Below are 57,671 nucleotides of genomic sequence, written 5' to 3'. Positions count from 1 at the left end.
ACCTAAAAATTTGATCTTATCATCGGGAAACCCTTCTACTTTGGGGTAAGCAGTAAAAACAGCTTTTGCTTTCTTACTTAAAATTTTATTGGTTACCCCTGCATGTGCATTTTGTTCCTGAATAAAAATAGGGATCCCCAGCTTGCTTGCTTCATACAGAGCCGGTCCGCTGGCAAAGCCTCCTGTACCGATCGCAAAATCAGGAGCAAAACGCTTAATGATCTTTTTTGATCTGGATAAGCTTTTCAAGATCTTGAATGGTAATCCCAGGTTAGATAACATGTTACCACGGTCAATTCCGGCAATGTCGATTCCTTCAATAGGGTAACCTGCCTGAGGAACTTTTTCCATTTCCATTTTTCCGTTGGCTCCGATAAACAAGAATTCTGTATCCGGAAATCTTTTCCTGATCTCGTCTGCAATAGCGATTGCCGGGAAGATATGTCCTCCTGTTCCACCACCGGATAATAATACTTTTAGTTTCTTGTTCATTTTTTCAATTTTGAAATAGCCTGACCATTAATATGATTTAAGCAATATCATTTATTTCCGCAATACTCTGTTTTTTACCCATTCCTTCCTCATCATAAATCTGTATCCTTGAGCTTATATTTAAAATAATTCCCAACTGTAAATAGGTTACCAACATGGATGTTCCCCCATAACTTATTAAGGGCAGGGGTTGTCCGGTCACCGGAATCAGATTGATGGCTACGGCTATATTTACCGATAGCTGTATAAAGATCATGACCCCGAGGCTGAGAACGAGCAAAGACCCGAAAAACGCAGGCATTTTACTGGCTATCATTACGATCCGTATCACCATGATCAGATACATACAGATAAGGAAAGCTGCTCCTATCAGTCCGTATTCCTCTACAATTACTGCAAATATAAAGTCGGAAGCAGATTGCGGAAGCATTTGCTTTAATGCACTTTTTCCAGGTCCCATTCCTGTAATTCCTCCATGTACTATTGCTGCTTTAGCCTGCATTACCTGGTAATTCTTGGCTTTTACGCTTTCATCATCCACATCGGCTGATTTTGCTTTACTGGAAGTGAAGGTTTCTACACGGCTCATCCATGTATGAACACGGTTTCCACCAATCAGATTGGTATTTAAAGCAATCAGTAAGAACAATACGATCGCAATAAATGAAGCCGAAATAAAACCTGCAATATATTTCCAGTGAAGCTGCCCGATAACTAATACAATAACAGATACCATCAGGATCATCAGAGCCGTAGATCCGTTATCTTTTGCTACTAAAACAAAAACAAGGAGAATAGGACCAAAGATGTACATAATGTTTTCTATCGGAAGTCTTTCCCGGGTTATCTTCTTGGTTAAATACCTGCACAGGTAAATAACCAGCATAAGAAAGGCAAATGATGAAGGCTGAAAAGAAATCGGTGTTCCCGGAATCTTTAGCCATCTGGAGGCACTTGCCCCATCGATCGTTTGGCCGGTAAACATGGTGACAACCAGTAATATAATCATTAACCCCAGAAGTATACTGCTGAGTTTTCCAATGTATTCATATTTTACGGTTCCTACCAGTCTCATGATTCCCAAACCAAGGACTACAAAGAACATATGCTTGATAACATGGCCTGTTGTGGTCCCGTTATTTACAATATATTCCAGATTCGAACTTGCAGAATATACAGGGAAAATAGAGAAAATGGAGATCACGAGAATGACCATCCAAAGTACTTTATCTCCCTTTAGAAATTCAAATCTGCTTTCTGTGTCCTGTTCGTTCATATTCTATTGTATCTTTAACTGTATTATGTAAAGTATTAATGATTCTTAGTTGTCAAATACATGAATACATTTTACATCAATACATCAGTACATTTATTTTAATACTTGTTCTTTAAACTGTCTTCCTCTGTCTTCATAGCTTTTGAAAAGGTCAAAACTTGCACAGCAAGGAGAAAGTAAAACCGTTTCTCCGCTTTTAGCAATTGATTTTGATATTTTTACGGCCTCTTCCATGCTTGAAGTATCGTATATAAACTCCTTTTTGTCTTTAAAAAAATTAATAATTTTCTGATTATCAATTCCCAAGCAGACAATTGCTTTTACTTTTCTTTTGACAAGGTCCTCAATCTCCGTATAATCATTTCCTTTATCCTGTCCTCCCACAATCCAAATCGTAGGTGTTTTCATGCTTTCCAAAGCATAATAGGTCGCATTTACATTCGTTGCTTTACTGTCGTTGATGTATTTTACGCCATCAATTTCAGAAACAAACTCTAGCCTGTGTTCCACTGCCTGAAAAGTCATTAATGAATTTCTGATGCTTTCATTGTTGACATTCAGTATTTTACTTGCTATAGATGCGGCCAGACTGTTCGCTACATTATGATTTCCCAATAAAGAAAGCTCATCAATTTTCATTGAAAATGTATCTTTTAGTTTTACCACAATACTGTCGTTATCTATAAAACCTCCCTCGGTCAATTTTTCTTTTGTTGAAAAAGGGATCATTTTTGCCTTTATTTCCAGCTTTTCAAGAATGGTTTTGCTCATTTCGTCATCTTTGTTATAGATAAAGAAATTATCGTTTTCCTGATTTTCAGCTATTCTGAATTTTGCCATCGCATATTCTTCATAGTTGTAATTATACTGGTCCAGATGGTCCTGTGATAAATTAAGCAATAATGAAATATATGGCCTGAAGTTCTGAATGTCATCCAGCTGGAATGAACTTACCTCCAGTACATAATATTCATGGTTTTCATCTGCTACCTGCTTTGCAAAACTGTAGCCGATGTTTCCTCCTAGACCTACTTTCAGTCCGTCATTTTTCAGGATATAATAGATCAATGAAGTGGTGGTGGTTTTTCCGTTGCTTCCTGTGATCGCAATGATTTTAGCATTGGTGAATTCTGAAGCGAATTCTATCTCGGAAGAAAGGCGGATTCCTTTCAGATGGATTTTATAAATAATATCCGCTTTTTTAGGAATTCCTGGGCTTTTTACAATCCAGTCTGCATTTAAAATCCTTTCCTCGTCATGATTTCCTTCTTCAAACTCAATATTGTTTTCAGTAAGAAACGCTTTATAGTTATCTTTAATAGTTCCTTTGTCTGAAAGAAATACCTCCAGACCCTTCTTTTTAGCTAAATAAGCAGCACCACAGCCACTCTCTCCACCTCCTAAAACAACTATTTTCATATTACCTTTTTTGTATTTATGTATTGGCGTACTTTATTTATGTTTTTAAAATCATGAATACGTTAATACATTTACTTTTATAGAGTTTTATCTCATTTTTAATGTAATCAGACATACTATAGCCAACATTACTCCTATGATAATCATCCTGTTAACGATTTTACTTTCATGGAAACCGTCTTTCTGATAATGATGGTGTAATGGAGACATTTTAAATAATCTGTTATTCTGGGCGTATTCCAGCCCGTATTTTTTCTTTCTGTATTTAAAAACAACCACCTGCAGCATTACAGATATGTTTTCTACCAGGAATATTCCGCATAAAACAGGAATCATTAATTCCTTTCTTAAAATAATAGCCAATACAGCAATTACTCCTCCCAGCATCAAACTCCCGGTATCTCCCATAAAAACCTGTGCCGGATAGGTATTATACCAGAAGAATCCGATCACAGCACCTACCATGGCAACTACAAAAATGGTGGTTTCACCCATATTGGGCAGGAACATGATATTGAGGTAATCCGCAAAAATGATGTTCCCTGAAATGTAGGCAAAGAATGCAAGGGTAAGGAGTATTACCGTACTCGTCCCTGCAGCCAGGCCGTCTATTCCATCCGTGATATTGGCTCCGTTGGAAACCGCTGTTACAATAAAGATGACAATCGGAATGAAAACAATCCACGCCCACTCATGAGCATCTTTATCACTCATCCAGAATAATATTCCACTGTAGTCAAATTCATTATTTTTCGCAAAGGGCACGGTAGAAACCGTAATTTTTTCTGTAGGCATAAAATTCTGCTCCACATTATTTCTGTTAACTACTTTTGCATCTGCATATTTTCTCTTTACCGTAATATCAGGATGGAAATACATTGTTACTCCGACAATTAGCCCCAGTCCAACCTGACCTACGATCTTGAATTTACCGCTAAGCCCGTCTTTATTTTTCTTTACTTTCTTTAAATAGTCATCTACAAATCCGATGGCACCCATCCATAAAACTGAAATTATCAGAAGGACGATGTATACATTGGTAATTCTTGTCAGGAGAAGAACCGGAATCATGGTGGCAAGGATAATAATGAGCCCTCCCATTGTCGGAGTTCCTTCTTTCTGCTTTTGCCCGTCAAGGCCAAGGTCGCGGACCAATTCGCCCATTTGCTTTGCTCTCAGGTAATTGATGATTCTTTTACCATACACAAGAGCAATAATCAGGGATAATAAGACCGCCATCCCTGCACGGAATGAGATGTACTTTAACATTCCAAGTCCGGGGATATGGATTCCATGGTGGGTTAGATATTCGTATAAGTAGTATAACATGTTTTCCTATTGTTAATAAATGATAAGTGATGTTTGATGAATGATAAGATCAATAATAATTGATCATTTATCGATTATAAATTACTTGCTCATTAACTTCCACAGTTCTGTAATTACTTCTTTGTCATCAAAATGGTGTTTTACACCATTAATCTCCTGATAGTTTTCGTGACCTTTTCCGGCTACTAAAACAATATCTTTGGGCTCTGCAAATTTAATCGCCATTTTTATGGCTTCTTTTCTATCGGGTATTGAAGTGTATTTGCTGAAGTTCTGAGGTTCAACACCTGCTTCAATTTCTTTTATAATTGCTGCCGGATCTTCTGTTCTCGGGTTATCTGAAGTGATAATTGCCAACGTGGATTTTTTCGTTGCAATGTTTCCCATTTCAGGTCTTTTGGAGTGGTCTCTGTCTCCCCCGCAACCGAAGACGGTAATCAGTCTTTCATTTTTTGTTCTGATATCATTAATGCTGTCCAGAATATTTTCCAATGCATCCGGAGTGTGGGCATAATCGACGATGAAAAAAATGCCACCATCGGATTTGAAGGTCTCAAATCTTCCTGAGACTCTTTTCAGGGTGCTGATGGCCTGAAGGATTTCATTGGATTCAAAGCCGAGTTCAGATGCAATTCCAAATACCAATAGAAGATTATAGACATTGAATCTTCCCGTTAAGGTAGTCCAGAATTCCTTGCCGTTGAAGTTTAGGAGCATTCCGTTAAAATCAATTTCCAAAGCTTTTCCATGGTAATCTGCCATTGTTTTCAATGCATATGATCTTTTGGCAGCTTTGGTGTTCTGGAGCATTACAGTCCCGTTTTTGTCATCAATATTGGTAATGGCAATAGCGGTATTAGGAAGCTCATCAAAGAACCTTTTTTTTCGTTTTCAGATATTCCTCAAATGTTTTGTGATAATCCAGATGATCATGAGTGAGGTTTGTAAATCCTGCAACTTTGAAATGGAGTCCTTCAATTCTGTTTTGAGAAATTCCATGAGAACTTACTTCCATGAAAGCAAATTCGCAGCCTGCTTCTACGGCCTTAGCTAAAACCTGATTGATCGTAATAATATCCGGGGTAGTATGTGTGGCCGGAATTATTTCGCTGCCTATTCTGATTTCAACAGTTGAAAGTAATGCAGATTCATAGCCCAGATTTTTGAAAACGTCAAAAAGCAAAGTGGAAACAGATGTTTTTCCGTTGGTTCCGGTAACGCCGATGAGTTTCAGGTTTTGAGAAGGATTTCCATAAAAGTTTGAGGCCAGATGTCCCAGGGTTTTCGAGGAATCTTTTACTTTTACATAGGTAATACCCTCATTCAGCTGATCGGGCAATACTTCACAAACGATCGTCTTTGCTCCTTTTTCAATAGAAGATGCAATATATGAATGCCCATCTGCAACCGTTCCCTTTACTGCAATGTAAAGAGAATTTTCTGTAACCTTTCTGCTGTCGAATACCAGCTCCGAAACTTCACGGGTATTGTCGCCGTGAATTTCTAAGGTTGGGATTCTGTTTAATAATTCAATTAATTGCATTTCTCTGATGCTTATTTTTAATTCTGAAGAGATAAATAAATTCTCTGGTTCTTACTGATCGTAGTTCCCTCCAAAGGAAACTGTTCTTTTATTCTTCCTACTCCTTTGTAGTCTACACGGTATCCAAGGTTTTCCAGTTGTGGAATCACATTCTTACCTATTAATCCTACCACGTTAGGCATTTGTTTATCATTTACTGCTACTTTTACATTAGGCTCTACCATTTTATTGAGGTTTACCTTTTTGTCAACAAGCATTTCTTTTTCAATATTCTGAGGCGTCTTCAGGAATGTTTTTCCTGCAATTTCTTTAAAAACCGGGGCTGAAACAGTCGCTCCGTAAAATCCTTTTGCCGTATTCGGCTCACTGATCATTACATAACAGGTATACTTCGGATTATCAGCTGGATAGAATCCTGCAAAAGAGGCACGGTATTTCATCGGGCCCGGAAGCCAGTACTCAAATCTGGCGGTCCCTGTTTTTCCTGCCATTTTCAGATTCGGAGTGAAAATACTTCGTCCGGTTCCTTTTTCCACGGCTTTTGTCAAAGCATTGGTCATCATTTTAATTGCTTTCTCAGAAGCCATTTTGCTGACCATTACCTCCGGCTTAGCCTGATACATTATTTTACCATCCTTCATGATCTTATCGATGAATAAAGGCTTAAGCATTTTACCATTATTAGCAACCCCGTTGTAGAAAGTTGCTAATTGTAATAAGTTAATGTTCGAAGAATATCCAAAAGATATCGAAGCAAGAGTTGCTGCGTTCCATCTTTTATTTTGTGGAGTTACGATCTTAGGTTTTGTAATGCCCGGAAGTTCGATATCCATTTTATCAAATAATTTCCAGCGCTTAAGGTGATCAAGGAATATCTGTGGCTTATCGGCATAGTATTTCGTAATCAGTTTGGCGGTTCCTACGTTGCTGGATTTCGCAAGAACGTCACTGATGTCGTATGTTCCTCCTCCGTGGCCATCTGAAATTCTTTGCTTCGCATAGGTCCATACTCCGTTTCCTACATTTACCGTTGTGTTATCATCGATGAATCCGTCATCCATTGCTGCCAAAAGTGAAATGGTTTTGAAAGTTGAGCCGGGTTCGATATTATCTTTTAAAGCATAATTATAAGCATCTTCATACTCTCCTGAATCTGTTCTTCGAAGGTTTACCATGGCACGGACCTTTCCGGTTCCTACTTCCATGACAATTACAGTACCGTGTTTTGCTTCAAAATTTACGAGCTGCTTCTCAAGAGCTGAGTGTGCAATGTCTTGAATTCTAAGGTCTAAGGTCGTATATACATCTTCTCCATCTACGGGTTCCTGAACCTTCCAGAAATCAATAGGCTTCCACTGCGAAGAATTGATTCTTTGTTCCAATCTTTTCCCGTCGGTGCCTGTCAGGTATTTTGAAAAAGCTCCTTCCAGACCGGATTTGTACTCACTGTTATCCATTCCGATGGTACCTGCACCAATTTCAGAAGTTGCGAGCTCTCTTTTATAATTTCTGTCTACGATAAACCCACCTTTATTCTTTCCTTTCTTAAAGATCGGGAAGTTTCTGATCCTGTCGTATTCATCAAAATCCAAGCCTCTGGCAAGTGTATAGTATTGATTTTTCTTTCTTTTCTGTTCGTCAAATTTCTGTCTGAATTCACTTCTTGGTTTTCCAAACATCTTGCTTAGTGAATCCGTTAATGCACCGATATTGTTACTGTAAACCGTATCCTTTATTGTTTTGAAATCAAGATAGATATCATAACGCATAACGGTAGTTGCGAGAATAGAGCCATCTGATGCAAATAAATTCCCTCTGGCAGCCTTTAAAGTGGCTTCACGATAGTTTTTATTGATGTAGTCATCTTTAATTTCCTGAACATTAGTGTTTTGAAGGATAACGATTCTTGTTAAAAAAAGTACAAACACGCACAAAGCTACCACTGCGAAGAGGTAGCCCCACCTTAACGTTTTTTTTACGTTTGTTATCGTATTCATTTTGCTTTTGCATCTGTACTATCCAATTTTATTAGCAGTTTATGAGGATGGTTTTCCAGTGTCATTAAAGAATCCCGTGCTACTTCTTTTCCGAGCTCTGATTCCATTTTTACCTTAATCAGCTTACTTTGGGCATAAGCGTTTCGGGATTTATATTCTTCTGTTTCTTCTTTTAAAGCATTTACAATTTTGATCTTTTTGTTCACCAGGTGATTGGTATAGATCATGGCCATCATCAGTACAAAAAGCAATAAGAAATACTTGTAATGTATTTTTATCTCATCACGGTTGAGAAAATTTCCTTTTATAATGTCTATAAAAGTTAATCTCTTTTGTGGGCGATTTGTCGTTCTTTTAGCCAATTTATTATTGATAAATGATGATTAATAATTGATAATAAGGGTGTTACTCCTTATTTCTAACCATTTATACTTTTATTCCTGTTCTCATTTTTGCACTTCTTGCTCTTGAGTTTTCCTCAATCTCCTTATCATCAGGAATGATTGCCTTACTCTTCAGCAGTTCGAATGCCTTTTTATAATTTCCATAAATATCCCTCGTCGGTTCCCCTTCAAACATTCCGTTTTTAAGGAATCTTTTTACAAGACGGTCTTCCAGGGAGTGGTATGAAATAACCACCAGTCTTCCTTCCGTTTTTAAGATCTGATAAGCCTGAACGAGCATTTCTTTTAAAACCTCAAGCTCCTGGTTTACTTCGATTCTTATTGCCTGGAAAAGCTGTGCATAAAATTTATTAACCTTATGCGGGGGAAGATAGCTGAATAGTTTTTTCAGATCTTCCGTTGTATTGATGATTTTACTTTTTCTATGATGAACAATATCCCTCGCCAGTTTACGTGCTTCTCTCAATTCACCGTAGTAGTAAAATATGTCTGCCAGCTGCTCTTCTTCATATTCATTGATCACCCTTTTGGCATCCAGGCTCTGCATTACATTCATCCTCATATCCAGTGGGGCATCACTTCTGGTAGAAAACCCTCTTTCCGCTTCATCAAACTGATGCGATGATACTCCCAGATCCGCCAATATTCCATCTACCTGAGAAACTCCGTACATCAGTAAGGAATTTTCCAGGAACCTGAAATTCTGATTAATCAAGGTAAACCTCGGATCATCAATATTATTTTTAAGAGCGTCTAAGTCCTGATCAAAACTGAATAGCCTTCCTTTTTCCGAAAGTCTGCTCAGTATTTCTCTTGAATGACCTCCGCCACCAAAAGTACAGTCCACGTATGTTCCGTCTGGATTCGTAACCAAATCATCAACACTTTGCTTCAACAAAACGGGATTATGATACATGTTTTAATTTGTGTTTTGCGCCTTTTTAGCAGCGTAGTTATTCTTCATCGAAAGAGCCCATCACATCTTCAGCAAGGCTTGCAAAATCGGTTTCGTTGGTAGAGATCACTTTCTCGTAAGCTTCTTTATCCCAGATTTCAAATAATTCCCCGGCACTTGTGATCACAATATCTTTATGAAGATTTGCGAAGTGGGTAAGGTCTTTGGAAATCTGTAATCTTCCGGCGTTATCCAACTCTACAGTTTTTACTCCTGCTGTAAACATTCTTATGAAATCAGCATTCTTTTTAATGAATCTGTTTAGTTTATTAATTTTGCCCATCAGCTGATCCCAAGCATTTATAGGATAAACTTCCAGGCAGGGTTGAAACACGGAGCGTTTGACTACAAAGGCTTTATCGTCAAAGTTCTCCATCTGCTTGATCAGCGATGCAGGAACTTTTAAGCGACCTTTGTCGTCTATTTTACACTCATATGTTCCAATGAAATTCTTCATTTGGGACAAATTTATATAATTATTTCCAAAACTTCCCACTTTTTCCCACTTTTTGACTCAATGTTAATAAGTTTTATCAAAGATTGAAGACCGCAGGGGTAAGTGGTTGATATTTTGGATATTGTAATTGGTGTTATTTTGCCCATAACAAAAAGGATGTTAAAAAAGATCGGCAAAAAGCCTTTATTATATTATTTTTATCTTAAATTAGGAATATCAAAATATTTTTGAGGTTTAATTTGTATTTTTGCAGGGCTTTATTAAGGCGTTTTATGATATTTAGTACAAAAAAAGAAAAGAAATATACTTTTGTAGAAGCGGGAGAAGGACATCCATTGGTGCTGTTGCACGGGTTAATGGGTGGTTTGAGTAATTTCGATAAGATGGTGAATTTTTTTTCGGAGAAAGGATTTAAGGTATATGTGCCTCAATTGCCAATCTATGATTTGCCGGTACTCAATACCAATCTTACTACTATCGCAAAATATATTATCAAGTTTATAGAGAGCCATATTTCGGAACCGGTAACTATTGTCGGGAATTCGATGGGCGGTCATGTCGGGCTTATCTTAGCTTTGGCAAGGCCTGATCTTGTAAAAAATCTTGTTTTAACGGGAAGTTCCGGATTATACGAAAGAACATTCGGGGACAGCTTTCCGAGAAAAAGTGACAGACAATATATAAGGAAGAAAACGGAGGAAGTTTTCTATGACCCTGCAGTCGCTACAGAGGATCTCGTGGACGAGGTTTTCGGTGTTGTTAATGACAGAATGAAAGGAATAAAAACCGTAATGCTTGCCAGAAGTGCTATCAAACACAATATGCTGAATGATCTCCCTAAAATTCTGACACCTACGTGTCTGATCTGGGGAAAGCAGGATAAGGTAACACCTCCTGAAGTGGCAGAAGATATGCATAAGTTTATTCCTAATTCCGATCTGTACTGGATAGATAAATGCGGCCACGCAGCAATGATGGAAAAACCAGATGAATTCAATGAAATTCTTTACAGCTGGTTAAAAGATAAAGTATAAATAACTTAAACCATTAAGAGCTATCTTAATGGTTTGTTTTTCTTAAAATAATTCAAAATGGTAATTAAAACAGCAGAATTTGTCAAAAGTAGCGGGAAATGGCAGGAATGCCCGGAGCCCAATATTCCCGAATATGCTTTTATAGGAAGATCAAATGTGGGTAAATCATCATTGATCAATGCAATGATGAATCATAAAGATCTGGCAAAAACTTCACAAACTCCGGGAAAAACACAGCTGATCAACCATTTTTTAGTCAATGAAAGCTGGTATCTTACCGATTTGCCGGGATACGGATATGCTAAAGTTTCAAAGGTTCAGAGAAAAGATTTTGAAAAACTGATCACCAATTATATTCTGAACAGAAGGAATCTGGTTAACCTTTTTGTTTTGGTGGATTCAAGACACACTCCTCAGAAAATCGATTTAGAGTTTATCCAATGGTGTGGAGAGAGCGGAGTTCCTTTTTCAATTGTTTTTACCAAAGCAGATAAACTGAAGCCTAATGTTGTTATAAAAAATGTGGAGGATTATAAAGCTGAACTTCACAAAACCTGGGAAGACCTGCCGGAACTGTACATTACTTCAGCAGAAAAGAAGGAAGGAGGCGACAAAATTCTGGATTTCATCCAGACCACCAATGAATTTTTAAAAAATAATAGCGTAAACTTTGATGAGTAATATAATCTGGAAAATAAAAACTTTTGATGAGTTCACCGTTCCTGAGCTTTATAAAGTTTTAAAGGCGCGTATTGATGTTTTTGTGATCGAACAAAACTGCCCTTATCCTGATCTGGATAATTATGACCAGAAGGGTATTCATATCTGGGCGGAGGAAGACGGTGAGATCCTTGCCTACTGCAGGGTTTTTGATAAAGGCATTAAGTATGATGAAACTTCATTCGGAAGGGTACTGACTACTGAGAAAGCAAGAGGAAAAAGCTTAGGAAAACAATTGATAAGATATGCGGTTGAAACCATTGAAAACAGGTTTCATACATCGGAGATCAAAATCTCTGCACAGGATTACCTGTTGCGTTTCTATTCTGAGTTTGGTTTTATTGATACCGGGAAAAAATACCTGGAGGATGATATTCCGCATACGGAAATGATCAGAAAATAAAAAAGCGAAGATAAGTCTTCGCCTTTTTTGTGGTTATATGTTGAGTGTTTTTAGTTTTTATCCTTTAATGGCTTTTAAAATAATCGGTTCCAGATTAGAAGGAAGGTCTGCTGATTTAATCTGGTAATTTTTGACTTTCATTTCTTTGAACCAGTTTTCCCAGTATTCTTTGATGACTGCTTCTTCGAATGGATTGCCTTTTTCAGGGTTAATTCCCAAAACAATTACTTCCAGATTATTCAGATTATCATTGGCCTTTACAAAGCCCAAATGATTTTTCTCAATTTCTGCTTTATAATCTGTTGTGGTAAGATGAAATGATTTTATTAATTTTGATGTCAGATAAGAGGTCTTCTTTTCTTGTGAAAACTTGGAATCTTCATGATACATGTAGCCGTCAGTCAGAATAAAAAGAATATTTCTTCGATCATCTTTGATACAATAATCCTTTACTTTATTTCTAAAGAACTCCCAAATGTCAGAACCAACGTATTTATCATCTTTAATGGCTGATTGATAAATATTAGAAGGCAATTCAGAATATTTTTTTTTCGACAGAACTAAAATAATCTTTGCTTGTATTTTTATCAAAAGATACCTTTAGTTCTTTGGTCAGTTCGTTCATTTTTGGATCGGAAGGTTCAGGATTAAAGAAGATCTGCATCTGATCATCATAAGTGATTATTCTTTTGGATTTAATATGGTTGAGAAATCCTTTTTCAATGGTTTTGATATATTCCACATCTCTCTGAGCATATTCCATTGATGGGTTTGGGTTGGTTTTGGGATCGATTCGGTCCGATAAATCAATTAAAATGCTAACATTTAAGTTATTCAGATCAGTTTGAATACTATCTTTTATTTCATCGGAAGAACCATTTTCAGTTTTGCAACAAGAAACAAAAGAGATGATTATTAATAAGTATATTATTTTTTTCATGGTTTTCGATTTATAAAGAAGACAAGTATACTAAATTTTGATTATCAGAATTAGCTCCTACGGTTTCCAGATTGATATTATAGGTCTCAATACAGCTTTCGATCATCGTTTGTTTCTCCGTTTTGGAAACAGCTATCTTTTCTCCAATAAAAGTAATCCAACCCTGGACATACTCTGAGGCGTATAACTTGTAATCTTTGGTTGGAATGATGACTCCATCAATAATATTCTGAAGTTCTTCAATTCTCCCACGGGTTTTAATTATTAATTCTTTTGTGGTACCTATATTTCCCAGAATTTCTTCAATTTCTTTTTTCAGGACATTGATTTTTTCTAAAAGAAAAAGCACGTTTTTTTGTCTGATTTCTTGTTCATTTTTGATTTTATCTTTTTCTTTATGCTCCTTCATAACGAAATCAAATACCAGCCCCCAGATAATGTAGACAATGAATCCTGCGAAAATAATTCCCCAAAACTGTATTTTAGTAAAAGCGATTTTAAGATTAAAATCAGGGGAATTAAATGTTTTATTTAATTCATACAGTTTTGATTCAATCTCATATGCTAAAATGGAGTCGAAAACAAATGTAACTACGAATAATAGTCCAAGTTTAATATAATTCGCTGTTGTTTTATTCTCGCTGAACATGTGAATGAGAAAGCCTAGTCCAAGAAACACAAATGGAATTAAAGTGACAAAAGCTCCTTCAATAGCTCCTGCGTTCCATGCTTTACTGAATGCTTGTGCGTCCAAAACACTTTGTATCACCGTACTTTTAGCATCAAAACTTTTAAAGAAAGCGGAGTAAGAAGTTGAAATATAGAATGTGATCAAGTAAAGGCTTATAGGAATGAGAAGGAATGCGCCAATCCAGAATTTAGTGGAAGCTCCTTTTGTTGCTTTTACATTGTGTTTTTCGGGGTTTCTAGGTAAATCCAGTATTTCAGCTTTTAGGGCCTCAATTGTGTTTTGATGATTTTCGACCTCCTTGTTTTTATTTTTTAGTTGTTCTTCTTTAGTTTCCTGGGAAACAGTCAGAGCTTTGATCTCAGTTTCTCTGTTTTTTTGCTCATTGATATAAGACTCCTTAAGCTTTTGCTGTTTTTCAACCATCTCTTTTTCCTCATTTTGAAACTTTGAGTATACGGCATCAAGGCAGATTGATAGTGTGGAATGATTTCCATTTGTTCTGGAGCTGTCCCTGTAACCGGCTTCGTGATAAGTTCTTTTTCTGCTTTCTTCAGGAGATTCTGTTTCTACTTTAGAGTCGGTGTCTTTGGGAGCTTCCTGTTTGGGTGTTTCAATTGGAACTGATTTCAGTTTGAATAAATTTTTTATGCTGATGGTGTTCATAGTGTTTTAGTTTTTTAATTCGTATAAAATGTCACTTTTATTCTTTCCGATTTTTACTGCTTCGATAAGGTAATCAACAATATCTGTTACATTCTCTTCCAGAAAACCGAACATAAGTACATACTTTTTCATAGCGGAATACTCGTTTGGAGAGACGACGCCGTCTGCCCATATCATCACAGTGAGATCATATAGGTAATCAACTTTCTCCTCAATGGTTTGTGGGACCAGAGATTTAAAATTGATAGGATTCAGCAGAATATCATCCAGATTTTTTGAAGATATTCCTCTTTCTTCAGCACATTTGTAAAGCATTTTCAGCTCCAGAGCACTGAAATCATCATCACAAATAGCCATTTGATAAAGCCTTAAGAAGTGAGCTTTGAGATTTTCAGTTATTTGATTGTTTTCCATTGGTTGGTTCTTCTTTGGTCTTTTTAGGATTAATAATGATATCTCGTGAAGGAGATCTTACTTGTCTATTATGTTCTGGAATTTCTTCGGTAGTTTCTTCTTCCTTTTTAAAATCCAGTTTTTCAGCAAACGTTATAAGGAGAAAAAGGATTCCTGTAATGGTATCAATAGGGATCCATATACTTTTTCTATATAGATAAATGGGAAAAACCGGATTAAAAATGATCAGTATTACTATGAATATTGCTCCCCAGTTGTATTGCTTATTGTTCAAAAAACTATAGATGATAATCAGTGCTCCAACAGAGACTAAAACCCGGAGAAAGGTGTAATATTCAATAGGGAGTCTAAAAACACCTACAAAACAACATATTGCACAGAAGGTGAGAAATGGTTTCATTTTTTTAGTTTTTAGAATCCTGTAGTAAGGTTGTACTTGTAATTGAAACTATTTTCAGACATGAAAATGAAAACGATGAAGTCAATAAAGGCAATGAGTGCCGGGATAAAAGTCCAGCAGAATAAAAGATAGAATATTCCTAATGTATTTTGACCTAAGTAAAATCTGTGAATGCCCAATCCCCCTAAAAAGAGAGCGAGCATGGCTGTGGTAAATTTTGATTTCATAATTTCTAAACTCTTGACAAGATTTCATTCTTTTTTTCTTCAAACTCTTCCTGGGAAATAATTCCGGTTTCTACTAAGCCTTTTAATTTTTGTAAAATGGCAAAGGGATCTTCATCTTCTATCAACAAAGGTTGATGTTGTTGTTGGAATTGATGTGGTTGAGCAATAATAGGTGTCGTGTTATTTACAGTTACTCCTCCTCCAGCAGAAGCTCTTCTTGTTTCTAAATCTTTTTCTCTTCTCACACTTCTCATTTGTTCTTCAATTTCCTGAGCGTATTGATAGAGTTTTCTTGCTTGTGCTTTTGGTAAATAGTCCATCATATTGATTAGGTTTCCTACAGTTTTCATAATGAAAGTAGCCCCAAGAATACCTTCTTTAATATGACAGTCTGCAACATCTACCCAACTGTAATCCTGAAAATCCATTGATAAACCGAAATTTTTGGGTCTACAAAAAATAACTCTCCTATTGGTAAGAGCAATACAGTCCGGAGATAAATTAAAAGCCGGCTTTTTTTGAACGGCAATATATTCAACAAACTCTTGTGAAGTAAGAAGGCTGTTAATTTTTTCAAGGAGCTTTTCAACAGCTTTAGGATCCTGTTCTTCGTTTAAAAATTGTTTTAAATTCATAGATATTTGTTTTTAGTTATTTTACATTTTTATAATATACATATCCTATTTTTCCTGATTTCTGTACTTTCACTTTATACCAAGAATCCTGTTTTGAAAGCTGAATCAGCTTTTCGTTTTTAGGAACAGTTTCTATTATTTTGGATTGAATAGAAGGTTTTTCATATATGTAGGTAATTGCAGTTCCTGCTATGTATCTGCCAGAATTGATATTGATTTCATTCACAAAAACTGAAGGAGCTTTGGTAGATTTACCTCTTTTTGAAGAATAAGAATCATTATCTCCCGGTCTTTTATGTTTGTCTTTCTTTGAAGAAGATTTTTTTCCGGAGGATTCTCCTTTACAAACACCACAGGTTCCACCACCTCCTGCACAATGTCCACAACCGGAACAATTTGAACAAGCTGTACAATAGGCAGACCCCGTACATCTTCCATCGTGCCCAATATTATCGTTTGCCTTAAAACAAGAATGTAAAAGAAAAATGATGATTGGGATTATAATAAGTAAAAACAGCTTTTTCATCAGTTATAATTTTCAAGTGTTTTGTGAAGTTCATTTCTGAAATTGTAGATTTCATCGAGATTACCTAATAAAATCTTTTCTCCGGAATCTTTCCCGTTATGAAATAGCTCCAGGTATTTATTCGAGGTATTAAAATGTAGTCTGCAAAGAGGTTTCCTATTGTTGTCATCGAATAAAATTCCGAAATAGGATAGAGTATCCCGATAAGCAATTCTTGATGATTCGACTTTTTCTCGCAGGATAGCCTTTACAATTTGAAACCCTTCCAGTTCTTCTTCGGTTGTTACAATTTTAGAATCATTGTTTTCATCAATAGATTGTGGTGTTTTTACAGCCTCATCCCTTTTTTCAATCTGTTCGTTAATACTCAATGCAGATTTGAGCCTGAAACTTATGGATTCATTGATTGATGTTGTCAAAGCTTTCTTTGTGTACTCTTTGAAGGAGATCATTCTGTTCGCGGTTAAAGGTTTTTCGAAAAAACGATTGACTAACAGCCTAACCAACTCATCAGAGGGGTTTTCGATTTCTTTCTCAAATTCTCTCCGGATTGCTTTGATATACTTTAATGCTTCAGCAGAATCTAAAATGCTTTCCAGATTGTAGTCTTTTTTGGTAAAGCTTTCGAGAATTTTAATCGAACTGTCTTTGAGATCTTCAATGTTGATGGTAAAAAAAGGCTTTTCATCCATAATATTAGGCTTCTCCAGATCGGTGTAAAAATTATATACAATCCCATTGGTTAGCACTCCGAACCGGGTTTTTGAAACATGATAGTATCTGTGGAGCTGGGAATTGTGCGCATCTGCACTTTCTTTCCAATGCTTACATTCAATGATAAAAATAGGATTGTCGTTGTGTCTTATCACATAGTCTACTTTTTCTCCTTTTTTGGTTCCGATATCACAAATATGCTCAGGAACCACTTCTGTAGGATTAAATATATCATAACCTAAAATCTGTATGAATGGCATTACAAAAGCATTTTTGGTCGCTTCTTCCGTATTGATCTGGTCCTTCAATCCTACTACTTTCTGATGCAGCTGCTCTAGTTTTATTTTAAGATCCATTGCTTTTAGTTTTTAAGGGTTTCATCAATAATTTCTGCGGTTGGCGCATTGGATTTTACAGAGTGAATTCCATTTTCCATTGCTGTTTTTGAGCTGTAGAGCTGGCTTTTTCCTATGATCTCCCCATTTCTGGCTTTCAGGACGAAATAATCTTTACCATTTACAGCCTCTCTTCTGTCGTATCTGGAATCGTCCTTTGAATTGATTCTTACAGACTCTATTCCTTTATGACAGGAGGCTTTCTGAACATAGCCTTCGCTGGTCAGGATAATTTCTCCGTTTCCAGCCTTAAGATTGAATTGATACTCATTGTTTATTCTCTGAGTAATTACAAATTTTCCCATGATTGTTTTTTATTTAACATTCCAAAAGTATAACCCTTTCAAAACCAATCCTTACGGGAATCCGTAAAACGGGCAAAAAACAAAAAAACCTTTCAAAAAAATGAAAGGCTATATTAAATCGGGATGGAAAATTTGTTTTTTAAATAATTCCGATGTCTTTGCAAAATGCAACCAGTTGTTCGTTGCTGGTTACCTCAAGATCTTCTTTTAAGCTGTTCAATTTTTTTTTCAACACTGCTTAAACTGTTAGGCTTTATGTTCTTTTCCTGTAGGAGATCAGGAATGTTTTTTTGCAGAACCCCTTTTGAAAGAAGGGAAACGAGTGTAATTTCATACGCAGAAAACTCATAACTATTTAGTTTTTTTTATTTCCTGCTTTAAATCAAGAGACAGATAATTTTCATTAATGTAAACAGATGCAATTGATTTTTTCAGCTCTTTGGAATCGTTTCTTGCTTTACGAACATATCCATTGATATGATAGTCTTTGAAAAGAGAATCGATGATTCCGGATTTGTGTTCGGCGGAAAAGACAATGACTTTCAGGGAAGGCTGAAGTGCCTTTATTTGTTGGATAAGATCTCTTCCGTCTTTAATGTTTTGCTGCCGGTGATCTTCTTCATAATACAAATCAGTGATCAACAGGTCGTATGGTTCATTTTCCCGAATGGATTTATGAACCTTTGCCAATGCATCATCACAGTAATATACATAATCAACATTCGGAATGTTGAGGTCTTCCAGTGTTTTTTGTACCGAAAGATTAATACTTTCATGGTCTTCAGCGATTAAAATTTTTTTGAACATTCTTTTTAGTTTTTAGGAAACAGGAAATGAAATGTTGATCTTCAATCCTCTTTCGGTTTTGGTGTCAAAAATAATTTCTCCTTTGATTGTTTCTATACGGGAAACCGTAGACGACAACCCATTTTTATATATAATATTTCCGGGAATGCCAATTCCATTATCGGTATAGTAAATTTTGATGAGTTCATTTTCCCTTTCAAATCTGAAAACCACCCGATCTGCCCGGCTGTGTTTTTTCATATTTACGAGTAATTCACGTACAATCTGGTACACTTCTGTCAGGGTTGATTCTTGTAATCCCTTCCATATGTTTGCATTGTTTCCGGCAAGATAGGTTTTTACAGTATCATTATTAAAGGAGCCTATAAGTTCCGATATTTTTTCATTGAAATTCTTCGCGTTATTAGTAAGATCAGTCTTTTCATAGGAAATATCCCTTGATTTTTCATAAACAAATTCCAATTCATCAAGCGCCTCATCTTTGCTAAAGCTTTCCTGGTTTTCAATCTTGGTCATTACCTGATAGATACCGTTTGCTACTACATCGTGTACTTTTTTGGAGAGTTTAAGTTGAGTGTTTTTTACTTCTAGCTCTTTTTCTTGTTCAAGTTGTTTTTGTCTCTTCTTATATAACAAGACAACTACAATAAATACCGCAACAAATGTTGCTAAAACTAGAGAAAGTGTTAATAGTTGATTTTCTTTTTCAGCTTTTTCGGCCTTTACTTTTGTGTTTTCATATTTTATAAAAGCAAATTTATTTGTGTAATCATTACGACTTGTTTGTATACTATCAGATAGTTTCTTATATATTTGAAAATGTCGGATTGTATTTACCGGCCTATCAACATAAATTATCTTTTCCATAGCTTCTAATCTATCTTCTGGGCTTTTATTTTTTTTTAGCTATTTCTAGCATTTTATTTGCATAATAAAGGGATTTTTCTGGGTTGGTTTTTTTATTAATTTCAGCTAAATGTGAGTAGCTTGAATTAGCACCCCAAAAGTCATTATTTTCTAATTTAAGCTTAAGTATTTTCTCTATACTATTTTGAGCCTCTGCATTATTACTATTATTATCAAGCCATTTTATATATTCAATATTATCTTTGATTCTATTTTTTAAGTTTAAATTTGAAAGGCTTGATAAATCTATTTTTTGTAAAATATCTAATGCTTGTTTATATTTTCCTAATTTGTACTCCGCCACAGATTTATTATTCAATATACTTAATCTTTTTTCTTCTGATTCAATCATGACTGAAAGAGCTTTTTCATACCATTGAATTGCTTGAAAATACTGGTTTTGATTTAACTTTAAATTACCCATCGTATCATATAGTGCATAAAGGCTCTCATCGTCGTCCTTCATCATTTTTAGAGCTTCTACTAATGTAGATTCAGCACCTAAAAAATCACCTCTATTTTTTTGAGCGTTTGCTTGAACAATCAAACTTTTAGAAATATTAGAAAAATCATTTTCCTTGCTATAATAGCCTATTGCTTCCTGGAGTTTTAAATAAGATTTAACGTCATTTTTTTCAAGAAGGTTAACACCCTCTTCGTATAACTTATCAGCTTTTGCTGTGTTACTATTTGTTTCAAGTGTATCCCTGCATGAAGCAATGAGACATAAAGAAAAAAGGGAAAATAATAAATTTCGTATCATTTTACTAAAATAGAAAAAACCACCCTATAAAAGAGTGGTTATAATCTTATTTTTTGGGAGGAAGAGTTGTACCTGTTTCTCCTCCTGTATCACCTTCTGATCCTCCTGGATCTGTTCCTCCAATAGGATCCGTAGCTCCTCCTAGTGTTATAATTTGGTTTCCGTTATTGTTTGGACATGTTGTCGTGTTTGCATTATTATTTGAAAATGCTAATCCCAGTAGCATCAATATTAGTTGTAACATTGTTGTAAAAATTTTGAAGTTGAAATTGTTTTTCTTCCTCTCGCAGATGTATATATCACGAGCTGTACACAGTTAAAATTTCGAAGCGCTTCTTATTTTTTTAAGGGAAGTAGAACCTTCAAAAACGTAAGAGAAACATCCGCTTCCCAACCCGGAGTTTTCTTCCGTTTTATCTGGTGATTTAGAAATCAGTTTTGTATTTTTGTTATTGTAATGTTTTGTTTGTCACTGATTTCTGGAGCAAATATCCAACAATGAAGAAAGTGAGTGTTAGAAAGTTTTTGGAAAGTTTCTGGAAAGTTTTAGTACGGAAAACCGTAAGGTTTTTAGTTGTAAACTGTTTAATTTTTCAAAAAATTGTTATATGGCAAAATTTTTATCGGAGAGAAAAAAACTGTTGGAAGATGTCTTCGAAAAAGCGTCAAAAGAAGCAGTAGAAACATCATTTAATGGAATCTTGCTACATCTTGAGCAAATTTTAAAGGATGAATTTGAGCCGCTGAGCTATAAGTCTTTTGAAAATTATTATAAAGCAATAGTTGAAAAAGAAGAAGAGTATAATATAAAAAGACCGGTTTTGGATAACCTAAGTAAATATCTTGGGTATGATACATTTAAAGATTATTGTTCCGAATGGAAAACAATTGAGTATTCTATTCAACATGCAATTTCAAAAATTGTAATTACAATTATTAATAAGCCAATTTTTACAATGCCAGATTTTATTAAGAAAAATGGACCTGGAATTGTAGAAATGGCATTCGTTATTTTTCTGGTTACAGGAGGGGTTATTTTTTCAAATAATAAGAAATATGATGATGAGCTGACAGGTTCTTTAGGGATTATGTCTGAAGGAAAACTAGATATAGAAAAAAAATATATGTATTGGGACGGAGATAGATATATTGCCACAGATAGCAGTGATCTTGGTCCTCAAGTGAAAGTGGTTGCAATGAATCCACATGATTTTAGATATTTTAAGCGGATTAATAGACCTGATACACTTAATGTTGATAATAGCTTAGGTAAAGTATGGTATGATAAAAGTAAAAATCATGTAGAATTTTTTACAAGTTATGGGAAACATCCTAAAAATGAAAAAGCTTTAAAAGATGTTTCTGAAGGAATATTAGAGAATTATGCAGGTCAAAATGCTAAATTGGAAGAATGAATTTTTTTCACAATTATTTAAAATTCCCTTAAATCAATTCCAAAAATAATCTTCTAATTTTCGGGTTATTTTTACAATGTTAAAAAAAGGAATTTTCTCCACTTTACTTTTTGCTTTTACTTATTTATCTGCCCAACAAAATCCGGTGCAGATTGCTTTTCTTTCGGATGTGCATTTTCAGGATGTATATGGAAGTTTTTCGGATAATGATTTTAAAGGAATTGTTAATCCTAAAACAGGAAAAGCGACCATTTTGAGGACAATGGATGCTCAATTGCATTCCACACGAATTTTTAATGAGAACTATTTTGCCTTTCTGAAAGTGCTCGAGGATATTGCTACGAAAGGAATTAAGATTGTTGCCATGCCCGGCGATTTTTCGGATGACGGGCAAGCGTATAATATACGTGGATTGCAACGGATTCTGAGGGCGTATCATGAAAAGTATGGGATTAATTTTTACATAACAACGGGAAATCATGATCCTGTCGGCCCATTTTATCAGGATGGAGGGAAAGATGATTTTTTAGGAAGCGATGGAAATGCATTGGGGATTTACAGTAATAAAACCCTGTCAAAAAATAAACGGAATATTATTACGAAGGACATTGCAGAATCGGGGTATCTCGAGATTTTGAATGAACTTAAAGATTTCGGTTTTTACCCGCAAAAAGGGAATCTGTATTGGAGTACTCCTTTTGCCAGCTATTCTTATTCCGGCTACTCCTATGATCATGCAATGAAATGTGCCAATTACCCGAACAGGATGTATGAAGTCTCCAAAGGATTTTCAGTCCCTGACTTAAGCTATGTGGTAGAACCGGTAAATGGGGTTTGGATGATGGCTATTGATGGCAACACTTATATTCCCAAGAATCTCAATAAGGGCTCGGATGATCCCGGAAATTATAACGGAGCAAGTATAGGATATAATAATGTTCTGACGCATAAAAAGCATTTGATCCAATGGGTAAAGAAGATAGCAGAAGAAGCTGAAAGAAATGATAAAACTCTGATTGCCTTTACCCATTACCCGATGATCGATTTTAATGACGGGGCAACAGATGAGATCAAAAATCTTTTAGGAGAGAAAAAATGGCAGCTGGAAAGGGCTCCGGAAGAAGAAGTAGCCAAAGACTTTGCAGATGCCGGGTTGCAGATTCATTTTGCAGGACATATGCATATCAATGATACGGGGATACGGAAAATAGGGGATAAGATGCTGGTGAATATACAGGTTCCTTCTCTTGCAGCCTATTTACCAGGTTATAAAGTGCTTACTATTCATTCACAGGATGTAATGGAAGTAAGGACAGAAGTTTTACATGAAGTTCCCCGTTTTGATGAGTTGTTTCCTTTATACGAAAAGGAATACAAAGCATTGCAAAAAATTCCGGGGAAGCTCCTGTGGAATAAAGAAATCCTGAAAACAAAATCCTACCATGATTTCATGTTATTTCATCTTAGGGAATTGGTTCGCCTTCGGATGATCCCGGATGACTGGCCAAAGGATTTTATTGAAAAAGGGAAATCCTTATCAGGGAAAGAATTGCTTTTGCTTTCTGAGGGTTCAAAATATACATTGCCAAAAAATATCAATATAAATTCGTTCAAAAAATGGAATCTTGAAGATCTGTTGTTCGACCTGTATAAATTCCAGTCTGCTGATGAACTTGCACAAGAGGATATTTCGAAGGAAAGGGGGATGCAATATCAGGTTCTGATAAAATCTTTTGAGCAAAATCAATCGAAGGATCCTTTTATATTAAAGCTAAAATCTGTCTTCAGGATCTTATCCCTGCTTTCAAACGGAGATCCGGCTGACCATTTTGAAATTGATTTGAAAAAGCAATCAGTAAAAAAACTGTAGAGGAATCTTACGTTGAATGACTAAATCGTGCTTCTCAAACCTTCGTTATTAAAAGATCTTTTAAAATAAAAAGAAAGCAACCTTATGCTAAGACTGCTTTTCTTTGATATGAATGTGAACGTGTGTAATTATTGTCCGTTTACCGGATTTTTTCTTTCATAAGTATTGTTTTCAAAACTTACCTTATAATCTGATTTAAAAAGACTGCTGGGTAAGTAATAATCTGTTGAAATTATTTGTGCCCCGCTTGCTTTGGCTTTTTCAAACCTTGAATAATCCCCGGCTCTCGCTTCCATAGTATCTGCATCTGCCCTGGTGCGGATAATATATCCTTTTAGTACGAGTTCCCGGATTTCAGGACCGGGATCATTCCTGAACAATACTGCAGCTTCCGGGGTTCCGGGTACTGAATTAGTGAATATCATCCTTCCCGATAAAGAAGCGTGTCCCTTGATATAGAGATCCCTGTTTTCTCCGTTGTTATCCAGCACAAAAAGAAACTTTCCTTTGGCATTTTTTACGGTCGGCCAGTTCTTGTGAAGGACTGCTTCGTTCAATGTGGTATAGGATCCGCGAATATCATCCGGGGTGATGATCTTGTTTTTACCGAGGTACTTTTTAAGCTCGTTATCAAGGTCATCGAATAATTGGCTTGTATAGTGCTCCGGTTCGGTTCCGAATGTGTTGGCTCCGCCATCTTTAGGTTCCAGGGTAATAAATATAGGGTCGTGATCAGGGTGTGCGTCGGACCATTTTTTAAGATCCTTAAACACTCTTCAAGTGTGTAATACCAGGTCTGATAATCAATATCCGTAATATGGATCATTTTGTATCCCGACTTTTTCATTTTCCCTTCCGGATCAAAAGGTTGTTTTGTTTTGACAAGATCTAAAATTTTCGGGTGGGCATATTTTCCGCCTTTGCTGTCTGCATACACATCAAGTTCGAGGTTCCGTAATCCTAAATCCAGCTGTTCCGGGATCGCGATATGCTCGTATTGAATTTTAGGCAGGGAATGTAATGAATCTTTTTTTGCCAGAAAATCATAAACCTCAGGAAGGATTGCTTTCTTATAGCTGTTATGGGAGCCGATCACTTGGATTTCATTCATCTTTACATCATCCAGGTTCTGTCTCTGTGCCCATAGCAAAAAATAGGGCGATAAGGATAACAGAAAAACGGCAGCCTTTTTCATAATAACTCAAATTTTGTCATGGCGAAATTAGCGACTCTTGTCCTTAGATAATTTATATATTATGTTAATAAATTTTTAAGATTATGTAAATAAGGTAAAAGATACTGTTTGTAAAACTCTGAAAGTTAAAACGATATTATTTTCTCATTTTGGGATATTTATATTTTGTTGATCTTAAGATAATATTATGTTAAAATAGTTTTTGGGGAAATGAATTTACTTTGTATGCCGAAAATAAGCTGTGAAAAGAGTTAAAAAAAACCACTGTTGCGGGAACAACAGCGGCTTTTTACTAAGCAAATGTTTATTACAATTTACTTAATGATATGTACCACAAAATTAATTTTTTTAAATTTAAAAAGCTAATTCCAATAGCGTTAATCTTTCTGGTGGCCAATCAGGCCAATGCAGAGGGTTTTACGACCATTAGCCCTGTTTACTCGCAGGTAAATGAGACGATTTCCGGAGTTGTTCTGGATCAGGAGGGATCACCGGTTGAGGGGGCAAAAATTATGGTTGCAGAAACGGGAGCTACAGCCATCTCAGATGCTTCAGGAAATTTTAGTATTTCTGCTACTATCGGACAAACATTATCAATCTCTTATGATGGATATGAAGTTCAGAAGATAAAGATCGACGGAACTTCTGTTTCTGTACGGCTAAAATCCAAAAAAGCAGCAACTTCTATCGAAGAGGTAACTTTAGTAGGTTATGGATCCCAGAAAAAATCTGATTTAACAGGAGCTGTCAGCCAGTTGAAGGCTGAAAACTTCAAAGAAGGAATGAACATTTCTGTGGATAACCTGATGCAGGGAAAGATTGCCGGTGTTCGTATAGTTCAGTCAAGCGGTGAACCGGGGGCAGGAGTGAACGTATCTATTCGTGGGATCGGTTCAATAAGGAGTGGTAGTACTCCTTTATTTGTTGTAGATGGTGTTCCTTTAAGTAATGATGCGGTGAGTGCAACAAGCCCGAATGTAGGTTTAGGAAATGCACAGGCAAAAAATCCGTTAAACTTTCTGAATACCAGTGATATCGAATCAATCACCGTTTTAAAAGATGCTTCGGCTGCTGCCATTTATGGAGCCCGGGGATCGAACGGAGTTGTTTTGGTCACCACGAAAAGAGGAAAGAGAGGGGAACCTATGTTTACCTATGATACCTATCTTGGTTTTTCTTCTGTTATTAAGAAGCTGGATCTGCTAACGGCAGATCAGTACAGAGCTGCCGGAGTTGATAAGCTTTATGATCACGGAGGAAATACGGATTGGCAGGATGAGATCTATAGAAACGCGGTGTCTCAGAATCACTCGGTATCATTTTCAAAAGCTACGGAAACAGGAAATTATTTTGCTTCCATTTCTCACATGGATCAGGACGGTATTGTTCTCAACAGTGGTTTTAAAAGAACAACTGCCCGTCTGAATGCAGAAGAGTCTTTTTTTGACAATAAAAGGCTAAAGGTTAAAGTAAACCTTACGGCAAGTGACATCAGGGAAACAGGGATCCCGAACGGAGGTAATGCAGGATCGGATGGACAAGTCATTATTCATGCCCTGATGGCGAACCCAACCCGTTCTGTTTATGATCAAAACGGGAACTTCACTAATTTTAATATGAACGCTCATTATAATCCATTATATCTGTTAAGTGTTTATAATGACAAGACCAATACCTTCAGGGTTTTGGGAAATACAGAGGCAACTTTAAGGATCTTGCCGGGATTGAATTATAAATTCAATTTAGGGATCGATAAAACAATGTCGGAGAGAAACACCACTATGTATCCGAATATTACCGACAGAACTCCCAAAGGAATGTATGTTCAGGCCAATCTTGATTCTTATAATATTCTGTTGGAACATTACTTAACCTATGATCTTAGTTTAAATAAGCATAATTTCAGTTTGCTGGGAGGTTTTTCATATCAGAAATTCAAATCTACAGGAACTTATTTCGGAGTAAAGGATATTGCTGCTCAGGGAGCGGGAATTGCACCGGAAATTAATCCGGGATATTCAGGAACGGCATTTATTCCCGGAGCGGGATATGCGCAGGAAAATGAATTGCAGTCCTATTTCGGAAGGGTAAATTATAATTTTGATAAAAAGTATTTACTAACAGCTTCATTACGAGCAGACGGTTCCACTCGTTTTGGTAAAAATAATAAATACGGATATTTCCCTTCATTTGCGGTGGGGTGGACGGTTTCCAATGAAAATTTCTTAAAGGACTCTCAGATCATCAATGAATTAAAATTAAGAGGTAGCTGGGGACAAACCGGTAACCAGGAAGTTCCGAACAAAATTACACAAGCGAGTTCTTCATTAACACAAGCTGCGGGATATTATCTGTATGATAACTTAAATCTGATCAACGGAGTGGCCATCAACAGAACGGTAAATCCTGACCTGAAATGGGAAGTTGTGGAGCAGACCAATATTGGGACAGATTTCAGTTTATGGAAAAATAAATTGTATGGATCATTGGAATATTATCATAAGACGACGAAAGATCCTATTTTAAATATTCCTTCAAGACCTTTGAGCCCAACAAGCACTGTTTGGAAGAATGTTGATGCGCAGATTGTCAATAAAGGTTTTGAATTCAGCTTAGGTTCAGAGATCATCAAAAGTGAAAATTTCACATGGAACCTTGATGTGAACGGGGCGACAGTGAACAATGTTGTAAAAAATCTTCCGGTATCAGCGATTTACTCCGGTGAAGTTTCGGGACCGGGGCTTTCCGGGGTAACGGCGAATATTTACAAAAACGGGTATGAGGCGGGTTCTTTCTATATGTTGAATTATCTCGGTGTTGATGCCAACGGAAAATATATCTATGAAGATATTAACGGGGACGGAAGAATCGATCAGAATGACAGAAAAATTTTCGAAGGAGCTATACCCAATTTTACCTTCGGGATCAATTCTTATATGAAATACAAGCGATTTGATTTTGCATTCTCTTTCATCGGACAAACCGGAGGCTATCTCGTTAATAATACGGCGCTTGACCTGAATATCAATAACCTAGCCTCAGACAGGAACGTTTTGAAAAATTTCTACGATTCGGGAGCAAGTTTCACCAATCAGCCCCAATTGTCCTCTTTGTATCTTGAAAAATCCGATTTCCTTCGTTTGAACAACGTAAGGCTAGGATATACTTTCGACATGGGACAACTGAAATTTTTAAAGAGCATTAATCTCTACGTAAGCGCACAAAATTTATTTACCATCACCAGTTATTCGGGATATGATCCTCTTGTTGATACGAACAAACAAGTAGGAGGGAACCAGTCTCTGGGAATCGACTATACAACATATCCGTCTGCCAAAACATTCATTTTGGGGGCAACTGTTAAATTTTAATTTGAGTTAAAGAAATCATGAGATCTAATTTTTTAAATATTAATAAAATAATTTTATCCATTGCTGCAATGGCCTTAATGGGATGTACAAATCTGGATGAAAAAGTAATCGATGAGGTTCTGGGTTCTGAAGTTGCAGATCCAGAGGCTGCTTTGGCTGCTGCTTACAGCCAGCTTGGCGAAGGAACTTTTGTAGACCATGGAAGTGTTTTTGCTTTGCAGGAATATTCTACGGATGAGGCCATCCTTCCTACGAGAGGAAGTGACTGGGGAGACGGAGGAAAGTGGAGAGCTATGCACGAATTTACTTGGGATGCCAACAGTGACGTGGTTAAAACGACCTGGAACCAGCTGAACTTCGGGATTACCAAATCTTTAACGGCAATATCGAGCGCTAACAAAAGTACAGGAGCCAATAAAGCATTATTTTTAGCAGAAGCAAAAGGATTATTGGCATATTATACTTATACAACCATCGATTTATTTGGACAAGCTCCTTACAGGGATCCGGATAATATCAATGCCCCGATTGTGATCAGAAAGGCAGATACTACAATTGATGCTTTAATCACTGAAGTAACAGGGCTTATTCCCAATTTAGCAGATATTAAAACTCAGAATACCCATGCAGGAAGGTTTACAAAGCAAGCCGCCTATGCACTTTTGGCAGATATGTACCTGAACAGGGCAGTTTTAAAAAACAAAACGGCAGGTACTTTCAATTTTACAGAGCAGGCTGTGAATGGGGGAGGAAATGATATGGATAAAGTGATTGAATATTGTAACTTATTGATTAATAATCCTAACTTTAGCTTAGAGTCTAATTATTTTCACAATTTTGATATCAATAATGATACGAGCAAGGAGATGATCTTTACTATTGTTCAGAAAAAAATAGCCAGTTCAGACAAGGGTTCGGATAACGATTTAGCGTATATGTCAATGGAAAGGAGCCAGAAGCCTTCACCGGATAACAGAGGAACAAATGCATCATGTGTCACTCCTGAATTCTATTACTCATGGAACGGGAATCATGATGACCCCCGTTTTCAAAGAACCTATCAATATGAAGACGGAACATGGTTCAGAAATGACGGAACTGATGTGAGCGTGCCTTCAACAAGTAAAGTGGAAGGAACAGGAAAACCCTGGTTTCATTTTAACAGAGGACTGCAGGTGGGTCAGCAATATGGGCCTAAAATTCTTCAAAATGGAAATTTCGATATGACCGCAGATGGAAGAATTAAGGTATTTAAGTTGTTTACAGAAAAAAACACAACGCTTGCTGCAGATTTCACTCCTGAACTGAATTTTGATAACCCTTCTGAGGCTGTATTTACGCAGGCGCAGATCAACAGAGGAGTAAGAAATTTCAAATTTGAATTTGATCCGGGCTATGGAAACAACGGAACAAGCGGAATGGACGTCCCATTATACAGATTGGGAACAATCTATATGATGCGTGCAGAAGCCTATTTCAGAAATGGAAATATAGCAGCAGCGTTAGCCGATGTTAATAAATTAAGAACCAGCAGGACCCGTGAATCTTTATACAATAATGCTCCGGGAGTTGCGATTGCTTCTCTTGACGCAAATACTTTATTTAAAGAGTCCGGCTATGAACTGTATTGGGAGATGTACAGAAGGAAAGCGATGATAAGATTTGGGAAATTCGATCTTCCAGGAACGGCCAAGTCAACATCCCAACCTTACAGAAGAATTTTCCCGATTCCTCAGGCAACACTTGATGCATCAAATGATTTTACTCAGAATCCGGGCTACTAGTTTTCTCATATAAATGATTATTTTCTGCAAAGAAAAGCGAAGAGATTATTCTCTTCGCTTTATTTTTTTATTCAGCATTCAACATGTTCAGTTCTCCGAAATGTTTTTTGAATTTTTGAATTTTAGGGCCTACCACAGCACTGCAATAAGGTTGTGTAGGATTTTCATTGTAATACCCCTGGTGGTATTGCTCAGCAGGCCAGAACTTATCGAATTTCGTTAATTCGGTAACATATTCTCCGGACCATCTCCCTGATTCTTCAGATACCCTGATGGCTTCTTCTGCTTTTTGCTTTTCCGCATCATCTTTATAGTAAATAACAGAACGGTATTGTGTTCCGATGTCATTTCCCTGTCTGTTAAGCTGTGTTGGATCATGAAGGAAAAAGAATACATCCATCAATTGTTCGTATGAAATGATCTTAGGATCATAAGTGATCTGTACTACTTCTGCATGACCTGTATTTCCTGTACATACTTCTTCGTAGGTCGGATTCTCTTTATGTCCTCCTGAATAGCCTGAAATTGCAGATTTTACACCCTTTAGCATGTTGAAACAGCTTTCTACACACCAGAAGCATCCACCGCCGAAAGTAATCTGTTCTAAATTATTGTTATCCATTGTAGGTTGATTGTTTGAATTACCTGTTTCTTTATCTATCCTATACTATAAAGGATATCAAAAAGCTAATCAAAAATATGAAAAACTTTTTCATTTTTTACGGGAACTGTCATGAGAATTTGTACATATTGCTCGTGATTTGCAGCGAGCCGAAAATCAAATATTCCGGATAATATAGGACAAAATAAAAAGCACCCTTAAAGGATGCTTGATTATATCTTTAAATAGCGTCAGATTATTTTTCCCAAACCAAGGCACTTGCCCCCAAAATAGCAGCATCCGCTTCATCAAGTTCGCTGAAAACCAATTTAACTTTATTTCTGAAAATCGAAAGAAGGTTTCTTTCCATATGAAGTTTTGCAGGTTTCAGGATAAAATCTCCGGCTTTAATAACTCCACCAAATAAAAGAATCGCCTCAGGAGATGAGAACATAACAAAATTAGCCAATGCCTCCCCTAATTTCTGTCCCGTGTATCTGAATACTTCGATAGCAATAGGATCTCCTTTTAATGCACATTCATGAACCGTTTTAGAATTGATCGCCTCTTCAGGATACTGGTTCAACAGGGATTCAGGAAATTCAGCCCTCATTTTTTTAGCAGTGATTGCAATTCCTGTGGCGGAGGCATACGCCTCAAGACTTCCTTCAGAACCGGTACTCCAATGCTTTCTTCCTCCCGGTTTCACAATGGTATGTCCGAGTTCACCGGCAAAACCATCATGTCCGTAGATCAGCTTTCCACTGGCCACGATACCGCTTCCTACGCCTGTCCCTAAAGTGATCATGATAAAATCTTTCATTCCTCTTGCTGCTCCGAAAAGCATTTCACCATAAGCTGCAGCATTAGCATCATTGGTAATGGTACAAGGCAGATTGAATTTGGCTGTCATTAATTCAGCAAAAGGAACAACTCCCTTCCAGGGAAGATTGGGAGCCTGCTCTATGGTTCCGGTGTAATAGTTCCCGTTAGGAGCACCTACACCAATGCCATCGAAATTTTTTTCATTGCCGTACTTTTCAATCAGAGGGTGAACCTTTTCATGCAGGGCTTCGATAAAATCTTCAACCTTTTCATATTCATCCGTTCTCAGATGCCCTTTTTCAAGGACCTCTCCTCTGTGGTTTACCACTCCAAACTTTGTATTGGTACCACCAATATCAATTCCTATGGCAACATGTTTTGATAAATCTATTAATGACATTTTCTATTCTAATAATTCTAAAGGGTTAAAATTATAAAAAAGATTGTATTAATGGATTATTAACGAAGAATTTATTAAAAAAAGTTTTCAGGCCGTTTTGGGTGTTTTCTTTTTTCTTCTTCCCCACCATACGAGGAAGCCAGTCACTGGTAATGAGGCACATATGAGACTTACAACAAAGGCAATGATTTTTGTAGGAAGCCCCAATATGGATCCGACGTGGATATCATAATTTGCTCCCACTACTTTTTCTCCGAAATTTTTGTCTTTAGGATCGTGAGTGTGAAGAAGTTCACCTGAGTTTTCATCAAAAATTAAGCTGCTGCTTTTATGATAAGAATAGGATAGGTGCTTTACGTATACTTCAAAATTAGGATGCTCGTGATCATCCATATGTTCGTGCCCGAGATCTATAGAAAAACCAAAGGAATCCGGATATTTCTCTTTAACAGTATTGCTTATTTTATCGAGTGTGGTTTCTGTTCTCTGCTCTATCGGGGCCTTTGTTTTGATATGGGAAAAATCAGGATAAACAGTACTTCCTCCTGAAAAGATCACATAGATTGCTGCCTGAACAAAAAAGAAGGCATAAAATAAACCGGTAATAGAGAATATTAAAGCGAAAACGGAGGCGTAAAAACCTAGTACATTGTGAAGATCATAGTTCTTTCTCTTCCAGCTTTTGATATTTTTCCATTTGAAAGAAAAACGTTGTTTCCTCGCCGCTTTATTTTTAGGCCACCACAATACGATCCCCGTAATCAGCATGATGACGAATATAATAACGGGAATCCCAACAAGGTATTTTCCCCAGTCCTGTTTCAGTAAAAAGCTCCAGTGGATCATTTTTACGATCTGGAAGAATCCGTTTTTTTTCGTCATACGTTCTTAAAACTTTTCCGGTGTAAGGATTTACGTAAGCCGCTTTATAGACAGGATATTCGTCAAAGTAATTCCAGGCATCGGTGTTGTGTTCGTACCAATAGAAAATGTATGACATCTTCTTATCAACAGGAATGTTAACCCAGTGAACAGGATATTTCTCTTTTACCTGTTCGGTAACTGATTTTTCCAGCACCCTGATCGGCATGATCTGTTTTTGATCTATATTTTGCTCGTTATGATAGATAACATCTTTTCGGGTAACGTTTTCAATCTCATCCTTAAAAACATATAATGCTCCGGTGATGGAAATAATGAAAATTAAAAAGCCGATTCCCAGCCCAAACCACAAATGCAGTTTAGCAGACCACTTTTTAAAAAATCCGGGCTTTTTTTTATGGTGATGTTTCTTCTTCATATCGTAACAGAAAGTCGTGCAAAGATAACACTTAACTTTTATTTAGATTAATTAAAATTTATATTCGATCATGAAAGTTCCTCTCATCCCTAAAGAATTGATAAAGTCACTATCTCTTGCAGACCACCATGCGATAGAAGGTTGGTAGAGTTTATTGAAAAGGTTTTCTATTCCTAAAGAAACTTTCCAGTTATTATTGACTTCATAGCTGGACTTAAAATTGAAAACAGTGTAATCCGGAACCCGGCCTTCACCATAAGCATATAATCCTGTTTTTGTATTAGGCTCGAACCTGTCCTGTTTAAAGGCGTGAAGCATATCAAGTCCTAAAGATAATGCCTTCACAGGCCTTACCTGAACATAAGCCAGGACCTTCGGAGCAGAAATTCTGCTGTTGTTGATTTTTGCAGAATAATCCCCGTCATTTTTTATAGAAGTAATGCCTTCCATCCAGCTGTAGCTTCCACCGAAATTAATCCATCGGGTAGGCGTGAAATGTAAAAATCCTTCTACTCCATATACCACTTCGGGAGACCTTTGAATGGTTAAAGCACGGTCCGGGCTCTGAACAAATGAAGCTCCTAATTTTGAGGTACTTACATAAGATGTAATTTCGTAATTGATCCATTTGGAAATCTGACCTGTGGCTCCCAATTCATAATTGTTAACAATAATAGGTTTGGTTTCAAGGTTTTGTATAGTTCCTTCCGTAGATGTCCTGAGGATCCTGCCCAGTTCATTAATGGAATAGGCTTGTGAAAAGCTTCCGAATAAATTGATATAATCTTCAATATTATAACGCACCCCAATGTTCCCTACAAAGGCGTTGTACTTTAAGTCTCCGCCGGTAACAAAAATACTTTTTGTGAATGTGCCGTCATTTTTAATGGATGAGAGAGTATTGAAATCTCCTACCTTAACTTTTATATTCTCATAACGGACACCTCCTTTAATGGTAAGCTTTTTTAAGAGATCTATTTTGATAAGCGCAAAAGGAGCAATATTGGTCATGTCCATGTCCGGAGTCCAGTAACGGCCATCTTCAAGCTTCTGTACGGTTTGATCATTAAGTATATCAACTCCGTAAATAACTTCTGCTTGAGAGTTTTTCGTATTCCACAATTGAGTATCAAGATTAATACGGGCACCTTTTTTCTTGGAAATAACGTTGGACTGCCCTCCGTTCAGGAATGTATCACTGTATCCGTACACTGTTCTGAAGTCCTGATAATAAAGGTTTACATTCAATGATGTCCCATCAAACAGGTTTTTATTATCGTAGCTTAATTTATAGTTATGGTTTCTTGGTGTCCCCTGTGGAGTAGTTTCAAGATTTTTCCCCCTTCCTTCACCGATTGTTGGAGTAACTCCGTATTTTCCGGTTTTTAATCCTAAATCCAGATCTGATTTCGAGGCATATCCTAAATATGAAGCCTCAATTCTTTGATTAGGAGTAAGGTTATATCCCAGTTTCAGCATTCCGTTGTAATTGTCCATTTTTGCCGTACTGTAGGTAGGGCTGAGGTTTACACCGTCAGCATCCTTCAGGTATCCCGTTCTTTCGTAAGCCAATGAGGCCACATAATCAAATTTGTCTGTGATCTTTCCGGATAAAAGCTGGCTTGCCCTGAATCCTAATGTCCCGCCATAAGGCTGACCTGTAATTCCGATCTGTGAAAGACCTGAAATCTTTTGATCCGCTCTGCTTCTTTTGGTAATATAATTAATGATACCTCCGTCCGCTCCGTTTCCATATATGGACGAAGCACCTTTAATAACCTCGATCCTTTCAATAACCGACGGATCAATAGATCTTATATCCCTTGCTCCGTTTCTAAGTGGAGTGGACTGTGGAACCCCGTCAATAAGTACCAATACCTGGCGGCCTCGGAGGGTTTGTCCTGAATTGGAAGTTTGTCCCGAACTTGGTCCCAAACTTGGAACAGTATATTGAAGGATACTGGTAATATCCGAATTAACCGTCAATTGAGATTGTACCTGCTTTTCCCCGACAATGGTAATAGAGCTAGGAACTTCCTTGATATTTTCTTTTTTTCTTGAAGCCGTAAGTACAACTTCTTCAACATTCCTGGTTTGTAGTGTATCTTTAACTTGTGCAAAAGCAGTCACTGTTCCCAGACATGCTACTGATAAAAAAGCTTTTTTCATTATATTTTTTTCCCTTGTTTCTTTCTTTTTCCCCACCATACCAGAAATCCGGTGACAGGTAATGATGTGCAGATAAGCCCTGCAATAAACCAAATGATCTTGCCCGCCAGGCCGAAATAAGAACCTGTATGGATGTCATAGTTGGCATTGGAATATTTCTCTGCAGCAGATAAATTCTGATGAGGACGGTTTGTCAATAGTTTTCCGGAGTACTTATCGAATATGAGAACATTTCTTTCGCTGTACCTTCCGTCCTGCTGATAAATGGTTACCGGAATGTTCTTCAGTTCTTTTCCTTTTTTATTCTTTCCGTTCAGAGGAATTCTGAAACTTGAAGAAGACGCATATATTTTTCTCGTTTCATCGGCTGCCAGATCAAAAACTCTATTGTTTTTTGCCAGTAGCGAATCCGGAGACTTGGGTTGCTTTTCTTTTGGAAGTTCAAATGATCCGGATAAAGTGAAATTGAAGGCATTTTTAACGTAAGGGTAGGTAAAGTAAATACCGGTAATCGCCATAAGTAAAGCAATAAACGAGGAATAAAACCCCAGAACATTATGGAGGTCATAGTTTTTCCGTTTCCAGGTTTTTACATTTTTCCAGTTAAACCAGAAGCGCCCTTTTCTTGCTTTTTTATTTTGAGGCCACCATAATACAATTCCTGTGATCAGCATTACAATAAAAAGAACCACTGGAATTCCCACCACATATTTTCCCCAGTCCGATTTCAGAAGAAGACTCCAGTGAATATATTTTAAAATGGTAAAGACATCATATTTTTCATCATAAACAGCCAGGATTTCACCGGTATACTGGTTAACAAAAACCTGCTTATTGATCAATACTTCCTGAAAATAATTCCATCCCTTTTTCCCTTTTTTATAATATAAAAAACCATAAGATTTTCCTTTATCCATTGGGATCTCAACAGAACTCAAAGGATATTTTTCATTAAGTTCCAATGTTACTTTTTCACGGAGAAGACCAATTGGTAAAGGTTGTTCCCGGATGGTTTCTCTTTTGAGTTCTATAGCATCTTTTCGGATTATATTCTGTATTTCATCCTTAAAAACATATAAAGTTCCGGAAAGGGAAACAATGAATACGATCAAACCCACAGATAAGCCGAACCACAAATGCAGCTGGGCAGACCACTTTTTTGTAGCGGATGGTTTCTTCTTATGATGATGTTTTTTACGCATAGAAAAAAGTTAACCGGAAAAAAACCGATTAACCTTTATTTATTTTAAAATTTATACCCTATTGAAAGTCTGAAATTTCTCGGAGCTTCAGCTTGATAATAATAACCTCCTCGTTGAGTATTATCTACCATCGTAAAGTTAATGCTGCTTCCGCTATACAGATATCTGTTGAAAACATTAAATACATTCAAACCAACTCTGAATTTTGTATTTTCCCAAGACAATCCTGCATCAAATTTAAGATAGTCATTCATTTGTAATGGAGCGTTAGTACTTCCCCAATTCCATGTACTTCTTCCTCCCAGAAATGTTCCTCCGAAGCTTAGCCCAAAACCTTCTAAATCACCTTGTGTGAAAGTATAATTTAGCCAGCCATTTACAGTATGTTTTGCAAACCCAGGAACTTTATCACCCTTATTACTTAATGGTGTTGTTTCTGTAAATTTATTTTCTGTGAATGCATAATTAAATATTGCATTGAATCCTCTTACAATTTCCCCTTTAAGATCAAACTCTACTCCTTGTACTCTCGTTTTACCAAGAAAGATTGAGAAAATTCCTGTTGGATCAGTAGGATCACCTCCTATTGCATTATTTTTATTAATATTATATAAAGATAGAGTTGTATTCCATTTTCCGGCAAACCAGTCCCGTTTGAATCCAATCTCTGTACTGTTTCCAGTGATTGGTTTTGCTGTAGTTCCGTCTCTGAATAATCCTGACTGAGGTGAAAAAGCTTGGTCATATAGAGCATATGCTGAAGTATTTGCATCTATAGAATAACTCAAACCAATGCGAGGAGTAATCCTATTTGCTTCAGTTTTTGTTCCATAACTATTTTCTTTAACATTAGTATAGCGTGCTGCTAAAGTTAATCTCAAAGCATCATCTAAGAACCCTAATTCATCTTGTAAATAAACACCTGTATACTCCTGTTCAATTGTTCCATATGGTGTGGCTCTTTCTAATAGAGATTTTCCTTGGTTATCGAAATGAGGATACGAGGTAGGTGGTGTGTATGTAGAAGAATTAAGATCAAATGGTTTTTGTTCTGTATCTAATGCTCCACTTCTTGACCAATCAGCAAGATATTTTTTAGATCCCAAATCTAGTCCTGCTAAAATTTTATGAGATACAGGACCGGTTTTTACATAACCATTTAGAAACGCCTGTCCAAATTTCATTACATTACTTGCCTCCCAAAAATTGAGTGTTCTGATAAATTGAGTGTCAGATATAAATTTACCTGGCCAGATATCACTACCCATAGTATACTCATTTACATAAGTTAACTGTGTAGTTAATTTCCAGTTTTCGTTAAATTTATGTTGTAAATTTAAGTTTACAGTATTGTTAGTAATTTTAGTAGGATCTATTCCAGGGTCGGTTACTGTAAATTCCACTGGTTTTGTACCATATCCTTCAAAACTATATACATAAGCAGAACCAACTTCAGACATTTTAGCTCGTTGATAAATGTATTCTGCCGTTAAAGTTGTTTTATCAGTGAGGTTTACTTTTAATGAGGGATTGATAATGTACCTGTCATTAAATTCATAGTCTCTGAAGCTCTTTTTATTCTGAGCCATTAAATTCAATCGGAATGCTACTTTATCCGTAATTTTTGTATCAATATCAGTCTCTCCTCTGTACATATTAAAGCTTCCAAGCGTTACTCTGGCACTTCCGTTCAATGATTGCCCGGTAGGCTTTTTGGTAACGATATTATAAATACCGCTTGGTTCACCATTTGACATCAGGAAACCAGAAGGGCCTTTGATGAACTCAATATGATCTACAAAGCTCATGTCCTCACTCAGAGGTCCCCAGTTTGAAGTGACATTTACCCCATTCATAAAGGCAGCTGCTCTTGAACCTCTCATGTTAACTCTGGTATACATATCTCCCCAGTGTTCTAACCTTTGTGCTCCGGCAACATTTCGTAATACACCATCGCTTAATGTGGTTACTTGCTGATCTTCTAAAGCCCTGTTCGTAATAATAGAAATGTTTTGAGGAATTTTGATCAGTGCTTCATCTAAACGCATTGAAGAAGAACCTTCCTTTTCTACATATTTTTTATAGTACTTACCGCTTACTACAACCTCTTCAATATCGTTTGATTTAATCGTATCTTTTTTTTCCTGAGCAAATACCATCACAGTTGACAATAAAGCAGCTCCTATTATTACTCTTTTCATTGTTTATAAGATCCTTATGTGTGTTGAATTATTTTGTTAAAATTTATAAGTCAGACGATTGATGGTAACACCGTTGTTCTTTTTGAACATACCGGCTTGATATTTCAGCGCCTCGATTGATTATGATCTAACTGTAGATTATAATTTGTTAACTAAAAATTTTTGCAAATATATTGTTTTTAATTATTCTAAATAAATTAGAGTATTGATATTTATCATAAAAATGTTATTTAAAGAATAATAAAAGCCATTTCATTTAGTATGAAATGGCTTTTATTGTAATGCTAATTATAATTTAAATAGAAGAATTTGCTTCTTTTGAGGTAAAAGTGATATTAAAATTTATAAGTTACACTACCAATAGCGTTGATTAATCGTTGAGGGTTTGCTGTTGTGTAGCCTATCCAATAATGTTGGTTGGTAAAGTTGTCTACCTTAAGACCTATTCGGAATTTTTTGGTGTCATAATAAGCATTGGCGTTTAACACAATGTAAGAAGGCAAGGAAAAGACACCATCCGCTGAATTGTAGATTTTATTTTCACTTGCATAGTTTCCTCCAACACCAACACCTAGCCCCTTAAGTCTACCGTCCAAAAACTGATAGCTGGCATATAAATTTGCTAAATATGGGGATCCTGAGGTGTTAGGTCTTCTGTTTAAAACGGAGGCGGCAGCTTGTGTATATGTGGAGTCATTGTATGCAAAGCCGGCAATTGCAGTAAACCCTTTTACGAGATAAGCGTTGATTTCAAGTTCTACACCTTTGCTTATAATTGTACCATCTTGTGTCTGTGCATTGGTGTTCCCTACTGATGGGGTATTCCTTAAAACATCTTTTACTTTTATATTATAATAACTTAATGTCGACGATATTTTACCATTAAGAAGGCTTGCTTTTATACCGCCTTCCATTTGATTGGCCTGTTCGGGTAGAGGGGTTTTTGTTAGTCCATTAACATCTACATAGTATGTTAAGTTTTTAAAACTGTTCTGATAATTTCCGAAAATAGAAAACTTATCTTTTACCACTTCGTAGACAACTCCTAGTTTTGGAGAGAAGAATGTCTGATTTAATTTTTGAGTTTCCTCTGAATTTGCAGGACCTGTTATACCTGGCTTACTGTTGAAATTATCCACACGTAAAGCCATTAGAACATTGAGTTGATCTGTTATGTTAAGGACGTTAGAAATATACACAGCGTAATTTTCTTGTATTCCTTTGATTATATATGGATTTTCTGTTCCTGCTAAGGCATTGTATTGAGCTTGTAAAGCATTACCATTAAAATTGGTATAATCAAAGCCTTGCTGGTGCAATGGAACAGGGATTGAACTTCCATCTGAAGCTTTATCAAAGCCATTAACATCATAAAAATTCTGATTATTATTAATTCTTAGATAATCAAATCCTAAAACTATTCTGTTCCTTAGATTTCCGATACGGAAATCTCCATTAAAATTTTGTTGGAAGTTCAATGATTTTTTTCTACTGTCTCTGGTAGATTGATCGCTTCTGTAAATACTTGTAGCATCGTCTCCTGAAAAATATAGGTATGGCATGAAACCATCAGAATAACTGGAAGATGTACTAAAATTGGTAGAAGAGGTAATATTGTTAGATATTTTATAATTCACCTGTCCAAAAAAGTTGATGCTTCTTCCCGTATTAGTTAGATCTTTTCCAAGATATGAGTTCTTATAATCTAAATTAAGATCCTTTATATTATTAACTTTGTTCAGATAATTTCCTCCGTAAAAAAAGAATGTCTGATCACTCATGCTCTTCATATTGAACAATTCCATATCGACATTAATACTTAAACGATCACTTGGTTTATAACTAATACTTGGAGCAATAGCTAAATTCCTTCTAAATCCTTCGGTTTGGAAGGTCCCTTCATTAGTGTATGCCGAATTTAGTCTAAATAATAATTTTTTATCTTCTGTAAGGGGAGTGTTGATGTCTACCGCACCTCTGTAAGTATCATAGCTTCCACCAGACAAACTAATATTTCCTCCAAATTTTTCGAAAGGCTTTTTTGTTACTCTGTTAATAACTCCTCCGTAGCTCGTTAATAAGCTTCCGAATAGTGTTCCTGAAGGTCCTTTTAAAACTTCTACTTTTTCAAGATTAATAGCGTCAATAGTTCCTGTTACCGCTCCTAAAACACCATTTCTCAATGAGTTTGCTGAAACGAAGCCTCGTAAGCTGACATATGCTCCACCATCACCAGCTCTTCCATTCGCTGTCCACATGGGCTGCAGACCCGGAATATTTCTAACTGCGTCATCTACTGTATAGATCCCCTGATTCTCTAAAACTACTTTGTCAACACTTGAGTAGACCTGCGGGTTTTCAATCGCCTTCAATGTCATTTTGTTGGAGTAGTCACTATCCTTCTTAATATAAGTGTTAATAATAACTTCATCAATATTGTTAAGCTTAGCTGAATCTTTTTTTTTGTGCAAAAGTTAACATTGAACCCAGCATTGAAGCACCAATCAGTACATTTTTCATGAAAGCAATTTTTTTTTGCAAATATATTGTTTTTAATTATTCTAAATAAATCATAATATTGATATTTATCACGTAAATCTTATTGAGAGGATAATAAAAAAGCCTTTTTGTAACTTTTTAGTTCGGATGGGACCATGTTTTTCTCAGATAAAAGCTTTTAATTGTATGGATTATTTATTTTGAGCAAAAAAAACCGCAACAAGTTTACTTGTTGCGGTTTTTCGTATGTATTAATTATTTCTTATGCTGGGATTTCTCCTTTGTACAAGAAAGAAATAATTTCTTTATTCATTTTGTCTACCATTTCACTGAACAGGTGAAAAGATTCTTGTTTATAAATTACAAGCGGATCTTTTTGTTCATAAACAGCTCCTTGTGAAGATCTTCTTAAGTCATCCATTTCACGTAAGTGAAGTTTCCAGTTTTCATCGATGATTGATAACGTAATATTTTTCTCGAAATCGTTGATCAGCGTATCGCACTGGCTTTCAAAAGCATCTTTAAGATCCGTGACAATTGTAAGAGTTTTATGTCCATCTGAGAAAGGAACCTGAATCATTTTGAACATTGAACCCTGATTTTGGTATACATTTTCAATGATAGGGAATGATTTCTCCTTCAACAGATTCAACTTCATTTGATAATCTTCCTGTGCTGCTTTGAAAAGGATATTCGTAAGATCCTGAACAGATTTGTTACCGAAATCACTTTCAGAAACAGGAGAACCCATTGTGAAATGTTTGATGACTTCAAATTCAAAATCTTTGAAACTGCCATTAGCTTTACCTTTGGCTGCAATAGAATTGGCAACGTCAAAGATCATATTGGTAATGTCATACTTCAGGTGATCTCCGAATAATGCGTTCTTTCTTCTTTTATAGATTACGTCACGCTGCTTATTCATTACATCATCATACTCAAGAAGTCTCTTTCTGATTCCGAAGTTATTTTCCTCTACTTTTTTCTGAGCTCTTTCAATAGACTTGCTGATCATAGAATGCTGAATCACTTCTCCTTCTTTATGACCCATTCTGTCCATCATCTTGGCAATTCTTTCAGATCCGAACAAACGCATCAGATTATCTTCAAGAGATACATAGAACTGGGAGCTACCAGGGTCACCCTGACGTCCTGCTCTACCTCTTAGCTGTCTGTCAACACGTCTTGAATCGTGTCTTTCGGTACCGATAATTGCTAAACCTCCTGCTTCTTTTACTTCTTTGGAAAGTTTAATATCCGTACCACGACCTGCCATGTTGGTTGCAATGGTTACCACTCCCGGCTGTCCTGCTCCAGCTACAATTTCCGCTTCCTTTTTGTGAAGTTTTGCGTTCAATACCTGGTGTGGGATCTTTCTTAGCTGAAGTGCTTTGGAAAGTAATTGAGATATTTCAACAGAAGTTGTACCAACCAGAACAGGTCTTCCTGCTGCTGTTAAGCTTTCAACTTCTTCAATAACTGCGTTGTATTTTTCTCTGTTGGTTTTATATACCAGATCCTGTCTGTCATGTCTTAAGATAGGACGGTTGGTAGGGATAACCACAACATCTAATTTGTAGATTTCCCAAAGCTCACCCGCTTCTGTTTCTGCTGTACCGGTCATCCCCGCAAGCTTATTGTACATACGGAAATAGTTCTGAAGCGTTATCGTCGCAAAAGTTTGGGTTGCTGCCTCAATTTTTACATTTTCTTTCGCTTCGATTGCCTGGTGAAGACCATCTGAATAACGACGGCCTTCCATGATACGGCCTGTTTGCTCATCAACGATTTTAACTTCACCATCAATTACTACATATTCATCATCTTTTTCGAACAATGTGTATGCTTTTAATAATTGGCTCATTGTGTGAACACGCTCGGATTTTTCAGCGAAATCAGAGAATAATTTTTCTTTAGCCTCAAATTCTTCTTCTTTAGATAAATTTTTAGCCTCCAGTTCTGCAATTTCAGTTCCGATATCAGGAAGAACAAAGAAATTAGGATCTGAGTTTCCTTGTGACATATACTCTACCCCTTTATCTGTAAGATCTACCTGATTGTTTTTTTCTTCAATTACAAAATACAGATCTTTATCTACGATCGGCATATCACGGTTGTTATCCTGCATGTATTGCCCCTCAACTTTTTGAAGCAATGCCCGGTTACCGCTTTCCGATAAAAATTTAATCAATTGTCTGTTTTTCGGAAGACCTCTGTAGGCCTGAAGCAATTTAAAACCTCCTTCTTTCGTATTTCCTGCAGCAATTAATTTTTTTGCTTCATTGAAAATTGTTGAAACAGTTTTTTTCTGTACCTCTACAATTCTGTCGATAGAAGGTTTTAATACATCAAATTCCTGTCTGTCTCCCTGAGGTACGGGACCTGAAATAATCAAAGGTGTTCTTGCATCATCTACCAGTACAGAATCTACCTCATCCACGATGGCAAAGTTCAATTCTCTTTGTACCAGTTCTGAAGGTGAAGTCACCATGTTATCTCTCAGGTAATCAAAACCGAATTCGTTATTGGTTCCGTAAGTGATATCCGAGTTATAGGCTTTTCTTCTTCCGTCTGAATTCGGCTGGTGGTTATCAATACAGTCGATGGACATTCCATGGAACTGATAAAGAGGTCCCATCCATGCGGAGTCCCTTTTAGCAAGGTAGTCGTTTACGGTAACTACGTGAACTCCTCTTTCCGGAAGAGCATTTAAATAAATAGGTAATGTTCCTACCAGCGTTTTTCCTTCACCGGTTGCCATTTCGGCAATTTTACCGCTGTGAAGAATAACCCCTCCGATAAACTGAACATCATAATGGACCATATCCCAAACTACAGGAGTTCCGGCTGCATCCCAAGAGTTTTTCCAAACGGCTGTATCTCCCTGAATTTCTACGAAATCTTTAGTTGCTGCAAGTTCTCTGTCTGTCGCAGTTGCTGTTACGCGGATCTCTCCGTTCTCTGCCCATCTTCTTGCTGTCTCTTTTATCAATGCAAAAGCTTCAGGAAGAATCTGGCTAAGAACTTTTTCTTCAATTTCGTATGATTCTTTTTTAAGAGATTCAATTTTTGAGAAAAGAGCTTCTTTTTCATCAACGTTCGTTGAGTTTTTTATCTGCTCTTTTATTTGTTCTATTTGCGCTGTAATGGTACTTGTTGCTGATTTGATCTTATCTTTAAACTCAGCAGTTTTTTCTCTTAAACCATCATCACTCAATTGCTGAATGGTAGGTTCAACAGCTTTGATTTTTGTTACAACTTTTTTTTACTTCTTTTAGGTCCTGCGCTTTCTTGTCTCCCAAAAACCCCTTAAGAACTTTATTTAAAAAACTCATAAAATTTTGATTTAGGCTCAAAACTTAAGCCTTGAGCATTTTAATTATTACACCTTAGCGGGTGCTTATGATATATCTAAAAAAGCTTTAAACACAGAGCTTAAAGCCTTTTACAGTTTAATATTCGTCTTCATTCCAAAGGTAATCCTCATCAGTAGGATAATCACTCCAGATCTCATCAATGGCGTCATAAATTTCTCCTTCATCTTCAATAGCCTGAAGGTTTTCCACTACTTCCATTGGGGCACCAGTTCTGATTGCATAATCAATAAGCTCTGCTTTTGTCATTGGCCAAGGTGCGTCACTTAAATACGAAGCTAATTCTAATGTCCAGTACATAATTTTTCTATTTTTTTTGCAAAAGTATAAAAATAGGTTATATAATAAACTTTTTTATACCTGATTTTCAATTCTTTTTATTAACTTTTGTTCACTACAGGCGTTATTCCCTTTATATAAGGATGCCTGCAACTTACTTGTTGTCATTTTCTCAAAAACCATTCCATAAATTTTTTTTATGCCATTTTGGAAGTCTGTGGCTGGTTTGTAGCCAATTAATGTCCGGGCTTTTGTGATATCTGCATTGGTTTTTATGACATCTCCGGGTTGCATCGGCAGCATTTTCTTTGACGCTGTTTTACCAAGTGCTTTTTCTATGGCAGAAAGCATGTCTGATAAACAGATGACTTCACTTTCTCCCAGGTTGATGATCTCGTATACTTTGGTGTTTTTTTCCAGATAATGGATCGATTTAATAATGCCATCGATAATATCATTGATATAGGTATAGTCTCTCGCTGTATTTCCATCTCCATAATAGGGAATTTCCTGGTTTTCAGAAATTAATCGGGTAAACTTATGTATCGCCAAATCGGGTCTTTGTCTGGGACCATACACCGTAAAAAACCGAAGTTGTATCATATCGATATCATAAAGATGATGGTAAACATGTCCGAGGATCTCACAGCACTTTTTGGTAGCAGCATAAGGGGAAATAGGATTGTCTACGTTATCTGTTTCTGAAAAAGGAATCTTGGTGTTGTTTCCGTAAACGCTTGAAGAAGAGGCGCAAATGAACTTTTTAATGTTGAACTCATTACACAGCTCCCAAAGATTCATTGTTCCTTTTACATTCACTTCTTCATATTCAAGAGGTTTTTCGATAGAAGGACGCACGCCGGCAAGTGCAGCCAGGTGAATAACCATATCAATCTCATGATTGCGGAATATTTCTTCAAGTTTATTTTTATGCCTGATATCCTGGAAATATAACGTGTAATTATCTGACTGAGTGGTGATAATTAAATTTTTAATATCATTTTCCTTATCTGAAAAATCAAAATCCAAAGTTTTACCTACAGATTCTAATGTATTTTTAATTTTTATCTGATAATTATAAAAATTATCAAAGTTGTCTACGTTTATGACAGAATGTCCATTTTTCAATAGGGATTCTATCAAATGAGAACCGATAAATCCACTTCCTCCAGTTATAAGATACCTCATTCGTGTTTTTTTATTAGCACAAAAATATAAAATTTACTACTTGAAAATATAATCATTAAATTTACTTAAAAAAGTAATATAAAGTTAATATGCAGTTTCAAGGGCAAATTTTAAAAATGACGAGCTATGATGATCAGCCGATTCAGTACTATCTTAATCTTTCCGGGGACCTCATTCACATGAATGAATTGTTCGGGAAAGAGCTGACCATAAGACATACAGGGTTTCAGTGTGTAAACTGTGGAGAAAATAAACCCATATACAGAATGGGTTTCTGCAAAAGCTGCTTTTTTGAAAGCCCATATGCAAGTGACACTATTATCCGTCCCGAACTTTCAACCGCTCATTTGGGAGTAGCAGAGCGTGACCTGGAAATAGAAAAAGAAATCCAGCTGCAACCGCATACCGTATATTTAGCCTATACAGGAGATGTGAAAGTAGGAGTGACACGAAATACCCAGATCCCAACAAGATGGATCGATCAGGGCGCAACTTTTGCTTTACCAATTGCCAGGACGGAAAACCGCTATGAAGCGGGAATGATAGAAGTTGCATTAAAAGATCATTTACCGGATAAAACCAACTGGAAGAAAATGCTTCAGGATGATTTTGAAGGAGAGCTGGATCTGGCGGATTTTCAGCAGAAAATAAAACAGTATTTTCCTGATGACTTTCAGAAATTTTACAGTGAAGGAGAAGAACTTTGGAAATTTGATTACCCTTTTGACAAGCCGGAAAAAGTCAGCTCATTTACGCTGGATAAAAAACCTGAATTTACAGGAAAGTTAACCGGGATAAAAGGACAGTACTTAGGATTCCAGGGAGGAGATTTTATAAATGTAAGAGGACATGAAGGGTATGTAATAGAGTTGAGTGTAAAAAATTAATGTTATATTTAGATATAATTACCTGAAATCGCAAATATGAAAAAATGGGTTAAAAAGCTATTGATTAGCCTGGGAGTATTAGCTGTCATTTTTTTGCTGGCTAACCTCGGATTAAATATCTGGCTTAAAACCCAGCTTCCTAAATATATCAAGAACAATACGGATTATAAGGTTTCCTACAAGAAGCTCGATGTAGATTTGGGAAGTGGAAATATCCTGGCCCAAGGAATAACAGTTAATAGTAAAAACCCACAAAATACGGATGTGATAGGTCTGCAAGGGACAATAGATACCTTGAAGATCAGTAGATTCGGGATTTATGATGCCTTATTTAATAAGAAGATCAGTTCAAAGGATCTTTCGTTGGTGAAACCCAATCTGAATATTACGCTTGCTAAGCCCATAGATAAAAAGACAGGAAAGAAGCGGAACCCGGTGTTGTTTGAGAATATACGGATCAACAACGGGAACATTAACGTATTCAGACACACAAAACAAAAGTTTGTAGGAGTTAAGGAGTTTAATTTATTTGTCGAAAACCTTCAGATGACTGAGGAGTCTGTAGAAGACAAATTACCCGTGGTGTTTGATCGGTATGATATCAAAGGAAAAGATTTTTTCTTTCGTCCTGATAATATTTATGCCATAAAAATCAACAAAATAACAACCACAAACGGGCAAATGCGGGTAGAAGATTTTAAGCTGTTGCCGTTATTGACCATCAATCAGTTCAAAAGATTTTATCCCCAGAAAAATAAATTATTCCAGTTCAACATTCAGAGAATGGAATTTAAGGATGTTGTTTTAAAGAAAAATAATATTTCTCTTGCTAACGCAAGCCTCCTTGATCCGATATTGCTAGTATATGATACCGGAGCTCCGGCCCAAAAAAAAGGTAAACCTTTCAATTTTGAAGTGAACCTCGAAGATGTTGTATTGAGAAACGGTGAAGTACGGATTATTAAACCCGATGGTAATAAACTTTTGTCTGCTCAAAGTTTGAACCTTAATATCAATAAGTTTGTATTTAATAAAGAATCTGCTGAGAATATTATTCCTGTAGGGTATAAAAATTTTAATTTTTCCGGCAGAAATATTTATTATGCGGGCAAGCAGAATATTAAGGTTAGCAGCATTGCACTAAATCCAAAGAGTGGAGAGATAAGAGATATTACTGCATTACCAACAGATTCAAAAACATCAATGGATCTTAAAGCGAACCATATTGCTTTTAATATCAACAAATGGGAATTTATCGATAAAAAACTTAATCTCGATATTAAAGATATCCTGGTGAATGGAGTGCATGGTACAATAAAAACCCGTGAAGTCGCTCAAAAGCAGAAATCTGAAATAAAGGGAATTCAGTTTCCTGTCATCGTAAGAAAGGTAATTGTAAAAAACTCAAATATCATTTATGAGAAAGGAAATCAGCCGTTAAGTTTTAATGATCTGAATGCTACAATAAATGGAATAGAACTTAAGCCTAAGGCAAATAATGACGGTATTGGATTAACGGCAAAAGATTATGGGCTTACGACAAAAAACTTTGCTTACAGGACGAAGTTTTATAACATGAGTATTGCTTCTTTGAATGTCAGTAAAAACAAAGTTCAGATCAGTAACTTTGTCATGAAGCCTCTTGTATCAAGAGCGCAATTTATTAAAATGATTCCTGTTGAAAGAGATTTGTATGATCTGAAAGCGGGTCAGATTACCGCGGAAGGGAATTGGGATTTATTTTCCGGCAATAAATTTATTAATGCTTCCCATGTTGTCATTCAATCTGCTGATGCCAATATTTTCAGGAGCAAGATTCCGGCAGACGATCCAAAAGAAAAACCTTTGTATTCAAGGATGCTTCGGTCTATAAAAATACCAATGTATATTAATAATCTGGACTTAAAGAATTCTGTTTTGGTGTATGAAGAAGATACGCCTGAAAGTTCAGGACCTGGAAAACTGACATTCAGTAACTTTAATATGAATGTCAAAAACCTTAATTCAGCAAAGTTGAAAGGAAAACCTACCCAGGTGCATATTAAAATAGACTGCTCATTCATGAACCTGGCTCCTTTGGGAGTCAACTGGAATTTTGATGTCGCCAACCAGCATGATGATTTTACAATTTCAGGAAAGGCTGTTAATCTTCCTGCGCAGGGAATCAATCCTTTTATCAGGCCGTATCTTCATATAACAGCTACAGGAACTATACAGGAGATGCTTTTCAATTTTAAAGGAAATCCTGCAGGACTTGGCGGAACTTTTAACCTGAAGCATAAAGATCTGAAAATTGCCATCTTAAATAAAGAGAATAAGGAGAAGAAAGGGTTTTTAACTGCGGTAGCGAATTTGTTTATCAAATCAAACTCTGGGCAGTTTCCGGAATCTGTAACAGTGGAAAAAGTAGAAAGGGATCCTACCAAATCCTTTTTTAATTTATTCTGGAAAGGGATTCAGGAAGGGCTGAAGAAAACGCTGATAGGAGTTAATACGGATAAAGCTAAAAAAGCAGTTAAAAAGACAGTTGCGGCAGTGAATGATGTTAAAACAAGTATTAAGGATATAAAACAAACCGTATCAAGTGATCATAAGGAAGAACTAAAAAAAAGAAGATCCTCCTCAGGCTGAAGAAGAAAAGAAAAAAGGATTTCTGAAAAATGTTTTTAAGAAAAAGGAAAAGCCCGAAAAAGAATAATTCCGGGCTTGATCAATTTATTTTAGAAGTTGAATTCGTCACTTTCCTGAACCGGAATGTCTCTTAAGAATTCATCAAATTTTTCTCCGGGATAATTGCTGTCAGCACCATAAGAATCTATAATCATTCCCATATTTCCTGCTGTATCTTTAACTACATATAAAACTGCATTGTCATCAGGATCACTATCTCCTTCAAAACGGTAAGTTTTTAAGATGGTGAGATCAGACGGCTGGTATTTTTTTTTCTGAATTTTCAAACTTCATCTCGCTCGATTCGTTCATTCTGAATTCCCTTTGTATACCTCTTTCTGACAAGGTCTTCATTACCTGGCTTAATGTGGTCATTCTGTCGATATTTTCTGAATTATCCATAATTATACTTTTAAACATTAGTACAATAATTAAACCATTAATTCAATCATTTTGTAGCCTGGATAAAATATTCTTCGTCTGAAATGATTTTTTAATGTTAACAAAATTTATAATTGAATAAAATGGAAAAGGTACATTTTTTGTTGTAGTGAAAGTATTAAATCGAACAGAATATGAAAAAGGAAATTGGAGTTTTATTGGCAGGAGGTGTAGGACTTTTGGCAGTATTAAGTTTCTTAGGAATAAAAAAGATTTTAAATAAAAAAGATAAAAAATACAGTGATTATTATTCAGATTATCACAGACACTTTGATGGAAAGGATCATGAAGATGAATATCATGGTGTCGAATTTTATGCAATGAAGTAGTAAAACAATATATCTAATTATGTTAAAACCGGCGCCTGTAAAGGGGTCGGTTTTTTTGTGGAAAACTTTAGTGTTAAAACTCATTACTTTTTGATCAAAGCCATCTAATTTTACATCAGGATGCAGAACGAAAATATCATAAAAGGTCAGGGAGCTCAGCGAAATGTAATCAATCGTTTCGACAGGTACACCTTTGAGCCTGAGGATGAAGATTTCGAAACAATAAAAACATCATTCACTGAAGTTTTTCCCAAGACAATTGTTAATCAGGTGAAAAGTGAAGATCTTCCAATGGAGTATTCAATGAATCCTTATCAGGGATGTGAGCATGGATGTGCGTATTGCTTTGCGCGGCCCACTCATGAATATTGGGGATATAGCGCAGGAATTGATTTTGAACGGAAGATCATGGTAAAGAAAAATGCTCCACAATTGCTGGAAAAATTTTTCCAAAAAAGAGGATATCAGGCAGCTCCGATTTTACTTTCGGGCAATACTGACTGTTATCAACCTGCTGAAAGACAATTTGAGATTACAAGACAGCTTCTGAAAGTTTGTCTCGATTACAGACATCCTGTCAATGTTTTAACAAAAAATGCATTGGTATTACGTGATCTCGATCTCTTGCAGCCTATGGCAGAACAAAACCTGGTTTCTGTCTCTCTGAGTATTCCAACCATCAATGAAGAATTGCGGCGAAAGATGGAACCGAGGACCAGTTCCGCGAATAATAAATTAAAGGCAATAGAAGTTCTGTCGCAGCATAAGATCCCTGTTAATGTGATGGTGGCCCCAATTATTCCGGGACTCAATAGTGACGAACCATTACATATTTTAAAAACAATTTCTGAAGCAGGGGCGCAAAGCTTTGGTTATACCCTGGTAAGGCTGAATGATACGGTAGAGCCTGTTTTTGTGAGATGGATAGAAGCCAGTTTTCCTGACAGGGCACAAAAGGTCCTTAATCTTATACGTTCCATGAGGGGCGGAAAATTGGGAGATAAAAGGTATTTTGAAAGGCAAAAAGGAGAGGGGAATATCGCTGAGATGATCCATAATACTTTTAAAATTGGCAGGAAAAAGTATTTTGATGGAAAAGAATTTCCTAAACTATCTACAAAAAACTTCACCGGAACAAAAGAGCAGCAACTGAGGCTATTTGAATAGAAAAACAAAACCGCTCCGTAAATGGAGCGGTTTTTTATGACTTTTAATTTCAATTACATTGAATCAACAGGACACTTGAAATCATCACTGCAGGTTGCACAGATAACAACTCCGTTACAGTAATACATGCAGAATTCTTCTACAGGTTTGATCCCGGCTCCTGAAATTGCTTTTAATTGGCTGTTGTTTAGTTTTTTTAAGTTTTTCATATTGTTTTAATTAAAAATTTGACACTAAAGTAAATATATAATTAAAATTTGAAATGAAAAAATTAAAAATATAGATTATTTTTTAATTAATCCGAGCTCAATCAGTCTTTCATGTAAGAATTCTCCGGCAGTAGTATCTTCGTACAATTTCGGATTGTTTTCATCTATACAATTTTCAAGACAATTCAAAGACATTCCACTTACCGGATGCATAAAGAAAGGAATTGAGTATCTTGAAGTCCCCCACAATTCCCTTGGTGGATTTACCACTCTGTGAATAGTAGATTTTAATTTGTTGTTTGTATGCCTTGAAAGCATATCTCCTACATTGATCATCAGTTCATCCGGTTCCGCAATAGCGTCAATCCACTCGCCGTCGTGGTTTTGGACCTGAAGTCCCTTCCCCTGAGAACCCATCAGAAGGGTGATCAGGTTGATGTCACCATGAGCCGCAGCTCTTACAGCATCATCTGGTTCCTGGGTAATTGGTGGATAGTGGATAGGTCGTAAAATAGAGTTTCCTTCTGCTATTTTATCATCAAAATAAAATTCATCCAGACCAAGATATAATGCCAGAGCTCTCAGAACATATTTTCCTGTTTTTTCAAGCATCTGGTATGTTTCTTTACCTACTTTGTTGAATTCCGGAAGTTCTTCAACGATAACATTGTCCGGATACTCCGTTTTGTATTTGGAATCATCAGACACATATTGCCCGAAATGCCAAAATTCTTTTAAGTCTCCTTTTTTGAAACCTTTCGCGGTTTCTTTACCAAATCCTACATAACCTCTTTGTCCTCCGATACCAGGAATTTCATACTTCTGTTTTGTTTCGGTAGGAAGATCAAAAAAGTTTTTTACCTCTCCATAAAGATTGCTTACCAACTGGTCATCAAGGAAGTGCCCTTTTAGAGCAACAAAACCAATTTCTTCGTAAGCTTTTCCGATTTCATTTACAAATTTCTGTTTGCGTTCCGGGTTGTCCGAAAGGAAATCACGCAGGTCTACACTAGGTATTTTATCCATTTTTAGAAATTTAACGTGGCGCTAAATTACGTCTTTTTTAAATTAAATGATTTTACAATTAAGTATTTATGAACTACATTTGTGATATGAAAAAATATTCTTCTAAGAGAAGCATTCAGATATTGGCAAATCTTCTCCAGCAGTACGGGATTTCAGATGTTGTTATTTCTCCCGGATCGAGAAATGCACCCCTTGCAATTCATTTTTCAGAGATTGATCATTTTAACTGTTTTAGCATTGTAGATGAAAGAAGTGCTGCCTTTGTTGCACTTGGGATGGCTAAAAGCGAAAAAAAGCCGGTGGCCATTACCTGTACCAGTGGTTCTGCAGCAGTTAATTATTATCCTGCTGTAACGGAAGCGTTTTATCAGAATGTCCCCCTGTTGGTGTTAACTGCTGATAGGCCAGTGGATTTCGTGGATATTTTTGACGGACAGACGATCCGTCAGAATAATATTTTTCATCAGCATTCCTATGGAGACTTCCAGCTTTTAGAGGATAAAGAAGAAAATGCAGAGGATATCAATTTTGAAATGATTAAAAAGGCGATTGAGCTTTGTTTTGAAAAACAAGGTCCTGTGCACATCAATATTCCTCTTGAAGAACCTTTATATGAATTGGTTTCTGAACTTCCTACTTTTCCAACCGTGGAAAAAACGATTAAAAAGAAAGAATATGAAATTCCTTCTAACCTTGTAGCAGATTGGAATACTTCACAACGTATCATGATCCTGGTAGGGACAAAAGATTATATTCCTGAGCTTGAAAATCAGCTGTCACAATTGGTTAAAAACCATACAGCGGTTGTTTTGAGTGAGGCAAATTCAAATGTATACCATGAAAAATTCTTTAGATTTATAGACCGTTATATCTTTAATTTTACTGAAGAAGATTATAAAAAATATGCGCCGGATTTATTGATCACGGTAGGGCAGAACGTAGTTTCCAAAAAAGTGAAACAATTTTTAAGAAAAGCCCGCCCAAAGCAGCATTGGCATCTTGATGAAGTCTGGCAGCCGGATACTTATTTTTCTTTAACAGAGAAAATAGAGGTAAAACCGGAAGTATTCTTTTCTAAGTTATTGAAGTTTATTAATCTTGAGCCAAGGCCATATTATAACCTTTGGGATGTTCTTAGAGATAAGAAAGATGCTAAACACGAGAAGTTCTTAAACCTTGTTGAGTTTTCGGATTTTTATTTCTTTAACAAGGCTTCACAAACCGTACCGGAGAACTATAATATCCACTTCAGCAATAGTTCAGGTATCAGATATGCTCAATTATTTGACTTTGGCAGAAGAAAGATGTATTGTAACAGAGGAACAAGCGGAATTGACGGTTCTACTTCGACTGCAATGGGGTTTGCCATTAAAAACTCCAATCCTACTTTATTAATTACAGGAGATTTGAGTTTCTTCTACGATATCAATGGTTTGTGGAATCAGTACATCCCGCCTTTTGTAAGGATTATCATCTTTAATAACGGAGAAGGAAATATTTTTAAAATTATTCCGGGACCTGGTAATGCCAATCCTAATACGCTCGATGAGTTTATAGCAACAAAACACCATAAAAATGCTGAACATCTTGCGAAGCATTTTGGGTTTTCTTACACCAAAGTGGAAGATGACAGAACGTTAGACCGGGTTTTAGACAATTTTTTCAAACCCGATACTTTGCCTAAAATTCTGGAAATCAATACCCACGGGACCAACAGTGCAGATGTCCTTAAGGGATATTTTGAATTTATGAAAGAAAGCTAAAGATCCAGATACTCTTCGTTGCCGGGTAAATTGTTAATCCTGGCAATCGGGTAGATAAACATATCATCGAAGTCATTCAAAGCATTGATCAGTTGGAAATGGGAAAACTCTTTAATGTTTTGTAAGGTGATTTCCGTTTCCTTTATTTTCTTTTTCTTTAATAGGTTCTGTCTTTGAACACCGTTCAAAAGGTAAGTGGAGGGAGTAAACCACTCTTTACCCTTCATAAATAAAATATTGGAGAACGAAGTATCGGTGATATGGTTGTTTTTGACGATGATAATTTCCTCGGCTTTAGATTTCATCTTCATTTTTTCAAGTTCCTTACGGTCTTCAAATTTAAATGAATAGTCAAAAGTATTATTTTCTACCAATTGAAAGTCTAATATTTCCGGAATGGCATAAGGAATCATTTGTGTTCTGACTTTCTTGTCCAGATCATAAGCAATTCTTAATTTGAAAAGGCCGTCTTCATCATGGTTGAGGCTTTTGAACAATTTGGAAAGATCTATTGATCCTTCTTTCCCAAAGTGTGCAAAGGTTTCATTCACCCTTTTTGGTGAAGATCTAACAAAAAAACTTCCTGATCTTCAACTTTAATACTTTCAATAAATTGGAACATAAATTTTGTTTTTCATTTCCTGATATTCATCTTCTAATTTGCTCATATGCGTTATTCCGCCACCACTTTTAAAATATAAAGTGTCGTTTTCCTTTTCAATAAAACGGATCATTACACAACTGTCTACATTTTTACCATCAAACCAGCCGCATACGCCCGTATAATATCCTCTTCCATAGCCTTCGGCATCTAGAATGATTTCCAGTGTCTTTGGTTTTGGAGCACCTAAGATAGAACCTGCAGGAAGCAGAGTTTTCATGATACTTCCAATTTTGCCTTCAAATTCAGGTTTTATATTTCCTACAATTTCAGAACTCATGGCATATAGGTTCTTTTGTTGCGTTTTAATCAGGTCAATATTCTGAAAATGAGTTACTTCTACTTCGTCTGACACCATGCTTAGATCATTTCTTAGCAAATCTACAACCGTATAATGTTCAGCTTTTTCTTTTTTATCATTCTTAAGGATTTCTTTTGCATTTTCAAGAGAGGCATCGATGGTTCCTTTCATTGGATATGTGAAAATTTTACCGTCAATGATCTTTACAAAAGTTTCCGGAGAAAAAAATACGAAAAAATCTTTATAAAAAACTTTATATTTCGCATCGGAGTGAAGAAATATCTCTTCTAGGGATAAATTTGTTTCAATTTGAGTTTTTCTTGTATAATTAACTAGGTAGGAGTTTCCTAGACTAATATTTTTCTGAACTTTATCAAATCCTGCTTTAAAGCTCTCTAATGTTTCCGGATAGGACTTCCATTCAATTTTTTTGTCAAGGGTCTTGCTCTTTTTTAGCGTTGAAAATGATTGAAAATCAATCTGTAAACCCGATTTATCAAGTTCGTTTTCTAAGTAGATTTCCACATTTTCACACAAGAAGTCGATGATGAAGAAATAAGGAGTCTTCCGGATAGAAAGCTCATCCATTTCTATAAATTTTTGATGATTCATTGAAAACATTCGACAAAAGTACTTATTGATGTTTACTTTTGCACAAAATATTTTTACATGCAGAACAAATATCCGCAGAAACCGGGAATTGATTTTATACTGAAGCAGGCATTTTTCTATTGGAATAAAACTCTGATTTTTCAACTGATGTTTTCCATTATTTACTTTGCTATATTTTTTACGGGAATGTTTTTCTTCGCTTCCAGGTTTGGAATATGGGAGCAGAGCCAGGAGTTGTCTGAAGCACTTCGTTTGGGTACCAAAGTCTATATGGAAAAAGCGGCCGCAATGAGTGCAACCGAGAACTATCAGAAATTCAGCTATGGAATACTGGGGATCATTGTTTTTCTTTATCCTCTGAACCTTGGATTTTTCCAGATTTTCAGAAAAATGGACCTTAATGAAAAAATAGTTTTGGGGGATCTGTTTGCGGGATATAACGGACTAAATTTCTTTAAATATATCAGTTACTTTTTATTCTGGTTTTTCATTTATCTTTTAACTGCACAAACTATTATCCTGGGTATTGCATGGGTATTTGTAACCATTTTTGTTGCTCCGCTTATGTTTTTTGCTGATAAAAGAATTTTTGAAGCAATTACATTGAACTTTAAAGCTTTGAAAATGTACTTTGTGGAAATTGCAGTATGTATTATCGTAGCATTTATTTTTAAATATGCCGGATTTGCTCTGTTTCTGGTGGGAGGACTTTTTACATTTCCTTTTTGGAATGCAATTATATATTCACTATACAAGACTGTTTTTTCAGAAAAAAATTAAATTTTAGCATTGCTTAATGCTTTTTTTATCAAAAAAAATTAAATTTGGTAAAACATTAAAAAAATTAAGCCATGTCTGGATTCGACGAATTTGATCAGCAAGGTTCTGTTCCCAACAGGGATACCGGATCAATTATTTCTCATGCCTTTGAAATGTATAAAGGGGTATTTCTTTATGCTATAGTTGCTATGATAGTATATCTTATCGGGGGATTTATTATTCAGTCTGTAACAGGCTTCAATTCTGCTTCCATGGTGGAAGAGATGAAAAATGCAGGGGATGATATTTCCGCTTTTAGTTATTGGAATGCACCCGGATTTCCTTTATATCTTACTTTATCAGGATTGCTGGGAATTCTTCTGGCTCCGTTATATGTGGGATTGATCTATATTGTAAATAAATACAACACAAAAAATGCAATAGAATTCTCGGATCTATTTATCGGATATCGCCAGAATTTCGTGAATATATTGATATACAGTCTTATATCGGGCGTTATATCCAGTATAGCGATTTCTATATGCTTTTTCCCGTTCTTCTTTGTTTATCCTTTACTGTTGCTAGGGTATCCTATTTTATTATTTGAAAATGCTTCAGCTACCGAGGCTCTGGGGAAATCATTCAATATCGCAAAAGAAAACTACGGAACTTTCCTTGGCACTACTATTGTAGGGTTTTTAATATCATTTGCAGGTATTGTACTTTGCTTTATAGGAGTTATTATTACCGCTCCGTTC

General features: G+C 36.2%; 48 protein-coding genes and 6 pseudogenes (2 of these 54 running past the window's edge). 14 read left to right on the top strand and 40 right to left on the bottom strand.

Annotation, left to right across the window (positions count from 1 at the left end; translation table 11 throughout):
- The 9 genes and pseudogenes from murG to mraZ form a co-directional block, all read right to left on the bottom strand.
- Nucleotides 1-492, bottom strand: partial view of an undecaprenyldiphospho-muramoylpentapeptide beta-N-acetylglucosaminyltransferase gene (murG, locus tag ACJ5H0_RS11895; protein ID WP_172281543.1) — the start only. Its footprint begins 609 nt before the window's first position; only the first 492 of its 1,101 coding nucleotides appear in the window; its start codon is at nucleotides 490-492; the stop codon falls past the left edge of the window.
- 37 nt (nucleotides 493-529) lie between these two features.
- Nucleotides 530-1,768, bottom strand: coding sequence for an FtsW/RodA/SpoVE family cell cycle protein (locus ACJ5H0_RS11890; protein WP_172281542.1), 1,239 nt, complete (start codon nucleotides 1,766-1,768; stop codon nucleotides 530-532).
- A 93-nt stretch (nucleotides 1,769-1,861) separates the two neighbouring features.
- Nucleotides 1,862-3,187 carry a UDP-N-acetylmuramoyl-L-alanine--D-glutamate ligase gene (gene murD / locus ACJ5H0_RS11885; RefSeq protein ID WP_411249694.1) on the bottom strand — a complete coding sequence of 442 codons (1,326 nt, stop codon included), beginning with the start codon at nucleotides 3,185-3,187 and terminating at the stop codon, nucleotides 1,862-1,864.
- A gap of 87 nt (nucleotides 3,188-3,274) precedes the next feature.
- Nucleotides 3,275-4,516 carry a phospho-N-acetylmuramoyl-pentapeptide-transferase gene (mraY, locus tag ACJ5H0_RS11880; RefSeq protein ID WP_172281538.1) on the bottom strand — a complete coding sequence of 414 codons (1,242 nt, stop codon included), beginning with the start codon at nucleotides 4,514-4,516 and terminating at the stop codon, nucleotides 3,275-3,277.
- A gap of 81 nt (nucleotides 4,517-4,597) precedes the next feature.
- A pseudogene (locus ACJ5H0_RS11875) lies at nucleotides 4,598-6,059 on the bottom strand (UDP-N-acetylmuramoyl-L-alanyl-D-glutamate--2,6-diaminopimelate ligase).
- 17 nt (nucleotides 6,060-6,076) lie between these two features.
- Nucleotides 6,077-8,069: pseudogene (locus tag ACJ5H0_RS11870) on the bottom strand (penicillin-binding transpeptidase domain-containing protein).
- On the bottom strand, nucleotides 8,053-8,418 hold the full coding sequence (locus ACJ5H0_RS11865; protein WP_002981890.1) for an FtsL-like putative cell division protein: 366 nt from the start codon (nucleotides 8,416-8,418) through the stop codon (nucleotides 8,053-8,055). Before ACJ5H0_RS11865 ends, ACJ5H0_RS11870 begins: the two are co-directional and overlap by 17 nt.
- A 64-nt stretch (nucleotides 8,419-8,482) precedes the next feature.
- Nucleotides 8,483-9,376, bottom strand: a complete 894-nt coding sequence (rsmH, locus tag ACJ5H0_RS11860) for a 16S rRNA (cytosine(1402)-N(4))-methyltransferase RsmH (protein ID WP_273650203.1) — start codon at nucleotides 9,374-9,376, stop codon at nucleotides 8,483-8,485.
- Nucleotides 9,377-9,413: 37 nt separating this feature from the next.
- A complete protein-coding gene (gene mraZ, locus ACJ5H0_RS11855) occupies nucleotides 9,414-9,872 on the bottom strand; it encodes a division/cell wall cluster transcriptional repressor MraZ (RefSeq protein WP_411249693.1) in 459 nt (152 codons plus the stop codon).
- A gap of 272 nt (nucleotides 9,873-10,144) precedes the next feature.
- On the opposite strand from mraZ, the gene ACJ5H0_RS11850 reads away from it, so the two are divergent.
- The 3 genes from ACJ5H0_RS11850 to ACJ5H0_RS11840 are packed head-to-tail and all read left to right on the top strand — an operon-like array spanning nucleotide 10,145 to nucleotide 12,029.
- Nucleotides 10,145-10,906: an alpha/beta fold hydrolase gene (locus ACJ5H0_RS11850; RefSeq protein ID WP_411249692.1), complete on the top strand. Its 762-nt coding sequence runs from the start codon at nucleotides 10,145-10,147 to the stop codon at nucleotides 10,904-10,906.
- Between the two features lie 57 nt (nucleotides 10,907-10,963).
- On the top strand, nucleotides 10,964-11,587 hold the full coding sequence (gene yihA / locus ACJ5H0_RS11845) for a ribosome biogenesis GTP-binding protein YihA/YsxC (RefSeq protein ID WP_172281527.1): 624 nt from the start codon (nucleotides 10,964-10,966) through the stop codon (nucleotides 11,585-11,587).
- Nucleotides 11,580-12,029, top strand: a complete 450-nt coding sequence (locus ACJ5H0_RS11840; RefSeq protein WP_172281525.1) for a GNAT family N-acetyltransferase — start codon at nucleotides 11,580-11,582, stop codon at nucleotides 12,027-12,029. The genes yihA and ACJ5H0_RS11840 overlap by 8 nt, the downstream gene beginning before the upstream one ends.
- 57 nt (nucleotides 12,030-12,086) lie before the next feature.
- Here ACJ5H0_RS11840 and ACJ5H0_RS11835 read toward each other — a convergent pair whose 3' ends face one another.
- From ACJ5H0_RS11835 to ACJ5H0_RS11770, 14 genes are all read right to left on the bottom strand, one after another.
- Nucleotides 12,087-12,563, bottom strand: a complete 477-nt coding sequence (locus ACJ5H0_RS11835; protein WP_411249691.1) for a hypothetical protein — start codon at nucleotides 12,561-12,563, stop codon at nucleotides 12,087-12,089.
- Nucleotide 12,564: 1 nt separating this feature from the next.
- Nucleotides 12,565-12,969 carry a hypothetical protein gene (locus ACJ5H0_RS11830; protein WP_411249690.1) on the bottom strand — a complete coding sequence of 135 codons (405 nt, stop codon included), beginning with the start codon at nucleotides 12,967-12,969 and terminating at the stop codon, nucleotides 12,565-12,567.
- Between the two features lie 10 nt (nucleotides 12,970-12,979).
- Nucleotides 12,980-14,323 (bottom strand): beta-carotene 15,15'-monooxygenase, encoded by a 1,344-nt coding sequence (locus tag ACJ5H0_RS11825; RefSeq protein WP_411249689.1) that lies wholly within the window; start codon nucleotides 14,321-14,323, stop codon nucleotides 12,980-12,982.
- 6 nt (nucleotides 14,324-14,329) lie between these two features.
- On the bottom strand, nucleotides 14,330-14,737 hold the full coding sequence (locus ACJ5H0_RS11820; protein WP_411249688.1) for a hypothetical protein: 408 nt from the start codon (nucleotides 14,735-14,737) through the stop codon (nucleotides 14,330-14,332).
- The gene (locus tag ACJ5H0_RS11815; RefSeq protein ID WP_172281517.1) at nucleotides 14,715-15,137 is read right to left on the bottom strand and encodes a DUF6804 family protein; all 423 of its coding nucleotides are present in this window, start codon (nucleotides 15,135-15,137) and stop codon (nucleotides 14,715-14,717) included. The genes ACJ5H0_RS11820 and ACJ5H0_RS11815 overlap by 23 nt, the downstream gene beginning before the upstream one ends.
- Nucleotides 15,138-15,148: 11 nt before the next feature.
- On the bottom strand, nucleotides 15,149-15,364 hold the full coding sequence (locus tag ACJ5H0_RS11810) for a TM2 domain-containing protein (protein ID WP_172281515.1): 216 nt from the start codon (nucleotides 15,362-15,364) through the stop codon (nucleotides 15,149-15,151).
- Nucleotides 15,365-15,369: 5 nt separating this feature from the next.
- Nucleotides 15,370-15,999 (bottom strand): PH domain-containing protein, encoded by a 630-nt coding sequence (locus tag ACJ5H0_RS11805; RefSeq protein ID WP_172281513.1) that lies wholly within the window; start codon nucleotides 15,997-15,999, stop codon nucleotides 15,370-15,372.
- Nucleotides 16,000-16,015: 16 nt separating this feature from the next.
- Complete coding sequence (locus ACJ5H0_RS11800) at nucleotides 16,016-16,525, bottom strand: SH3 domain-containing protein (RefSeq protein WP_273650196.1); 510 nt, start codon at nucleotides 16,523-16,525, stop codon at nucleotides 16,016-16,018.
- A complete protein-coding gene (locus ACJ5H0_RS11795) occupies nucleotides 16,525-17,595 on the bottom strand; it encodes a type I restriction endonuclease (RefSeq protein ID WP_273650195.1) in 1,071 nt (356 codons plus the stop codon). Before ACJ5H0_RS11795 ends, ACJ5H0_RS11800 begins: the two co-directional genes overlap by 1 nt.
- 5 nt (nucleotides 17,596-17,600) lie before the next feature.
- A complete protein-coding gene (locus tag ACJ5H0_RS11790) occupies nucleotides 17,601-17,939 on the bottom strand; it encodes a YegP family protein (RefSeq protein ID WP_273650194.1) in 339 nt (112 codons plus the stop codon).
- Between the two features lie 351 nt (nucleotides 17,940-18,290).
- The gene (locus tag ACJ5H0_RS11785; RefSeq protein ID WP_411249687.1) at nucleotides 18,291-18,746 is read right to left on the bottom strand and encodes a response regulator; all 456 of its coding nucleotides are present in this window, start codon (nucleotides 18,744-18,746) and stop codon (nucleotides 18,291-18,293) included.
- Nucleotides 18,747-18,758: 12 nt separating this feature from the next.
- A complete protein-coding gene (locus ACJ5H0_RS11780) occupies nucleotides 18,759-19,613 on the bottom strand; it encodes a sensor histidine kinase (protein WP_411249686.1) in 855 nt (284 codons plus the stop codon).
- Nucleotides 19,614-19,638: 25 nt separating this feature from the next.
- A complete protein-coding gene (locus ACJ5H0_RS11775; protein ID WP_411249685.1) occupies nucleotides 19,639-20,415 on the bottom strand; it encodes a tetratricopeptide repeat protein in 777 nt (258 codons plus the stop codon).
- Nucleotides 20,416-20,461: 46 nt separating this feature from the next.
- Nucleotides 20,462-20,659 carry a hypothetical protein gene (locus ACJ5H0_RS11770; RefSeq protein ID WP_172281501.1) on the bottom strand — a complete coding sequence of 66 codons (198 nt, stop codon included), beginning with the start codon at nucleotides 20,657-20,659 and terminating at the stop codon, nucleotides 20,462-20,464.
- A 364-nt stretch (nucleotides 20,660-21,023) separates the two neighbouring features.
- Here ACJ5H0_RS11770 and ACJ5H0_RS11765 point away from each other — a divergent pair, with 364 nt between their 5' ends.
- Both ACJ5H0_RS11765 and ACJ5H0_RS11760 read left to right on the top strand, forming a co-directional pair.
- A complete protein-coding gene (locus ACJ5H0_RS11765) occupies nucleotides 21,024-21,830 on the top strand; it encodes a hypothetical protein (RefSeq protein WP_411249684.1) in 807 nt (268 codons plus the stop codon).
- A gap of 76 nt (nucleotides 21,831-21,906) precedes the next feature.
- A complete protein-coding gene (locus ACJ5H0_RS11760) occupies nucleotides 21,907-23,700 on the top strand; it encodes a metallophosphoesterase (RefSeq protein ID WP_411249683.1) in 1,794 nt (597 codons plus the stop codon).
- A 128-nt stretch (nucleotides 23,701-23,828) separates the two neighbouring features.
- Here the strand turns inward: ACJ5H0_RS11760 and ACJ5H0_RS11755 are convergent.
- Nucleotides 23,829-24,811 (bottom strand): annotated as a pseudogene (locus tag ACJ5H0_RS11755) (phosphatidylinositol-specific phospholipase C1-like protein).
- 410 nt (nucleotides 24,812-25,221) lie between these two features.
- On the opposite strand from ACJ5H0_RS11755, the gene ACJ5H0_RS11750 reads away from it, so the two are divergent.
- Nucleotides 25,222-28,266 (top strand): SusC/RagA family TonB-linked outer membrane protein, encoded by a 3,045-nt coding sequence (locus ACJ5H0_RS11750; protein WP_411249682.1) that lies wholly within the window; start codon nucleotides 25,222-25,224, stop codon nucleotides 28,264-28,266.
- Between the two features lie 17 nt (nucleotides 28,267-28,283).
- A complete protein-coding gene (locus tag ACJ5H0_RS11745) occupies nucleotides 28,284-30,050 on the top strand; it encodes a RagB/SusD family nutrient uptake outer membrane protein (protein ID WP_411249681.1) in 1,767 nt (588 codons plus the stop codon).
- Nucleotides 30,051-30,117: 67 nt separating this feature from the next.
- Here ACJ5H0_RS11745 and msrA read toward each other — a convergent pair whose 3' ends face one another.
- The 10 genes and pseudogenes from msrA to ACJ5H0_RS11695 form a co-directional block, all read right to left on the bottom strand.
- On the bottom strand, nucleotides 30,118-30,672 hold the full coding sequence (gene msrA, locus ACJ5H0_RS11740; RefSeq protein ID WP_273650186.1) for a peptide-methionine (S)-S-oxide reductase MsrA: 555 nt from the start codon (nucleotides 30,670-30,672) through the stop codon (nucleotides 30,118-30,120).
- Nucleotides 30,673-30,907: 235 nt separating this feature from the next.
- Nucleotides 30,908-31,876: an ROK family protein gene (locus tag ACJ5H0_RS11735; RefSeq protein ID WP_172281487.1), complete on the bottom strand. Its 969-nt coding sequence runs from the start codon at nucleotides 31,874-31,876 to the stop codon at nucleotides 30,908-30,910.
- Nucleotides 31,877-31,963: 87 nt separating this feature from the next.
- Nucleotides 31,964-33,176 (bottom strand): annotated as a pseudogene (locus ACJ5H0_RS11730) (PepSY-associated TM helix domain-containing protein).
- Between the two features lie 51 nt (nucleotides 33,177-33,227).
- Nucleotides 33,228-35,345 carry a TonB-dependent receptor gene (locus ACJ5H0_RS11725; RefSeq protein WP_172281483.1) on the bottom strand — a complete coding sequence of 706 codons (2,118 nt, stop codon included), beginning with the start codon at nucleotides 35,343-35,345 and terminating at the stop codon, nucleotides 33,228-33,230.
- Nucleotides 35,345-36,547 (bottom strand): PepSY-associated TM helix domain-containing protein, encoded by a 1,203-nt coding sequence (locus tag ACJ5H0_RS11720; protein ID WP_411249680.1) that lies wholly within the window; start codon nucleotides 36,545-36,547, stop codon nucleotides 35,345-35,347. Before ACJ5H0_RS11720 ends, ACJ5H0_RS11725 begins: the two co-directional genes overlap by 1 nt.
- Nucleotides 36,548-36,591: 44 nt before the next feature.
- Entirely contained in the window at nucleotides 36,592-38,748 is a 2,157-nt protein-coding gene (locus ACJ5H0_RS11715) for a TonB-dependent siderophore receptor (RefSeq protein ID WP_172281479.1), read from the bottom strand.
- 335 nt (nucleotides 38,749-39,083) lie between these two features.
- A complete protein-coding gene (locus tag ACJ5H0_RS11710; RefSeq protein ID WP_411249679.1) occupies nucleotides 39,084-41,219 on the bottom strand; it encodes a TonB-dependent siderophore receptor in 2,136 nt (711 codons plus the stop codon).
- Nucleotides 41,220-41,509: 290 nt separating this feature from the next.
- Nucleotides 41,510-44,582, bottom strand: a pseudogene (gene secA / locus ACJ5H0_RS11705) (preprotein translocase subunit SecA).
- A gap of 117 nt (nucleotides 44,583-44,699) precedes the next feature.
- A complete protein-coding gene (locus ACJ5H0_RS11700; protein ID WP_027382805.1) occupies nucleotides 44,700-44,921 on the bottom strand; it encodes a DUF2795 domain-containing protein in 222 nt (73 codons plus the stop codon).
- A gap of 143 nt (nucleotides 44,922-45,064) precedes the next feature.
- A pseudogene (locus ACJ5H0_RS11695) lies at nucleotides 45,065-46,088 on the bottom strand (GDP-mannose 4,6-dehydratase).
- An 89-nt stretch (nucleotides 46,089-46,177) separates the two neighbouring features.
- On the opposite strand from ACJ5H0_RS11695, the gene ACJ5H0_RS11690 reads away from it, so the two are divergent.
- Both ACJ5H0_RS11690 and ACJ5H0_RS11685 read left to right on the top strand, forming a co-directional pair.
- Nucleotides 46,178-46,975 (top strand): DUF2797 domain-containing protein, encoded by a 798-nt coding sequence (locus tag ACJ5H0_RS11690; RefSeq protein WP_172281471.1) that lies wholly within the window; start codon nucleotides 46,178-46,180, stop codon nucleotides 46,973-46,975.
- A gap of 36 nt (nucleotides 46,976-47,011) precedes the next feature.
- Entirely contained in the window at nucleotides 47,012-49,606 is a 2,595-nt protein-coding gene (locus tag ACJ5H0_RS11685; RefSeq protein WP_411249678.1) for an AsmA family protein, read from the top strand.
- A gap of 89 nt (nucleotides 49,607-49,695) precedes the next feature.
- Here ACJ5H0_RS11685 and ACJ5H0_RS11680 read toward each other — a convergent pair whose 3' ends face one another.
- Nucleotides 49,696-49,932: a hypothetical protein gene (locus ACJ5H0_RS11680; RefSeq protein ID WP_411249677.1), complete on the bottom strand. Its 237-nt coding sequence runs from the start codon at nucleotides 49,930-49,932 to the stop codon at nucleotides 49,696-49,698.
- Nucleotides 49,898-50,047, bottom strand: coding sequence for a hypothetical protein (locus ACJ5H0_RS11675; RefSeq protein ID WP_411249676.1), 150 nt, complete (start codon nucleotides 50,045-50,047; stop codon nucleotides 49,898-49,900). The genes ACJ5H0_RS11680 and ACJ5H0_RS11675 overlap by 35 nt, the downstream gene beginning before the upstream one ends.
- 173 nt (nucleotides 50,048-50,220) lie before the next feature.
- Between ACJ5H0_RS11675 and ACJ5H0_RS11670 the strand changes: the two genes are divergently transcribed.
- Together ACJ5H0_RS11670 and ACJ5H0_RS11665 are read left to right on the top strand one after the other, a co-directional pair.
- Complete coding sequence (locus ACJ5H0_RS11670; protein ID WP_172281465.1) at nucleotides 50,221-50,415, top strand: hypothetical protein; 195 nt, start codon at nucleotides 50,221-50,223, stop codon at nucleotides 50,413-50,415.
- 120 nt (nucleotides 50,416-50,535) lie between these two features.
- Nucleotides 50,536-51,582: a PA0069 family radical SAM protein gene (locus ACJ5H0_RS11665; RefSeq protein ID WP_273650176.1), complete on the top strand. Its 1,047-nt coding sequence runs from the start codon at nucleotides 50,536-50,538 to the stop codon at nucleotides 51,580-51,582.
- Between the two features lie 53 nt (nucleotides 51,583-51,635).
- Here the strand turns inward: ACJ5H0_RS11665 and ACJ5H0_RS11660 are convergent, their stop codons facing one another.
- On the bottom strand, nucleotides 51,636-51,791 hold the full coding sequence (locus ACJ5H0_RS11660) for a hypothetical protein (RefSeq protein WP_172281461.1): 156 nt from the start codon (nucleotides 51,789-51,791) through the stop codon (nucleotides 51,636-51,638).
- A 75-nt stretch (nucleotides 51,792-51,866) separates the two neighbouring features.
- On the bottom strand, nucleotides 51,867-52,817 hold the full coding sequence (locus ACJ5H0_RS11655) for an isopenicillin N synthase family dioxygenase (protein ID WP_411249675.1): 951 nt from the start codon (nucleotides 52,815-52,817) through the stop codon (nucleotides 51,867-51,869).
- An 86-nt stretch (nucleotides 52,818-52,903) separates the two neighbouring features.
- Here ACJ5H0_RS11655 and menD point away from each other — a divergent pair, with 86 nt between their 5' ends.
- On the top strand, nucleotides 52,904-54,580 hold the full coding sequence (menD, locus tag ACJ5H0_RS11650) for a 2-succinyl-5-enolpyruvyl-6-hydroxy-3-cyclohexene-1-carboxylic-acid synthase (protein WP_411250345.1): 1,677 nt from the start codon (nucleotides 52,904-52,906) through the stop codon (nucleotides 54,578-54,580).
- Here the strand turns inward: menD and ACJ5H0_RS11645 are convergent.
- Nucleotides 54,577-55,131: an aminotransferase class IV gene (locus ACJ5H0_RS11645; protein ID WP_411249674.1), complete on the bottom strand. Its 555-nt coding sequence runs from the start codon at nucleotides 55,129-55,131 to the stop codon at nucleotides 54,577-54,579. The genes menD and ACJ5H0_RS11645 overlap by 4 nt on opposite strands.
- Nucleotides 55,132-55,185: 54 nt before the next feature.
- Nucleotides 55,186-56,163 (bottom strand): aminodeoxychorismate synthase component I, encoded by a 978-nt coding sequence (locus ACJ5H0_RS11640; protein WP_345991313.1) that lies wholly within the window; start codon nucleotides 56,161-56,163, stop codon nucleotides 55,186-55,188.
- 48 nt (nucleotides 56,164-56,211) lie between these two features.
- Between ACJ5H0_RS11640 and ACJ5H0_RS11635 the strand changes: the two genes are divergently transcribed.
- Together ACJ5H0_RS11635 and ACJ5H0_RS11630 are read left to right on the top strand one after the other, a co-directional pair.
- Nucleotides 56,212-56,934 carry a hypothetical protein gene (locus ACJ5H0_RS11635; RefSeq protein WP_411249673.1) on the top strand — a complete coding sequence of 241 codons (723 nt, stop codon included), beginning with the start codon at nucleotides 56,212-56,214 and terminating at the stop codon, nucleotides 56,932-56,934.
- A 71-nt stretch (nucleotides 56,935-57,005) separates the two neighbouring features.
- Nucleotides 57,006-57,671, top strand: the 5' portion of a protein-coding gene (locus tag ACJ5H0_RS11630; protein ID WP_172281452.1) for a beta-carotene 15,15'-monooxygenase. 69 nt of this gene lie beyond the right edge of the window; 666 of the gene's 735 nt are visible here — the first part of the coding sequence; its start codon is at nucleotides 57,006-57,008; the stop codon falls past the right edge of the window.

Source organism: Chryseobacterium proteolyticum, assembly GCF_046591535.1.
Classification (GTDB): domain Bacteria; phylum Bacteroidota; class Bacteroidia; order Flavobacteriales; family Weeksellaceae; genus Chryseobacterium; species Chryseobacterium proteolyticum.
The sequence above is the reverse complement of the archived record's forward strand: the minus strand, read 5'-3'. Positions and strand labels throughout refer to the sequence as shown.

Excerpts from the sequence above, each read along its gene's own strand:
- ACJ5H0_RS11890 (WP_172281542.1), bottom strand. The coding sequence starts at position 1,768 with ATGAACGAACAGGACACAGAAAGCAGATTTGAATTTCTAAAGGGAGAT.
- murD (WP_411249694.1), bottom strand. The coding sequence starts at position 3,187 with ATGAAAATAGTTGTTTTAGGAGGTGGAGAGAGTGGCTGTGGTGCTGCT.
- mraY (WP_172281538.1), bottom strand. The coding sequence starts at position 4,516 with ATGTTATACTACTTATACGAATATCTAACCCACCATGGAATCCATATC.
- rsmH (WP_273650203.1), bottom strand. The coding sequence starts at position 9,376 with ATGTATCATAATCCCGTTTTGTTGAAGCAAAGTGTTGATGATTTGGTT.
- mraZ (WP_411249693.1), bottom strand. The coding sequence starts at position 9,872 with ATGAAGAATTTCATTGGAACATATGAGTGTAAAATAGACGACAAAGGT.
- ACJ5H0_RS11850 (WP_411249692.1), top strand. The coding sequence starts at position 10,145 with ATGATATTTAGTACAAAAAAAGAAAAGAAATATACTTTTGTAGAAGCG.
- yihA (WP_172281527.1), top strand. The coding sequence starts at position 10,964 with ATGGTAATTAAAACAGCAGAATTTGTCAAAAGTAGCGGGAAATGGCAG.
- ACJ5H0_RS11840 (WP_172281525.1), top strand. The coding sequence starts at position 11,580 with ATGAGTAATATAATCTGGAAAATAAAAACTTTTGATGAGTTCACCGTT.
- ACJ5H0_RS11830 (WP_411249690.1), bottom strand. The coding sequence starts at position 12,969 with ATGAAAAAAATAATATACTTATTAATAATCATCTCTTTTGTTTCTTGT.
- ACJ5H0_RS11825 (WP_411249689.1), bottom strand. The coding sequence starts at position 14,323 with ATGAACACCATCAGCATAAAAAATTTATTCAAACTGAAATCAGTTCCA.
- ACJ5H0_RS11820 (WP_411249688.1), bottom strand. The coding sequence starts at position 14,737 with ATGGAAAACAATCAAATAACTGAAAATCTCAAAGCTCACTTCTTAAGG.
- ACJ5H0_RS11815 (WP_172281517.1), bottom strand. The coding sequence starts at position 15,137 with ATGAAACCATTTCTCACCTTCTGTGCAATATGTTGTTTTGTAGGTGTT.
- ACJ5H0_RS11810 (WP_172281515.1), bottom strand. The coding sequence starts at position 15,364 with ATGAAATCAAAATTTACCACAGCCATGCTCGCTCTCTTTTTAGGGGGA.
- ACJ5H0_RS11805 (WP_172281513.1), bottom strand. The coding sequence starts at position 15,999 with ATGAATTTAAAACAATTTTTAAACGAAGAACAGGATCCTAAAGCTGTT.
- ACJ5H0_RS11800 (WP_273650196.1), bottom strand. The coding sequence starts at position 16,525 with ATGAAAAAGCTGTTTTTACTTATTATAATCCCAATCATCATTTTTCTT.
- ACJ5H0_RS11795 (WP_273650195.1), bottom strand. The coding sequence starts at position 17,595 with ATGGATCTTAAAATAAAACTAGAGCAGCTGCATCAGAAAGTAGTAGGA.
- ACJ5H0_RS11790 (WP_273650194.1), bottom strand. The coding sequence starts at position 17,939 with ATGGGAAAATTTGTAATTACTCAGAGAATAAACAATGAGTATCAATTC.
- ACJ5H0_RS11785 (WP_411249687.1), bottom strand. The coding sequence starts at position 18,746 with ATGTTCAAAAAAATTTTAATCGCTGAAGACCATGAAAGTATTAATCTT.
- ACJ5H0_RS11780 (WP_411249686.1), bottom strand. The coding sequence starts at position 19,613 with ATGGAAAAGATAATTTATGTTGATAGGCCGGTAAATACAATCCGACAT.
- ACJ5H0_RS11775 (WP_411249685.1), bottom strand. The coding sequence starts at position 20,415 with ATGATACGAAATTTATTATTTTCCCTTTTTTCTTTATGTCTCATTGCT.
- ACJ5H0_RS11770 (WP_172281501.1), bottom strand. The coding sequence starts at position 20,659 with ATGTTACAACTAATATTGATGCTACTGGGATTAGCATTTTCAAATAAT.
- ACJ5H0_RS11765 (WP_411249684.1), top strand. The coding sequence starts at position 21,024 with ATGGCAAAATTTTTATCGGAGAGAAAAAAACTGTTGGAAGATGTCTTC.
- ACJ5H0_RS11760 (WP_411249683.1), top strand. The coding sequence starts at position 21,907 with ATGTTAAAAAAAGGAATTTTCTCCACTTTACTTTTTGCTTTTACTTAT.
- ACJ5H0_RS11750 (WP_411249682.1), top strand. The coding sequence starts at position 25,222 with ATGTACCACAAAATTAATTTTTTTAAATTTAAAAAGCTAATTCCAATA.
- ACJ5H0_RS11745 (WP_411249681.1), top strand. The coding sequence starts at position 28,284 with ATGAGATCTAATTTTTTAAATATTAATAAAATAATTTTATCCATTGCT.
- msrA (WP_273650186.1), bottom strand. The coding sequence starts at position 30,672 with ATGGATAACAATAATTTAGAACAGATTACTTTCGGCGGTGGATGCTTC.
- ACJ5H0_RS11735 (WP_172281487.1), bottom strand. The coding sequence starts at position 31,876 with ATGTCATTAATAGATTTATCAAAACATGTTGCCATAGGAATTGATATT.
- ACJ5H0_RS11725 (WP_172281483.1), bottom strand. The coding sequence starts at position 35,345 with ATGAAAAAAGCTTTTTTATCAGTAGCATGTCTGGGAACAGTGACTGCT.
- ACJ5H0_RS11720 (WP_411249680.1), bottom strand. The coding sequence starts at position 36,547 with ATGCGTAAAAAACATCATCATAAGAAGAAACCATCCGCTACAAAAAAG.
- ACJ5H0_RS11715 (WP_172281479.1), bottom strand. The coding sequence starts at position 38,748 with ATGAAAAGAGTAATAATAGGAGCTGCTTTATTGTCAACTGTGATGGTA.
- ACJ5H0_RS11700 (WP_027382805.1), bottom strand. The coding sequence starts at position 44,921 with ATGTACTGGACATTAGAATTAGCTTCGTATTTAAGTGACGCACCTTGG.
- ACJ5H0_RS11690 (WP_172281471.1), top strand. The coding sequence starts at position 46,178 with ATGCAGTTTCAAGGGCAAATTTTAAAAATGACGAGCTATGATGATCAG.
- ACJ5H0_RS11685 (WP_411249678.1), top strand. The coding sequence starts at position 47,012 with ATGAAAAAATGGGTTAAAAAGCTATTGATTAGCCTGGGAGTATTAGCT.
- ACJ5H0_RS11675 (WP_411249676.1), bottom strand. The coding sequence starts at position 50,047 with ATGGATAATTCAGAAAATATCGACAGAATGACCACATTAAGCCAGGTA.
- ACJ5H0_RS11670 (WP_172281465.1), top strand. The coding sequence starts at position 50,221 with ATGAAAAAGGAAATTGGAGTTTTATTGGCAGGAGGTGTAGGACTTTTG.
- ACJ5H0_RS11665 (WP_273650176.1), top strand. The coding sequence starts at position 50,536 with ATGCAGAACGAAAATATCATAAAAGGTCAGGGAGCTCAGCGAAATGTA.
- ACJ5H0_RS11660 (WP_172281461.1), bottom strand. The coding sequence starts at position 51,791 with ATGAAAAACTTAAAAAAACTAAACAACAGCCAATTAAAAGCAATTTCA.
- ACJ5H0_RS11655 (WP_411249675.1), bottom strand. The coding sequence starts at position 52,817 with ATGGATAAAATACCTAGTGTAGACCTGCGTGATTTCCTTTCGGACAAC.
- menD (WP_411250345.1), top strand. The coding sequence starts at position 52,904 with ATGAAAAAATATTCTTCTAAGAGAAGCATTCAGATATTGGCAAATCTT.
- ACJ5H0_RS11640 (WP_345991313.1), bottom strand. The coding sequence starts at position 56,163 with ATGTTTTCAATGAATCATCAAAAATTTATAGAAATGGATGAGCTTTCT.
- ACJ5H0_RS11635 (WP_411249673.1), top strand. The coding sequence starts at position 56,212 with ATGCAGAACAAATATCCGCAGAAACCGGGAATTGATTTTATACTGAAG.